39 protein-coding genes and 2 pseudogenes are annotated in these 47,731 nt (G+C 73.4%); 14 read left to right on the top strand and 27 right to left on the bottom strand.

The window, feature by feature from the left end; translation table 11 throughout:
* Together ABZ318_RS18425 and ABZ318_RS18420 are read left to right on the top strand one after the other, a co-directional pair.
* A pseudogene (locus tag ABZ318_RS18425) lies at positions 1–465 on the top strand (TIGR04222 domain-containing membrane protein); the annotation flags it as partial.
* A gap of 19 nt (positions 466–484) precedes the next feature.
* Complete coding sequence (locus tag ABZ318_RS18420) at positions 485–1,036, top strand: GNAT family N-acetyltransferase (protein ID WP_356903508.1); 552 nt, start codon at positions 485–487, stop codon at positions 1,034–1,036.
* Here ABZ318_RS18420 and ABZ318_RS18415 read toward each other — a convergent pair.
* On the bottom strand, positions 1,008–2,624 hold the full coding sequence (locus ABZ318_RS18415; protein ID WP_356903507.1) for an AMP-binding protein: 1,617 nt from the start codon (positions 2,622–2,624) through the stop codon (positions 1,008–1,010). The two genes, ABZ318_RS18420 and ABZ318_RS18415, sit on opposite strands and share 29 nt — an antisense overlap.
* On the bottom strand, positions 2,621–4,306 hold the full coding sequence (locus tag ABZ318_RS18410; RefSeq protein WP_356903506.1) for an AMP-binding protein: 1,686 nt from the start codon (positions 4,304–4,306) through the stop codon (positions 2,621–2,623). Before ABZ318_RS18410 ends, ABZ318_RS18415 begins: the two co-directional genes overlap by 4 nt.
* A gap of 90 nt (positions 4,307–4,396) precedes the next feature.
* Between ABZ318_RS18410 and ABZ318_RS18405 the strand changes: the two genes are divergently transcribed.
* Positions 4,397–5,212, top strand: coding sequence for a LuxR C-terminal-related transcriptional regulator (locus ABZ318_RS18405; RefSeq protein WP_356903505.1), 816 nt, complete (start codon positions 4,397–4,399; stop codon positions 5,210–5,212).
* A gap of 34 nt (positions 5,213–5,246) precedes the next feature.
* On the opposite strand, the pseudogene ABZ318_RS18400 reads toward ABZ318_RS18405, so the two are convergent.
* Positions 5,247–5,366, bottom strand: a pseudogene (locus ABZ318_RS18400) (SUKH-3 domain-containing protein); the annotation flags it as partial.
* Between the two features lie 102 nt (positions 5,367–5,468).
* Positions 5,469–6,581: a winged helix DNA-binding domain-containing protein gene (locus ABZ318_RS18395; protein ID WP_356903504.1), complete on the bottom strand. Its 1,113-nt coding sequence runs from the start codon at positions 6,579–6,581 to the stop codon at positions 5,469–5,471.
* A gap of 180 nt (positions 6,582–6,761) precedes the next feature.
* On the opposite strand from ABZ318_RS18395, the gene ABZ318_RS18390 reads away from it, so the two are divergent.
* The 5 genes from ABZ318_RS18390 (at position 6,762) to ABZ318_RS18370 (ending at position 12,381) form a co-directional block, all read left to right on the top strand.
* Entirely contained in the window at positions 6,762–7,913 is a 1,152-nt protein-coding gene (locus tag ABZ318_RS18390; RefSeq protein WP_356903503.1) for a magnesium and cobalt transport protein CorA, read from the top strand.
* A gap of 90 nt (positions 7,914–8,003) precedes the next feature.
* Positions 8,004–8,723, top strand: coding sequence for a peptidase inhibitor family I36 protein (locus ABZ318_RS18385; protein WP_356903502.1), 720 nt, complete (start codon positions 8,004–8,006; stop codon positions 8,721–8,723).
* Complete coding sequence (locus ABZ318_RS18380; RefSeq protein ID WP_356903501.1) at positions 8,720–10,264, top strand: phosphodiester glycosidase family protein; 1,545 nt, start codon at positions 8,720–8,722, stop codon at positions 10,262–10,264. The genes ABZ318_RS18385 and ABZ318_RS18380 overlap by 4 nt, the downstream gene beginning before the upstream one ends.
* A 308-nt stretch (positions 10,265–10,572) precedes the next feature.
* The gene (locus tag ABZ318_RS18375) at positions 10,573–11,550 is read left to right on the top strand and encodes a helix-turn-helix domain-containing protein (RefSeq protein ID WP_356903500.1); all 978 of its coding nucleotides are present in this window, start codon (positions 10,573–10,575) and stop codon (positions 11,548–11,550) included.
* A gap of 72 nt (positions 11,551–11,622) precedes the next feature.
* The gene (locus tag ABZ318_RS18370; RefSeq protein ID WP_356903499.1) at positions 11,623–12,381 is read left to right on the top strand and encodes an MBL fold metallo-hydrolase; all 759 of its coding nucleotides are present in this window, start codon (positions 11,623–11,625) and stop codon (positions 12,379–12,381) included.
* 55 nt (positions 12,382–12,436) lie between these two features.
* On the opposite strand, the gene ABZ318_RS18365 is transcribed toward ABZ318_RS18370, so the two are convergent.
* The 11 genes from ABZ318_RS18365 to ABZ318_RS18315 form a co-directional block, all read right to left on the bottom strand.
* The gene (locus tag ABZ318_RS18365) at positions 12,437–13,816 is read right to left on the bottom strand and encodes an MBL fold metallo-hydrolase (protein WP_356903498.1); all 1,380 of its coding nucleotides are present in this window, start codon (positions 13,814–13,816) and stop codon (positions 12,437–12,439) included.
* A 270-nt stretch (positions 13,817–14,086) separates the two neighbouring features.
* Positions 14,087–15,271, bottom strand: coding sequence for an ATP-grasp domain-containing protein (locus ABZ318_RS18360; protein ID WP_356903497.1), 1,185 nt, complete (start codon positions 15,269–15,271; stop codon positions 14,087–14,089).
* A gap of 90 nt (positions 15,272–15,361) precedes the next feature.
* On the bottom strand, positions 15,362–16,045 hold the full coding sequence (locus ABZ318_RS18355) for an HAD family hydrolase (RefSeq protein ID WP_356903496.1): 684 nt from the start codon (positions 16,043–16,045) through the stop codon (positions 15,362–15,364).
* Positions 16,032–17,243, bottom strand: coding sequence for an MFS transporter (locus ABZ318_RS18350; protein ID WP_356903495.1), 1,212 nt, complete (start codon positions 17,241–17,243; stop codon positions 16,032–16,034). Before ABZ318_RS18350 ends, ABZ318_RS18355 begins: the two co-directional genes overlap by 14 nt.
* Positions 17,240–17,674 (bottom strand): hypothetical protein, encoded by a 435-nt coding sequence (locus tag ABZ318_RS18345; RefSeq protein WP_356903494.1) that lies wholly within the window; start codon positions 17,672–17,674, stop codon positions 17,240–17,242. Before ABZ318_RS18345 ends, ABZ318_RS18350 begins: the two co-directional genes overlap by 4 nt.
* A 77-nt stretch (positions 17,675–17,751) precedes the next feature.
* The gene (locus tag ABZ318_RS18340; RefSeq protein WP_356903493.1) at positions 17,752–18,552 is read right to left on the bottom strand and encodes a fumarylacetoacetate hydrolase family protein; all 801 of its coding nucleotides are present in this window, start codon (positions 18,550–18,552) and stop codon (positions 17,752–17,754) included.
* Positions 18,492–19,778 (bottom strand): DUF1015 domain-containing protein, encoded by a 1,287-nt coding sequence (locus ABZ318_RS18335; protein WP_356903492.1) that lies wholly within the window; start codon positions 19,776–19,778, stop codon positions 18,492–18,494. Before ABZ318_RS18335 ends, ABZ318_RS18340 begins: the two co-directional genes overlap by 61 nt.
* The gene (locus ABZ318_RS18330) at positions 19,775–21,037 is read right to left on the bottom strand and encodes an ATP-grasp domain-containing protein (RefSeq protein ID WP_356903491.1); all 1,263 of its coding nucleotides are present in this window, start codon (positions 21,035–21,037) and stop codon (positions 19,775–19,777) included. Before ABZ318_RS18330 ends, ABZ318_RS18335 begins: the two co-directional genes overlap by 4 nt.
* A gap of 6 nt (positions 21,038–21,043) precedes the next feature.
* Entirely contained in the window at positions 21,044–22,708 is a 1,665-nt protein-coding gene (locus ABZ318_RS18325; RefSeq protein ID WP_356903490.1) for a thiamine pyrophosphate-binding protein, read from the bottom strand.
* Between the two features lie 17 nt (positions 22,709–22,725).
* Positions 22,726–23,970: a pyridoxal-phosphate dependent enzyme gene (locus ABZ318_RS18320; protein WP_356903489.1), complete on the bottom strand. Its 1,245-nt coding sequence runs from the start codon at positions 23,968–23,970 to the stop codon at positions 22,726–22,728.
* A gap of 176 nt (positions 23,971–24,146) precedes the next feature.
* Positions 24,147–24,338 carry a hypothetical protein gene (locus tag ABZ318_RS18315; protein WP_356903488.1) on the bottom strand — a complete coding sequence of 64 codons (192 nt, stop codon included), beginning with the start codon at positions 24,336–24,338 and terminating at the stop codon, positions 24,147–24,149.
* Between the two features lie 276 nt (positions 24,339–24,614).
* Here ABZ318_RS18315 and ABZ318_RS18310 point away from each other — a divergent pair, with 276 nt between their 5' ends.
* Entirely contained in the window at positions 24,615–25,682 is a 1,068-nt protein-coding gene (locus ABZ318_RS18310; protein WP_356903487.1) for a hypothetical protein, read from the top strand.
* A 98-nt stretch (positions 25,683–25,780) separates the two neighbouring features.
* Here ABZ318_RS18310 and ABZ318_RS18305 read toward each other — a convergent pair whose 3' ends face one another.
* Positions 25,781–27,124 carry a diacylglycerol kinase family protein gene (locus ABZ318_RS18305; RefSeq protein ID WP_356903486.1) on the bottom strand — a complete coding sequence of 448 codons (1,344 nt, stop codon included), beginning with the start codon at positions 27,122–27,124 and terminating at the stop codon, positions 25,781–25,783.
* A 230-nt stretch (positions 27,125–27,354) separates the two neighbouring features.
* Positions 27,355–28,095, bottom strand: coding sequence for a class I SAM-dependent methyltransferase (locus ABZ318_RS18300; protein WP_356903485.1), 741 nt, complete (start codon positions 28,093–28,095; stop codon positions 27,355–27,357).
* Positions 28,096–28,361: 266 nt separating this feature from the next.
* Between ABZ318_RS18300 and ABZ318_RS18295 the strand changes: the two genes are divergently transcribed.
* Both ABZ318_RS18295 and ABZ318_RS18290 read left to right on the top strand, forming a co-directional pair.
* Positions 28,362–30,266 carry a sigma-70 family RNA polymerase sigma factor gene (locus tag ABZ318_RS18295; RefSeq protein WP_356903484.1) on the top strand — a complete coding sequence of 635 codons (1,905 nt, stop codon included), beginning with the start codon at positions 28,362–28,364 and terminating at the stop codon, positions 30,264–30,266.
* Positions 30,267–30,573: 307 nt separating this feature from the next.
* Entirely contained in the window at positions 30,574–34,722 is a 4,149-nt protein-coding gene (locus ABZ318_RS18290; protein WP_356903483.1) for a bifunctional nitrate reductase/sulfite reductase flavoprotein subunit alpha, read from the top strand.
* 9 nt (positions 34,723–34,731) lie between these two features.
* Here ABZ318_RS18290 and ABZ318_RS18285 read toward each other — a convergent pair whose 3' ends face one another.
* From ABZ318_RS18285 to ABZ318_RS18260, 6 genes are all read right to left on the bottom strand, one after another.
* Positions 34,732–35,118 (bottom strand): VOC family protein, encoded by a 387-nt coding sequence (locus tag ABZ318_RS18285; RefSeq protein WP_356903482.1) that lies wholly within the window; start codon positions 35,116–35,118, stop codon positions 34,732–34,734.
* A 136-nt stretch (positions 35,119–35,254) separates the two neighbouring features.
* A complete protein-coding gene (locus tag ABZ318_RS18280; RefSeq protein WP_356903481.1) occupies positions 35,255–36,502 on the bottom strand; it encodes a serine hydrolase domain-containing protein in 1,248 nt (415 codons plus the stop codon).
* Positions 36,503–36,613: 111 nt separating this feature from the next.
* On the bottom strand, positions 36,614–38,038 hold the full coding sequence (locus ABZ318_RS18275) for an MFS transporter (RefSeq protein ID WP_356903480.1): 1,425 nt from the start codon (positions 38,036–38,038) through the stop codon (positions 36,614–36,616).
* Between the two features lie 99 nt (positions 38,039–38,137).
* Complete coding sequence (locus ABZ318_RS18270; RefSeq protein ID WP_123456088.1) at positions 38,138–38,485, bottom strand: metalloregulator ArsR/SmtB family transcription factor; 348 nt, start codon at positions 38,483–38,485, stop codon at positions 38,138–38,140.
* A gap of 145 nt (positions 38,486–38,630) precedes the next feature.
* Positions 38,631–38,813 (bottom strand): cold shock domain-containing protein, encoded by a 183-nt coding sequence (locus tag ABZ318_RS18265; RefSeq protein ID WP_190160659.1) that lies wholly within the window; start codon positions 38,811–38,813, stop codon positions 38,631–38,633.
* A gap of 253 nt (positions 38,814–39,066) precedes the next feature.
* The gene (locus tag ABZ318_RS18260; protein ID WP_356903479.1) at positions 39,067–39,663 is read right to left on the bottom strand and encodes a TetR family transcriptional regulator; all 597 of its coding nucleotides are present in this window, start codon (positions 39,661–39,663) and stop codon (positions 39,067–39,069) included.
* A gap of 127 nt (positions 39,664–39,790) precedes the next feature.
* On the opposite strand from ABZ318_RS18260, the gene ABZ318_RS18255 reads away from it, so the two are divergent.
* Complete coding sequence (locus tag ABZ318_RS18255) at positions 39,791–40,966, top strand: alkane 1-monooxygenase (protein WP_356903478.1); 1,176 nt, start codon at positions 39,791–39,793, stop codon at positions 40,964–40,966.
* A 7-nt stretch (positions 40,967–40,973) separates the two neighbouring features.
* Here ABZ318_RS18255 and ABZ318_RS18250 read toward each other — a convergent pair whose 3' ends face one another.
* Complete coding sequence (locus ABZ318_RS18250; RefSeq protein ID WP_356903477.1) at positions 40,974–42,260, bottom strand: amidohydrolase; 1,287 nt, start codon at positions 42,258–42,260, stop codon at positions 40,974–40,976.
* Positions 42,257–43,531, bottom strand: a complete 1,275-nt coding sequence (locus ABZ318_RS18245) for an MFS transporter (protein ID WP_356903476.1) — start codon at positions 43,529–43,531, stop codon at positions 42,257–42,259. The genes ABZ318_RS18250 and ABZ318_RS18245 overlap by 4 nt, the downstream gene beginning before the upstream one ends.
* 64 nt (positions 43,532–43,595) lie before the next feature.
* On the opposite strand from ABZ318_RS18245, the gene ABZ318_RS18240 reads away from it, so the two are divergent.
* Complete coding sequence (locus tag ABZ318_RS18240) at positions 43,596–44,690, top strand: Lrp/AsnC family transcriptional regulator (RefSeq protein WP_356903475.1); 1,095 nt, start codon at positions 43,596–43,598, stop codon at positions 44,688–44,690.
* Positions 44,691–44,812: 122 nt separating this feature from the next.
* Here ABZ318_RS18240 and ABZ318_RS18235 read toward each other — a convergent pair whose 3' ends face one another.
* Positions 44,813–45,859, bottom strand: coding sequence for a LysR family transcriptional regulator (locus ABZ318_RS18235; protein WP_356903474.1), 1,047 nt, complete (start codon positions 45,857–45,859; stop codon positions 44,813–44,815).
* Between the two features lie 147 nt (positions 45,860–46,006).
* On the bottom strand, positions 46,007–46,555 hold the full coding sequence (locus ABZ318_RS18230) for a carboxymuconolactone decarboxylase family protein (RefSeq protein WP_356903473.1): 549 nt from the start codon (positions 46,553–46,555) through the stop codon (positions 46,007–46,009).
* 144 nt (positions 46,556–46,699) lie between these two features.
* Between ABZ318_RS18230 and ABZ318_RS18225 the strand changes: the two genes are divergently transcribed.
* Positions 46,700–47,278, top strand: a complete 579-nt coding sequence (locus ABZ318_RS18225) for a helix-turn-helix domain-containing protein (protein WP_356903472.1) — start codon at positions 46,700–46,702, stop codon at positions 47,276–47,278.
* Positions 47,279–47,731: the final 453 nt, after the last annotated feature.

Genomic DNA, 47,731 nt, shown 5'->3' with positions numbered 1-47,731 from the left:
CGGCGGGCCGTGGACGCGCTGCGCGGCGAACTGTGCGGCGCCGGGCTGCTGCGGCCGCCGGCGCGGCTGTGGACCGCCCGCGCGCTGCTGGGGTGCGTCCCGGTGACGGTGGTGGCCGGACCGTTCGCGGCCGGGGCGTCCGGGGCGGACCTCGCGGTGGCGCTCGCGGCCGGGGTGCCGCCGGTCCTCGTGGCGCCGGCGCTGCTGCGGCTGCCGGACACGACCGGGGCGGCGCGGAGGCTCCTCGCCGACCTGCGGGAGCGGTATCCGCTGCCGGCGCACCGGCGCGAGGTGACGGACGGGTGGCTCGTCCAGCTGTACGTGGCGCTGTACGGCGATCCGGCCCTGGCCCTGTTCCTGCCGCGCTTCTCGCGCGACGGCGGCCTGCTCGACCGCCCCCGGGAGGAGGACCGGAACCAGCCGCCGCCGGAGGGACGTCCGGGCGCGGGCGGCGCCCCGCGCTGAGGCCGCGCCATACTGTCGTATGCGCATCAGAGCGGCCGCTCCGGCCGAACTCCCGCTGCTCCAGGACATCGAACGGGCGGCGGGCGAGCCGTTCCGCGCCCTCGGCATGGCGGCGATCGCCGACGACGACCCGCTGCCCCTGGACGTCCTGGAGACCTACCGCCGTGCGGGCCGGGCGTGGGTGGCGGTGGACGCCGCCGACCGCCCGGTCGCGTACCTGCTCACGGACACGGTCGACGGCGCCGCCCACATCGAGCAGGTGTCGGTGCACCCGGACGCCGCCCGCCGGGGCGTCGGCCGGGCGCTGATCGAGCATCTGGCGGCGGCCGCGGAGGAGCAGGGCCTGGCGGCCCTGACGCTGACGACCTTCGCCGAGGTCCCGTGGAACGCCCCGTACTACGCGCGGCTCGGCTTCCGCCCGCTCGCCGACTCCGACCCGGCGCTGACGGAGGGCCTGCGCGCCATCAGCCGCGCCGAGGCGGCCCACGGCCTGTCGCTCTGGCCCCGCGTCTGCATGCGCCGGGAGGTCACCGGGCAGGCCTTCAGGCCCCTTCCCCGTACTTCTTCCTGAGCTCCACCTTCCTCACCTTCCCGCTCACCGTCATCGGGAACTCGGTGAGGATCTCCATCCTGCGCGGGATCTTGTAGTGGGCGAGCCGGTCTCGGCAGAAGGCGGTGACCTCGTCCAGGGTGGGCGGGTCGGCGGGGTCGCGCGGGATCACGCAGGCCAGGATCTCCTCGCCGTACCGCTCGTCGGGGACGCCGACGACCTGGACGTCCGCGATCTTGGGGTGCCCGTAGAGGAACTCCTCGATCTCGCGCGGGTACACGTTCTCCCCGCCCCGGATGATCATGTCCTTGATGCGGCCGACGATCTGCACGTAGCCGTCGTCCCGCATGACCGCGAGGTCCCCGGTGTGCATCCAGCGGCCGGGGTCGATCGCCTCGGCGGTCTTCTCCGGCTCGTCCCAGTAGCCGAGCATCACGCTGTAGCCGCGGGTGCACAGCTCCCCCGCCGCGCCGCGCTCGACGGTCAGCCCGGTCGCCGGGTCGACGACCTTCACCTCGACGTGCGGCATGACCCGGCCGACGGTGCCGGTGCGCCGCTCCAGGTCGTCGTCGCGGCGGGTCTGGGTGGAGACGGGCGAGGTCTCGGTCATGCCGTAGCAGATCGACACCTCCGCCATGTTCATCTCGGCGACGACCCGCTTCATCACCTCGACCGGGCACGGCGAGCCCGCCATGATCCCGGTGCGGAGCGTGGAGAGGTCGTAGTCGGCGAAGTCGGGCAGGTTGAGCTCGGCGATGAACATCGTCGGCACCCCGTACAGCGAGGTGCAGCGCTCCTCCTGGACCGCCCGGAGGGTGGCGGCGGGGTCGAAGGAGGCGGCCGGAATGACCATGCAGGCGCCGTGCGAGGTGGCCGCGAGGTTTCCCATGACCATGCCGAAACAGTGATAGAACGGGACAGGAATGCAGATTCTGTCCTGCTCGCCGTAGGCGATCATCTCGCCCACGAAGTAACCGTTGTTGAGGATGTTGTGGTGGGAGAGCGTGGCGCCCTTCGGGAAGCCCGTCGTCCCCGAGGTGTACTGGATGTTGACGGGCTCGTCGCAGGAGAGCGGCTCCGGGCGCAGCTCCCCGGCCGTCCGGGCGAGCAGCGCGTCCCAGCTCGGGTCGCCGAAGTAGACCGCCTCGCGCAACTCCGGGCATTCGCCGCGCACCTGCTCGACCATGGCGCGGTAGTCGCTCGTCTTGTGGGCGAGCGAGGCGAAGAGCAGGGAGATGCCGGCCTGCTTGAGCACGTACGCCAACTCGTGGGCGCGATAAGCCGGGTTGATGTTGACCATGATGGCGCCGATGCGGGCGGTCGCGTACTGGACGAGCACCCACTCGGCGCAGTTCACCGCCCAGATCCCGACCCGGTCGCCCTTGCGGACACCGCTGCCGAGCAGGGAGTCGGCCAGCCGGTCGACGTCCGCGCCGAACCGCGCGTACGTCCAGCGGCGCCCGGTGGGGACGTCGACGAGGGCCTCGCGGTCGGGCCAGGCGGCGACGGCCCGGTCGAGGTTGGCGCCGATGGTGTCGCCGAGGAGCGGCGTCTCCGACACCCCGTGCGCGTACGAGAGTTCCGTGGTGCTCTCCGTCGGGCCGGTCACGCGAGGTCCCCTTCCACGTACTCCTTGCCGCCGCCCTCCGCCGTCAGCCGGCGCAGTTCGACGCGGCGAATCTTGCCGGAGACGGTCTTGGGCAGCTCGGCGAACTCGATGCGCCGGATCCGCTTGTACGGGGCGAGGACCGCGCGCGAGTGGGCGAAGAGGGCCTTCGCGGTCTCCTCGCCCGGCTCCCAGCCCGCCGCGAGGACGACGTACGCCTTGGGGACGGCGAGCCGCAGCGGATCGGGCGCGGGGACGACGGCCGCCTCGGCGACGGCCTCGTGCTCCAGGAGCGCGCTCTCCAGCTCGAAGGGGCTGATCTTGTAATCACTCGCCTTGAATACGTCGTCGGCGCGACCGATATAGGTGATATATCCGTCTTCGTCCCGGGAGCCGATGTCGCCGGTGCGGTAGTAGCCGCCCTCCATCGCCTCCGCCGTGCGCTCCGGGTCGCCGTGGTAGCCGGTCATCAGGCCCACCGGGCGGGCGGAGAGGTCGAGGCAGATCTCGCCCTCCTCGACGTCCGGCCGGCCGCTCACCGGGTCGACGAGGGTGACCCGGAAGCCGGGGCTGGGGCGCCCCATGGAGCCCTCCTTGAGCCGCTGGCCGGGGCTGTTGGACACCTGGACGGCGGTCTCGGTCTGGCCGAAGCCGTCCCGGATGGTGACGCCCCAGGCGCGCCGCACCGATTCGATGACCTCGGGGTTGAGCGGCTCGCCGGCGGCGACGACCTCGCGCGGCGGGGTCTTCAGCTGGCCCAGGTCGGCCTGGATCAGCATCCGCCACACGGTCGGCGGGGCGCAGAAGCTGGTGACGCGGTTGCGCTCCATCTCGTCCATGAGCCGGGCCGGGTCGAAGCGGGTGTAGTTGTGGATGAAGACGGTCGCCTCGGCGTTCCACGGGGCGAAGAGGTTGGACCAGGCGTGCTTCGCCCAACCCGGCGAGGAGATGTTGAGGTGCACGTCGCCGGGCTTGAGGCCGATCCAGTACATCGTCGAGAGGTGCCCGACGGGGTACGAGGTGTGGGTGTGCTCGACCAGCTTGGGGCGGGCGGTCGTGCCGGAGGTGAAGTACAGCATCAGGGTGTCGTCGGCGAGGGTGACGCCGTCGGGCTCGAAGACGTCCGACTCCTCGGCGGCCAGCTCGTACCCCAGCCAGTCCACCCCGCCGCCGCCGACCGCGATCCGGGTGTACTCCCCGGGGACGTCGTCGAACTTGGCGGTGTCCTCGGCGCGCACGACGACGTGCCGGGCGCGGCCCCGGTCGACGCGGTCGCGCAGGTCGGCGGGGCCGAGGAGCGGGGTGGCGGGGATGAGGACGGCCCGCAGCTTCATCGCGGCGAGCACGGTCTCCCACAGCTCGACCTGGTTGCCGAGCATCAGGATGATCCGGTCGCCGGCGCGCACGCCCTGGGCGCGGAGCCAGTTCGCGACCCTGTTGGAGCGGGCGGACATCTCGGCGAAGGACACCTTCGTCTCGGAGCCGTCCTCCTCGACGATGTGCAGCGCGGTCCGGTCGTTGTCCCGTGCGATGACGTCGAACCATTCGAGCGCCCAGTTGAAACGGTCGGGACGGGGCCAGGCGAAGCCCTCGTAGGCCGTCTCGTAGTCCTCGCGATGCCGCAGCAGGAAGTCCCGGGCGGCCCGGAACCCCTCCGTCGCACCGGTCGCGCTCGTGGCCGTCATGTGTCCTCCTCGTTGCGGGACTGTCCCGGACATCGTGTAATCGGTGACCCAGGTCTCACTACCCCCGTTCGGGGGTGAAGGAGTGGTTCCGTGCCCGAGATGGTGGAAGCGGTGGAGTTGCGTACGGCGCTGCTGCGGCTGAGGCGCGCCAGCGGGCTGCCCGTCGTCTTCGGCGGACTGCTCCAGGAGGGCCGCGCGATGCGGATCGCCGAGCTGAGCGGGGCCGTCACGCCCGCGCTGCGCGGCCTGACGGTCTCGGCCGGCTCGGGCCTCGGCGGAAAGTGTCTGGCCCTCTCCCGGCCGTGCGCGGTCACGGACTACCCGTCGTCGCGGCACATCACCCACGAGTACGACGTCCCGGTCTCGGCGGAGGGCCTGCGCGCGGTGATCGCCGTCCCCGTCGTCGTGCGGCGCAAGGTGCGCGGCGTGCTGTACGGGGCGCTGCGCGAGTCCCTCCCGATCGGCGAGCGCGTCTTCGACGCGGCGATGGCGGCGGCCCGTGACGTCGAGCAGGCCCTCGCGGTACGGGACGAGGTGCGGCAGCTGCTCGCGCCCCCGGCGCCCGGGCCGTCCTGGGAGGAGGTCCGCCAGGCGTACGGGGAGCTGCGCGAGCTCGCGCCGAAGGTCCTGGACCCGGAGCTGCGGGCGCGCCTGCTCGGGGTGTGCGGGCGCCTGGAGACGGCCGCCGCGTCCCCCTCGCCGGTGCCGGGCGTGGCACTCACGCCCCGCGAGACGGACGTCCTCGCGGCGGTCGCCTCCGGTGCGACGAACGCGACGGCGGCGGAGCGCCTCGGTCTGCGCCCGGAGACGGTGAAGGGCTACCTCCGCTCGGCGATGCGCAAGCTGGGCGCCCACACGCGCCTGGAGGCGGTGGTGGCGGCCCGGCGGGCGGGGGTGCTGCCGTAGGGGGCGGCTTGCCGGTCCGGGGGCCGCGCAGCAGACAGCTGATGACCTCGTACGCGGCCGCTCCCAGAAAGGAGGGGTCGGTGTGGTGCATGAGGAAGAAGCGTCCGGTCTCGTCGATGAGGACCATCGCCCCGTCGAGCGTCTCGTAGCCCACAGGGGCCGGCAGGGTGGTTCGTGCTCCCCGTACGGCAGGGTTCCGGCGCACGCCGCCCTCCGACGCGGCCCCGGTCGCACGCCCCGGCGTTCCGACCGCCCGTCAGGCCTCCGCGTGGACGATGTCGTACGGGGTGCCGGGAGGTGTCATGAGCCGGAGGGTCCGCTCGGCCTCGGCGTCGAGCGCGGCCCGCGTGGCGCGCGGCAGGGGCGCGAAGGGCTCGATGGTGAGCGTCGTGCGGTCCTTCGCCTCGTCGAGGTGCCAGATCCCGGCAAGGAACCCGTCGACGAGGAACGCGCGGTGCGCCTGGTTGCCGGTCCAGGTGCGGCCGTGGTGCTCGGCGGGGACGACGCGGGTGCGGTCGGCGTGCGAGAGGAGCAGGTTGTCGAACTCGGGCAGGAAGCGGGGCGGCACCGGGGTGTCCTCGTCCGGACGGGGCGCGTCGGGGAGGTCGAAGAGCTCGGTGCCCCGCTCGTCCCGGAAGACGAGCAGCTCGGACCGCAGCCGCTCGAAGGCCGGGCGGAGACGGGTGAGACCGCACCAGGTCTGCATGTCCTTGACGGAGGCGGGACCGAAGGCGCCGAGGTAGCGCCGTACGGTCTCGTCGAGGTCGGCGGTGTCGTCCTCGGGCCCGTCGAACCACGTACGGACGGTGGTGAGCGCGACCTGCCCGCTGCGCCCCCACAGACCGCGCGGGGTGACCTGCACCATCAGGAGCAGGCAGCGGGCTGCGATGGTCAGCGCCTGCGGATCGGCCTGCGGCCACTCCCGGAGCAGTCGCTCCCGCAGCTCCTTGGGGGTGCGGGGCCGCTCCTCGACGTAGGCGGTCGCCAGGGAGGCGAGCCGGTCGAGGTCGACGCCGTCGAGCCCCTTGCGGAACATCTTCAGCTCACGGTCGATGGCCCCGGCCTGGACGAGCCGGCGCAGGCCGACGGCGTCGCGGGCGGTGTGGGTGTGGACGGTGGACCGCAGCGAGACGATCCGGGCGACCTTCCGGGACTCCATCAGGGCGGACAGGTCCTCGGGCCGGAAGCCGTCGAGGCGGGCGGCGAGCGCATAGTACGGGGGCTTGGTGTTCTGGGCCTGGAGACCGACGAGACGCGCGACGGCCTCCTCGACGCCGAGCGGGGCGGGGCGCAGGAGCAGCTGCCGGTCGAGGGTGGCGCGGTTCAGGGCGCGGGGACCGAGCACGGGATGGGGCGTCTTGGGGGCCATGGTCGGCACGCTATCGACAGTTGCGGACAGCTACTGTCCTCCATGCGGACCGGCGAGATCCTGACGGAAAGGTTTCACCCCATATATCCTACTCTCGTCCGCATCCCGCCCTCCATCCGCAGCCGCGCCCCAGACCCGCAGACCCGCCGAGGCCACCGACCGAGGAGGAGGTGAGCGACGATGTCCGACCGCCGCCCCCGCGCGGCCTGGCGCCGCCGCGCGGAACCGCCGTCCGAGACCTCGTCCACGCGGCCGCCCTCGGCGGCACCGGACGCGACGGGGCCGAGCGGGGCGCAGCCGGACGGGGCCCGGCCGAGCGTGGTGCAGTCGACGCTCTATCGCGACGGTCACCGGGTCTCCTCCCCCACCACCCTCGCGGACACCTTCCGCCAGCTGCGCGAGCACCCCGACGGCATGGCCTGGATCGGGCTCCAGCGCCCGACCGAGGAGGAACTCCACTCCCTGGCGACCGAGTTCGACCTGCACGAGCTGGCCGTCGAGGACGCGAGGGAGGCCCACCAGCGTCCCAAGCTGGAGCGGTACGGCGACACGCTCTTCGTCGTCCTGCGCGCCGCCCGCTACCTCGACGCCCCGGAGGAGGTCGAGTTCGGCGAGCTCCACGTCTTCGTGGGCCCGGACTTCCTCATCACGGTCCGGCACGGCGCCGCCCCGGACCTCTCGGCCGTCCGCCGCCGCATGGAGGAGAACCCGGACCTGCTGGCCCTGGGCCCCGAAGCCGTCCTGTACGCGATCCTCGACGCGGTGGTCGACGGCTACGCGCCGGTGGTGGCGGGCGTCCAGAACGACATCGACGAGATCGAGACGGAGGTCTTCGGCGGCGACCCGGCGGTCTCCCGCCGCATCTACGAACTCTCCCGCGAAATGGTCGAGTTCCAGCGCGCCACCCGCCCCCTCGTGGGCATGCTCCACGCCCTGATGGCCGGCTTCGCCAAGTACGGCACGGACGAGGAACTCCAGCGCTACCTCCGCGACGTCGCCGACCACGTCACCCACACCAGCGAACGCGTCGACGGGTTCCGCCAGGCCCTGACGGACATCCTCACGGTCAACGCGACCCTGGTCACCCAACAGCAGAACGCCGAGATGCGCGCCTTGGCGGAAGCGGGCTTCGAACAGAACGAGGAGATCAAGCGGATCTCCTCCTGGGCCGCCATCCTCTTCGCCCCCACGCTCGTGGGAACCATCTACGGCATGAACTTCGACTCCATGCCGGAGCTGCGCTGGGGCCTCGGATACCCCTTCGCCATCGGCCTGATGGGGGTGGTGTGCGTCAGTCTGTACGTGGTCTTCAAGCGGAGGGACTGGCTGTAGCCGCCCCCTGAGAGAGCACAGACAGTGACATGGGCTTCCGACATGCCCTGACGTCCCGCGCGTCGGCACCTCCTGACAGACTCGCGGCCCGTGAAGATCAATATTCTGCGGGGCTCCCTCGTCGTGGGAGCCCTCGCCCTCCTCTGCTCGGTCCTGTTCGCCCTGCCGGCGAACGCCGACTACGAGAACTGCGAGAAGCCGTCCCTCTGTCTCTACCAGGGCGCCGGCGGTACCGGCGAAAGCCTGCGGCTCCCGCTGGACGGCACCGCCACCGTCACCGGCTCGGGCTGGGACGACAAGACCGTGTCCGTGTACAACAACACCCACTTCTGGGGCTGTGTGTACGCGAACACCTACCTCGGCGGCGCCGTGGAGACGATCCCGCCGGGCACCCGCGGCGACCTGAAGACGCTCGGTCTGCAGGTGACCTCCCACAAGCTGGCCCCCTCGCAGGGCGCCTGCTTCACGGGGTACGAGCGCTGCCCCGCCGGGCAGCTGTGCATCTTCAAGGAGCCGAACGGCCGCGGCGGGATGTACGGCACCGCGAACGACCACGCGGGCTACCTCGTCGGGGTCTGGGCGGACAACGTGCGCTCGGTCGTGAACCGCACCGAGAAGACCGCCTGCTTCTTCAACGACGCCTCCTGGACGGGTGAGTGGACGCAGACGGGGCAGCCCGTCGCCAAGGCGTACAAGGTCAACGCCGGCGACAGCACGTCGCTCACGGCCCCCTTCGACAAGTCCTTCCGGTCACACCGGCTCAGGGCTCCGGACGCCGACTCCACCACGGACAAGGAATGCCTGTCATGACCCGCCCCGCACCCCGTACCGCACACCGTGGCGGCGCTCCTCTGGTGGCCGCCGTCACCGCGCTGAGCTCGGTGCTCCTGTTCACCGTCTCGGCCCCGACGAGCGCGGCCGAGGAACCGTTCTCCGTCCCCGAGCTGGCGCGCTGGACCGCCCAGACCGCGGACAGCAGGACGCTCGCGCCCGGTGTGGAGTACTTCCGCTACAAGGAGACCTCGCCGATCGCGCAGCGCACGTACCCGCGTGAGCTGAACATCGTCCGGATCGACCCCGCCAAGGGTGCCCTGCGGATCGAGAGCACGTTCGGCAGGAAGGCGGGAACCGGCGAGACCGTCCGGGAGATGACGGCCGCCATGCCCGAGACCCCCCTCGCGGCGATCAACGGCAGCTACTTCATGAACGAGGGCACCCCGGACACGACGGACGCCGTGCCGGAGACCATCCAGACCTTCGGCGCCGCCGTCCGCGACGGGGAGGTGCTGGGAGCCTCCTGCGTTCCGGACAGGAACCGCCACAGCGTGGTGCTCCAGTACGGCGTTCCGTACGTCACCAAGCTGGAGACCGACATCAGCGTGACCAGCAGCCTGACGGAGGAACAGGGCAGGCCGTACGGCGAGGCCGCCCAGCGCGTGGACGACGTCAACCGGAACCCCGGCGGCGCCCTGGGCTGCCCGCGCGACGCCGACGACACCGCCGGCGAACTGGGCCCGTACAAGGACGCCTACGGCAAGGACCTGACCGCCTACCCGGACCCGACCGAGTTCGTGCTGTTCAACTACTCCTACAAGACGACGACGCCGAAGCCGGACGTCAACAAGAACATCGCCGCCGACGACCAGGCCGGGTACGAAGTGGTGCTGGACAGCACGACCGGCGTGATCGTCGAGGGCGGTCCGGGCCGGGGCGGCCGTACGGTCGGCAAGGGCCAGTACGTCCTCCAGGCGATCGGGGACCACCAGGTCGACTGGCTGCGCCAGCAGCACCAGAAGAAGGCCGCCCTGACGGTCACGCAGAAGCTCTGGGACCACCGCTTCGACGCCGACGGCATCAAGCGGGAGATCCCCCTGGACGAGACGGTGGACGTCGTCGACGGCGGATCCCTGCTCATGCGCGACGGCGTCAACAAGTACGGCACCACGGGGGCCACGGGCTACGCCCACGGCAGCTGCGGCCGCCTCTACGACGAGAACGGCCTGAGCAAGGAGCTCTCCGCCGCGACTCCCCAGGCCAAGACCGACTTCTGCCGGGACGCCCGCACCGCGCTCGGCGTGGACGACCAGGGCCGCACCCTCCTGGTCACCCTGAGCGGACCGCGCGACCAGTACTACCCCGACGGCGGGTTCCTCGCGGAGGTCACCGAACCGCTGAAGGCCCTCGGCGTCATGGACGCCCTCAACCAGGACGGCGGCGGCTCGTCCACGATGCTGCTCGGCGACGGCACGCGTCCGGTGAACGGCCTGAGCGACGGTCCGGCTCCCGGCGTCGAGCGCCGGGTCTACGACTCGGTCTACGTCGCCACCGGCGGCGGCCCGGTCGTGGGCTAGGCCCTCACGGCAGTACCGCACGAGGGCCTCGGCACCAGCCCGCCGAGGCCCTCTCGTCGATCCCGGCCCTGCACGCCGTCCGGGCGATCTCATCCACGTGCCGGAGCCGCACCGGACGGGCGGACACCCGTTCGCGATCGGCTCGACGGGGCTCGTCCGCACCGGTCCGTACGTGGTCTTCGAGCGTCGGGACCGGTTCCGGGGAGCGGCCAGCCCCCTCGCACCGCGCGCACGGTCCGCTTCGTCATGTCCGGATCCGACAGAACATGGTCATTGCGGCCCTCGTGGCGGGGCGAAATGATCGGCGCATGCTCCCACCGCACAGAGTCGTCATCGCGGCCTTCCCCAGCGTCGAACTGCTCAACGTCACCGGCCCGGCCGAGGTGTTCTCCGTCGCCACACGGATCGCCGGCACCGGCCGCCCCGGCTACACCGTGCGCATCGCGACAGCCCTGGGCGAGCCGGTGACCACCGCCGGCGGGATCCGGCTGATGGCCGACCTGACCCTGGACGAGGTGGGCGGCGACGTGGACACCCTGCTCGTATCGGGTGCCGTCCGTGTGCACGACCACGAGGTGGAGCCGGTGCTCGACCGAGGGATCATCGACTGGCTGCGCGAAACGGCCCCCGGCATCCACCGGTTGGGGTCCGTCTGCTCGGGCGCGCACCTGCTGGCCGCGGCGGGCCTGCTGGACGGCCGTACCGCCACGACCCACTGGCGGACGGCCGCACGGCTGGCCGCCGACCACCCGCTCGTCACCGTCGATCCGGACCCGATCTTCATCAGGGAAGGCCGACTGTGGACCTGCGCCGGCATCGCCTCGGGGATGGACATGGCGCTGGCCATGGTCACCGAGGACCACGGCCCCGAACACGCCCTGGCCACAGCCCGGACCATGGTCATGTACGTCAAACGTGCCGGCGGGCAGAGCCAGTTCAGCGCCCCGCTCGCGCCTCCCGCGGCGCCCGGCGACCGGCTGGACGACCTGCGCATGTGGATCGGTGAGCACCTCACCGAGGACCTCTCCGCCGACGCCCTGGCCGCGCGGCTGCACCTGAGCGTGCGCCACTTCTCCCGGCTGTTCCGCGCGCGGACCGGCACCACTCCGGCCGCGTACGTCGAGTCCGTCCGGCTGGAGGCCGCCCGGCGGCTGCTCCAGGACAGCACCCACGGCCTGCCCGAGATCGCCGCCCTCAGCGGCCTCGGTTCCGTGGAGAGCCTGCACCGCTCCTTCCGGCGCCGCCTCGGAACCACCCCCGCCCAGTACCGACGTCGCTTCCGCTGAAACCCGCAGTACTCCCCCGACCGCCCGCGAACCGCCGCGCGGCGGAAGACAGCCATGCCCCAGGAGAGAACCGTGTCCCGAACCAAGGTCGTCCCCATCCCGGTCATGGGCCGGCACCACATCAACGCCTACCTGCTGCTGGGCCGCCGACCCGTCATCGTCGACGCGGGAACGCCCGGCAGCGGCCGAAGGATCTACGAACAGGTCGCCGCCCACGGGGTGGACCCCACCGACGTGTCGCTGATCGTCATCACCCACGGCCACATCGACCACTTCGGCTCCGCCGCCGAACTCCACCGCCTGACCGGAGCGCCCGTGGCGGGACACGTCGCCGACCTCGGTCCCTACCGCACCGGCCGGGCCCGCGAGCCGTACCTGCCCACCGGCCCGATGGGCCGCCTCACGGCCAGGAACAAGAACCTGCACGTCCAGGTGGAACCCCTCGAACCCGACGTCCTCGTGACCGGCGAGACCGACCTGGAGGACTTCGGGATCACCGGGCGCATCATGCCCACCCCCGGACACACCGCCGGATCGATCTCCGTCCTCACCGACCGGGGGGATCTCGTCGCCGGCGACCTGATCGCCAACTCCCTCTTCGGTCTCGTGCGGGGCCGTCCCGCCAACCCTCCCTTCCACGACGACCCGCTGCGCAACCTCGCCAGCCTGCGGGAGATGCTCGCCCTGAACCCCACCAGCCTCCACGTCGGCCACGGCACGCCGCTGGAACCCGACCGGGTCCGGCGCTGGGCCGACCGGGAACACCGGCGGCTGTCCCGGCTCGCGGCAGCCGGGCGGATCCCCGCCCGCACGGAGAACAGCACGGCCTGACGGCGGGCACGGGACCCGGGACTTCCCCGATGACGCACCCGCCACGGGGAGGTCTTCACGGGCGGGTGCCTTCCGGGCCCCGGACGAGCTCCTGGCCGTGGGCGGCGGCGTAGTCGGCCGGTCCGCCGTCGAGGACGGCGACGTCGGTGCGGCCTGCGCGTTCGAGGAGGCCGGCGGCGGTCATGGCGCGCTCGCCGTGGGCGCAGGCCACGAGCGCGCCTTCCGGGACGTCGGCGGCGGCACGGTCGAGGTCGCCGAGTTCGACGTGGATCGCGCCGGGGACGTGGCCGGCGGTGAACTCCGACGCCTGGCGCACGTCGAGGTACGGCCGCCCGCCCGCCCGGTCGGCGGTGACGAAGGCCGTGGTCGCCTGCTCGTTGCCGTCGGCGAGCCAGGCGGGCATGCCTCCGGCGAGGCGGCCGGCGAGGCGCTCGTACCCGATCTTGTACGCCTGCCCGACGATCTCGCTCAGGTCCTGTCCCTCGCCCGTGACGAAGACGAGCGGGACGGTGTCCGGCAGGAGCCAGCCGAGCCAGGTGGCGAACCGGTCTCGCAGCGGGTCGGAGAGGGAGCCTTGGATGTGGCCGGTGGCGTAGTCGGCGACCGGGCGTACGTCGACGACACGACCGCCGTCCGCCGCGAGGGCGCGGACCTGCTCGGCGGAGAGTTCCGGCAGGAGCGGGGTGCCGGTCAGGACGGCGGGGCCGCGCCGGTTGGCCTCGGCGAGCCGGTCGAAGTAGGCGGGGTACGTGCCGAGGCCCGCGACCAGCTGCCGTACGAAGGCGTCCTCGTCGGGGGCGGCGAGCAGCGGGTTCGCCCGCTTCTGGGCGCCGATGGTGGAGGTGCGCTCGTTGCCGGGCGGGGCGGAGCAGAAGGAGCCGGCGCCGTGCGTGGGCCAGACGGCGGTCCCGTCCGGCAGCTCGGTCAGCCGGCGCAGCGAGTGGTACTGGGCACGGGCCAGCTCCTCCGTACGGTCGGCGCCGAGGAGGTCGGTGCGGGCGGCGGAGTCCACGATCAGCGAGCCGCCCGTGAACACGCCGAGCTCCCGGCCGCCGTCGAGGAGCAGGAAGGACAGGTGCTCGGCGGTGTGTCCGGGGGTGGCCAGGGCCCGCAACGTCAGGCCGCCGAGGTCGACCTCGTCGCCGTCCGCGAGGCCCTGGTGGTCGAAGGCGCGGTGACCGGCGGCGGAGGCCAGTACGGCGGCGCCGTGGTCGTGACGGAGCTGGAGGGCGCCGGAGAGGAAGTCCGCGTGCAGGTGCGTGTCGGCCGCGTACGCCACGGTCAGGCCGCGCCGTTCGGCGGCGGCGTCGAGGGTGCGCAGGTCACGGCAGGCGTCGACGGCCAGGGCGCGGCCGTCGCCCAGGTCCACGAGATAGGCGCTGTTGCCGAGCCCGGGGTCGAGCAGCGGGATCAGGTGATCGTCGGCGAAACCCATCGTGCTGTCCTTTCCGCGGGGGCGCGCCGGGCGGGGAGCGCCCCCGCGGGGCTTCCACTCCAGCAATCCACGGATATGCGGAGGAAGCAATGCGGGAGGCCGCCGGGAGCGCCGGCGGCCGTGCGGGTCGGAAAGCCGGAGAGGCCGTCGCGCGGCGCGTTCACCCGTCCGACGGGACGACTGCGGCGAGGTCCCCACGCGGGGGGCGCACCGGTCCGGCACGGCGGAGAGCCGCGTTCCCGGTGTCCGCGCGGGCGGCCCGGCCGGGGGCTACTCCGGGAACAGTCGTTCCAGGGTCCGGGCGAGCGCCCGGTCGGCGGCCTTGTCCGCCTCGTCGGGCGTGTCGGCGACGCAGATCAGATAGCCGAGGCGGTCGTGCGAGGACCGCATCGGGCGGACGGGCGTCCCGGGGGCGGGAAGGGACAGGCGCAGTCGCACCAGCTCGGGTGTCTCCGCGCCCGGGTCGAGGTCCGTCGGAGCCTCCGGGGCGGTCGTCTCGCGCGGCGCCTGGACGAAGCGGATCGCGGCGGCGCGAGCGGCGTGCGGGGCGGGTACGGACGCCGCGCCGATCGCGTCGAGGAGGGACTCGCGCATCAGGTCGCGGCCGGTGGCGAGCTGGACCAGTTCCCAGATGCGGTCACCGCCGAGCCGCCGGTTGATCTCGATGACCGCCGGGCCGCCCGCGGTGAGCATGACCTCCACGTGGGAGGGGCCGTCCAGGTGGCCGACGGACGTGAGGGCGAGGGCGGCCTCGTCCGCCACGGCCGTCCGCTCGGCGGCGGTGAGCCGGGCCGGGACCACATGGCCCGTCTCCACGAAGTGGGGGGCTCCGGTGGTGTGCTTCTCGGTCACGGCCACGACCTCGTGGGCGCCCGCCACCGAGCGGACCTCCACGCTGAACTCCCGGCCCGAGAGCATCTCCTCCGCCAGGAGGGCACCTTGGTCGGCGGCCGCAGCGTGGGCCCAGGCCGCCGCCAGGTCGCCCGGCTCCTTCAGGGCGTGGACGCCGGCGCTGCCCGCACCGGACGCGGGTTTCACCACCACCGGGAGGCCCACCTCCCGGACGAACCCCGCAAGCTCCTCGGGGTCGGCGCAGACCCTGTGCCGGACGGTGCGGCAGCCGCCCGCCGCCAGCAGGTCGCGTACGGCCGCCTTGTCGTGGCCGAGGCTCGTGGTGGGTCCCGGGACGCAGGGGATGCCGAGGCCCTCGGCGATCACGGCGACGGCGGGCAGCGACAGCTCGCGGAAGCCGGCCACGGCGTCGAAGGGGTCGGCCGCGTGCAGCTCCACCGCGTGGCGCAGGGCCTCGGCCGTGTCGGTGTAGTCGACGGTCGTCTGCCGCTCCGGCCAGGGGCTGTGGGGTGTCCCCGGCGTCTGCATCAGGGTCACTCGGGCCGGCAGCCCCATCAGGCAGTTGGCCAGCTCGGGCCAGGCGCCGACGAGGAGGAGGTGCATGGTGTGCTCCTGGGAGGAAGGGAGGGAAGGGTGAGGGGCGGGGGCGGTGACGGCCGCGTCACACGAGAGGGCGGAGCGACCGCGGCCGTGTCACACGAGCGCGTCGAGCGTGGTGACCACCGCGATGCCCCGGCCCGGCGCTGCCGGTGCCGGGCCCCGGTGGGGGCGGTGGAGCCAGACCGCGCCGAGGCCGGCTCCGTGGGCGCCGAGCGCGTCGGCGTCCAGGCTGTCGCCGATGTGCACGGTCCTCGCGGCCGGGACGCCCAGTCGGCGACAGGCCAGGGCGAAGGCCTCGCGGCGCGGCTTGGCGATGCCCGTCTCGCCGGAGACCGTCACCGCGTCGAGCCACGGGGTCAGACCCAACTGGTCCATTCTGCGCCGCTGTTGCGGGCCGTCCGAGTTGGACAGCACGCCGATGCGGCGCCCTGACGCGCGGACCCGGGTGAGGAACGGGAGCACGTCGGGGTAGAGCCGGAGCCGGGACTCGACCTCGCGTCTGCGGTGCGCCTCGACGGCGTCGAGCTCCGGCACGTCGGGCACGGGCCGTCCCATCCGGGTGAGTAGGGCGGCCAGCCGTCGGCGCTCCAGCTCCCGGTAGTCGATGGCGCCCGCCGTGAACCGGGGGTAGAGGTGCTCGGTGAGCTCCATCCACTCCGCGAAGTCCGCGTCGGGGCCCAGGACGTGGGCGAGCGCGGACGGGCTCGCCTCGCTGAAGTCGATCAGTGTGTCGTCGATGTCCAGGAGGACGCCCGCGCAGTCCTCAGGCAGTTCCATGGGCGGCTCCCCCGACGCGCATCGACCGGCGCAGCAGCGCGGCCGCGCCCGTCAGGCCGAGGGCCGTGCTGATCAGCCAGAACAGAGTAGTGCCCGAGCCGGGGACATCGAGCAGCCGGCCTGCCAGCACACCGGCGGCGACGCCGCCGACCGCCCAGGCGAAGGTGACGTAGCCGAGGTAGGCGCCGGTCTCGCCGGGCGGCGCCAGCTGTACGGCGACGACGTCCGCGGCGGTGATGAGGGCCAGTTCGCCCACGGTGACCAGGAGCAGCCCCCCGTACAGGCCGGGGCGGCCGGGGACCAGGCACACCAGGCTTCCGGCGGCCATCGTCAGCGACCCGGCGGACAGCACCTTCAGCCGGGCCGCCAGCGACCAGCCGTCGGCGCGGCGGCCGACGACGCCGCCGAAGGCGACCACGACCAGGGCGTTCAGGGCGTTGACCACGGCCACGTCGTAGGCGCTCAGGCCCCGCAGCTCGGCCTCCAGGGGAAGCGCCGAGACCAGCAGGGAGATGCCGAACCAGAGGGGGACGGTGCTGGCGCAGTAGCCCATGAAGGACCGGTGGCGCAGCGGCGCGAGCACGGCCTTGCCGAAGCGCGCGCCCGGGTTGGTCTCGTCGGCGATCCGGCGGGTGACCAGGAACCCGGCCACCGTGCTGATCCCGTACGCGCCGGCCGACAGGGCGAGCGGCAGTGCCGGGTGGCCGGCGCCCGACAGGGCCGCGGCGGCGAGCGGGCCGAACAGCGCGCCCAGGTTGGTCGCGATGTAGAAGCCCGCGAAGGACGAGGCCGCGTTGCCCTGGGCGACGCGGGCGAGCAGCAGTCTGGCTCCGGCGTTGTAGGCGGCCCCGCCGAGGCCGTCGACGACGAGGGCGCCGAGCCACAGCGGGAAGCTGGTGCCGCTCGCGAGGAGCCCGTACGCGATCGTCTCGGCGCACAGGCCGCCGACCAGCATCGGCCGGGCGCCCCACCGGTCGCAGGCGATGCCGAGCGGGATGCTGAAGGCGCGCCGGAACAGGGCGTGCGTGGCGACGAGCAGTCCCACGTCGGCGGCGCTCATCGTGCCGCTGCGCAGCGCGATCACGCCGAGCATCGGGATGCTGAGGTAGAAACCGAGGCTGGTGACCACCCGGGTCGCCGAGATCGTGAGGACGGCCCGCCGCACCGGCACGGCGGGAGCGGCGGCAGTGGCGGTCACGGGGTGTGGTCCTTTTTGTCCGCCCCCGCCGTCATGGTCAGTGGTTCGCCGGGGCGCAGCCCCGCGTCGGCGCCGGTGATCAGCTCGGGCACGGCGACGAGGATGTTGTAGTGGTTGGGCAGGTGGATCTCGTCGAAGCCGTGGATGGTTCCGACGAGGCGGTTGCCCGCGTACAGCTCGTCGCCGACCTCCAGGACGCCGCCCCTGGAGATCTCGGCGAACCCGAGGTACGAGACCTCGTTCATCGGCTCGGCGGGGTCGGTACCGGGGCGGCAGAGGATGAACTCGTGGATCTCCCCGGCCCGCAGGCAGCGGGTGCGCAGGGGGGCCGGCACCAGTGCCCGGTCGTTCCTGCGGTGCTGCATGACGGCCACCCAGTGGGCGGTCACGTCGCTGCGGGCGGAGAAGAGGGTCGAAGTCGTGGGGGGCATGTCAGGTTCCGTTCCTTGCCTTGTCCGTTCTTGCGGGTCGGCCGGGCCCCGTCCGTTCCCGTGGGGCGGCCGGTCGGTCAGCGGATCGCGACCACGCGGTTGGCCAGCCTGCCGACGGATTCGATCTCCACCTCGATCTCGTCGCCGACGCTCAGGCCGCCGGCCCCGACCGGGGTTCCCGTCAGGAGCACGTCGCCGGGGTTCAGCGTCATGGCGGCGGAGACCCGCTCGATCAGTCCGGCGATCTCCAGGAGCATCTGGGAGGTGCGTCCGTGCTGGACGACCACGCCGTTGCGCCGGGCGGTGATGCCCAGGTCGGCGACGTCGATGCCGGTCACGATCCACGGGCCGATCGGGCAGGAGGTGTCGAAGCCCTTGGCCCGGGTCCACTGGCCGTCGCTGCGCTGGGCGTCGCGGGCCGTCACGTCGTTGGCGCAGGTGTATCCGAGCACGTACTCCTGCGCGCGCCCGTGCGGCACACGGCTGCAGGTGCGGCCGATGACCACGGCGAGCTCGGCCTCGAAGCCGATCTCGTCGGAGAACGCGGGCTGCACGATCGGCTCGCCGTGGGCGAGCAGCGAGGTGCTGGGCTTGAGGAAGAGCGGGGAGTCCCCGGGCCCGTCGACGGTGCCCGCGTAGTTGCGGCCGATGCCCACGGCCTTGGCGGAGGCGGGGACGGGCGAGAGCAGGGTCACGGACCGGGCGGGGATCCGGGGGCCGTCCGGCTGCCGGAGCGGCTGCGCCGATCCGTCGAAGGGGTCCTGCTCCAGGAGTACGTACTCGGTGCCGTCCGGGCCGCCGGGACCCGTCGGCGCGGCTACGACGGCCGCGTAGTGCTCGGTGCCGTCGTGATGGACTCGGACTCGCGCCAGTCGCATACCTGTTCCTCGGGATGGTGGGAGGTGCAGTCGGGGTGGTGGGGGGTGGATTCGGGGTGGTGCCGGTGGACCACCAGACCGCTCCACGGCTTGGGGGTGAGCGAGGTCGTCTTGCGGGGCATGAGCAGGCCCCGGGCGGCCCGTTCGCGTACCGCCGAGAAGGCGACCGGCGGCAGGATCAGGGCGGTGCCGGACGTGGCCGCGGCCCGTGCGACGGCCCGGTCCCGGTGGGCTTCGAACTCCACGCCCCGGCCGTCCGGCCGCACCCGCGCGATCAGCCGTTCGGCGAGCCGGTAGGCCGCCAGCGGGTCGCGGACGCGGTCCGGCAGCAGGCCGCGCACGTCGACGGCGTGCTCGGGTCGGGAAGGGAGCGGTGACGCTTCCCCGGCGGCCGCGAGCAGTTCGGCCGCCGGCACGCCGGTCAGCACCCGGTGGATGGCCGACGACGTGAGCGGGTGGCGGCCGACGTCGACCACCATGGCGAGCAGGGTCCGGCCGGGGCCCGTGGGGTCGGTCCGGTACTGCTCCTCGGCGGCGGCCCAACGGTGGTGTCCGTCGGCGATGCAGAGCGACCGGCCCGCCAGGTAGGCGTCCAGCACGCCCAGTCGTACGGGGTCGTCGACCCGCCACAGCCGGATGCGGCACCCTTCGGCCCAGGTCTCGACGAGCGGCCGGCCCGCCGCCACCCGGTCCAGACAGGCCGCGCCGGCCTCGGTGGAAGGGGCGGCGGCGGGGCCCGCGTCGGAGCCGTCGAAGCAGAGCAGCACCGGTTCGAGGTCCGCGCCCGCGGCCCTGCGGCGGCGGGCCTGGGCCCGCACCCGGTGGGGGTCGACCTCCTCGTGCGGGCGGACCTCGGCGGAGCCGGGGTGCGCCAGGTCGAGCACGCCGATCAGGCCCCGCTGCACGCGCGCGTCGCCGGTGCGCTGTTCGACGACGTACAGGCTCGGGTCCGCGTCCTGGCGGAGCACCCCGCGGGCGGTCCATGCGCGCAGCAGCCGCGCGGTGTCGTCGGGGCGTTCGCCGGGGCCCCGTCCTTCGAGGAGGTCGGGCCGGACCAGCCGCAGGAAGGCGTGGGGATGGGCGGCGAGGGCGGTGGCGCGGTCGGCGGTGACGCCGTCGCCGGGCGGGCTGAGGAGTCCGTGCGGGGGGCCGCCGGCCGCCGGACCGTACCGCAGGGCGCGGAACGGTCGCAGCGGCGCGGCGGTGGACCGGGTGCCCGTCCTCACTGCTGGGGCGCCACGTCGATCCGCAGCATGTCGCGCAGCTCGGCGAAGCGGGCGTCGAGGTCGGCCGCGTCGTCCACGGTGAAGACGACGTGGCCGTGCGCCTGCCAGATGTGCGGGGGCACCTGGACGGCGTCGCCGATGCTCTTGTAGAGCTCGACCTCGACCACGCCCTCGGAGGCGCGGACCTCCTCGACCCCGCTGATCGAGGTGATCACGCCGGCCTTCTCGGCGAAGAACATGAAGAAGCCGGTGGGGCGGGCCGGGCCCGGGGGGTCCAGGTTCGGGGTGCGGCCGAGCGAGACGTCGAGGACCGCGTCGACCATGTCCACTCCGGTGCTGGTGAGCACCGAGCGGTAGATGGGGCCGCCGCCGAGCCGGGCGGCGGTCTCCAGGATGACCGGCTCGCCGTCGGCGGTGATGCGGAACTCGGTGTGCGTGGCGCCGGTGTGGATGTTCAGGGCGTCGTGCGCGTTGGCCGTCAGTTCCTTGATGCGGGCCTGGAGTTCGGGGGAGAGCCGGGTGGGGGTGCAGTAGAAGACCTCCTCGAAGAAGGGGCCCTCCATCGGCAGCGGCTTGTCGTGGATGGCGACGACGTGGGTGACGCCGTCCCGCACGATGGACTCGACGCTGATCTCGTCGCCCTGGATGTAGCCCTCCAGGAGCAGCGCGGCGCCGTACTTCTCGCGGTCGGCGCGGTACAGCGGGTCGTAGTCGAAGCCGTCCCAGGAGCCGGAGCGGATCAGCTCGAAGTGCTCGTCGAGCTCGGTCTCGTCGTCGACCCGGCGGACGTACATGCTGCCGCCGCCGATGAGCGGCTTCATGACCAGCGGGTAGCCGATGTCGGTGGCCAGCTTGCGGGCCTCGTCGAGGGTGTGGGCGAGACCGAAGCCGGGGCCGGGGACGTCGCCGTGGCGGGCGAACTCGGTGCGCATCTCGAACTTGTTGCGGGCGATGTGCGCGGTCTTCTCGGAGATGAACGGGACGCCGAGGGCGGCGGCGACCGCGGCCGCGGCGGGCACGCTGTGCTCGACGAAGGCGACGACCGCGTCGATCTTCTCGGTCTCGGAGGCGGCGAGTTCGAGGGCCGCGGCGACGGTGTCCTCGATGCTGCTGGTGTCGGCGGCGACGACCCGGTCGACGAACTCGGGCTCCCAGGTGGGGTTCTTGACGATGAGGAGCAGGCGCTCCCCGTGCAGGCGGGCGCGGGCGAAGTGCCGCTTGCGGCTGGCGTTGCTGGTGTGCAGGATCAGGACGCTCATGTCGGTTCAGTTCCTCTTGAGGGTGAGCAGGAAGTCGGGGGCCATCTCGGTGGCGGGGACGATGCACTCGACGAGCGTGGGCCGGGCCTGGCCGTCGGCCGGGGCGAGGATCTCGTCCCAGGCGCTCTTGAGCGCGTCGGTGTCGGTGACGCGGTGCGAGCGCCATCCGAAGGAGGCGGCGACCGACTGCCAGTCGACGGAGGTGAACGAGGAGCTCACCGGGTCGCCGCCGAGCAGGTCGGTGGCGTGCCGGTCGATGAGGCCGAGGCGCTCGTTGTTCAGCAGGAAGTAGACGATCGGCAGGCCGAGCCGGGCCGCGGTCTCCATCTCGTGCATGGCCATGGACAGTCCGCCGTCGCCGCCGATGGCGACGACCCGGGCGCCGGGGCGGGCGACGGAGGCGCCGATGGCGGCCGGCAGGGCGTAGCCGAGGCTGCCGGTGCCGCGCGGGGTGAGCAGCCTGCGGGTGCCGCCGCGCAGCCGGACGGCGGCGCCGGCCCAGCCGCTGGAGACGCTGGCGTCGGCGACGAGGATGCCGTCCTCGGGCAGCGCGTCGGTGAGCATCCGGCACAGGGTGTCGGTCAGGCCGGTGTCCCAGCGCGGCTCCGCGCGGTGGACGGCCGGCCCCGTGTAGCGGAAGCCGTCCAGCTCCCGCCGGAGCGCCTCGCAGAAGGCGCGGACGTCGGACTGCACGACGATGCCGCCGCGGGCGCCGCGGACCAGCTCGGCCGCGTCGTCGCTGACGTTGACCAGGGTCTGGTGGGGCTCGGGCCAGCTGTAGCCGTCGGAGGACTTGTCGCCGAGCTTACTGCCGAGGACTATCACGCAATCGGCTTCGTGCACGTAGCGGTTGGCGACTTCGAGTCCCTTGGCGCCGGTGACGCCGAGCGAGTGGACGTCGTCCTCGTCGACCGCGCCCTTGCCGTTGAGCGTGGTGGCCACGGGCAGTCCGGTCTCCCGGGACAGGGCACGCAGCTCCTCGACGGCGCCGGAGAGGTGGACGCCGCCGCCGGCGACCACGACGGTCTGGCGGGCGCTGCGCACGGCGTCGGCCGCGGCGGTGACGAGCGCGGGGTCGGGGTAGGCCCGTACCTGCGGGTAGGCGCAGCCCCAGGACGCGGACGCCGGGCTCGGACCGCCGTGGACGGGCAGGTCGAGGCTGTCGGCGGGGAATTCCAGGAGTACGGGTCCGGTGCGGGGGGTCGCGGCCGCGGACAGCGCGCCGGCCACCTCCTCGCGGGTGCGCTCGGCGCCGGCCAGCCGGACGGTCTTCTTGGTGACGGGGCCGAACAGCGCCTGCTGGTCGACCTCGCCGGTGGCCCAGCGGTCCTCCTTGCGCCGCGCCATGCCGCTGGCCAGGAAGACCAGGGGGGTGGAGCTGTTGCGCGCCTCCAGGAGGGCGGGGGTGGTCCAGGGCGATCCGATGCCGCCGGGCGCGTCGCACACGCCGACCCGACCCGAGATCCGGGCGTAGGCCTCGGCCATGTAGCCGGCGCAGCGCGGGCAGCGGGCCAGCACGTGGTCGACCTCGGGGCGCTGCTGGAGGGCGACGTAGAGCGGGAGGGAGGTCTCGCCGGGGAAGCCGAAGACGTGCTGGACGCCGGCGCGGGCGAGTTCGTCGACGGCGGCTTCGGCGACGGTCGGCGCCGTCGGGGCGGGGGTCGCGGTCACGGGGGTGGAGGGCAGGCTCACAGGTCGGCCTCGGCGATCTCGAAGTCGATGACCCGCGAGGGGGACGGGAGGTGCGGGCGCACCCCGCCGGTCAGGTTGACCAGGACGTTGGCGTCGGAGGGCACCCGGCCGTCGGCGACGGCCGCGATCACTCCGGCGAAGGCGGCGGCCGCGGCGTGGCAGACCTCGATGCCCTCGACGGTGCGCAGCAGGTCCTTGGCGTGCTCGATCTCCTCGGTGGTCACGGCCCGGATGTCACCGCCCGACTCCTTCGCCACATCGCGGATGTAGGGGTAGCTGGGGGTGGGGTTGCCGCGCAGGATGGCGTACGCCGGTCCCTTGGGGTTCCTGACGATGTGCCGGTCCTGGATGGTCTCGGAGTCCTCGGCGTACGCGTGGACCATGGGGGCGCAGCTGGCCTGCTGCACGGCGACGAAGCGGGGCAGCTTGGAGAGCCGGCCGAGCCTGAGGTACTCGAGGGCGCCCTTGTACGCGCCGAGCAGGCCCATGCCGCTGCTGACCGCCTGGAAGACGTAGTCCGGGGTGGCCGGCATGGCGTCGAAGGCCTCCAGGTAGGCCAGCTTGAGGCCCTCGCGCCGGGAGAGGCTGAAGAAGCCGCCCTCGGAGAAGAGGCCGTTCTCCTCGGCGTAGCGCTGGGCGGCGTTGCCCGCGGTGGCGAACTCGCCGTCGATGGCGTACGTCTTGACCCGCGGGTGGTCGCCGTAGTTGAGGCGGTGCACGAACGCCCGGCCGGCGAAGATGTGGGCCTCGAAGCCGGGCACGATCTGGACGGCGCGGCCGTAGGAGGTCGAGCTGTTTCCCGTCGAGGCGAGGGCGAGCTTCCTGATTCCGAGCTCCCCGAACCGCGAAATGCCCATGGAGGCGATGCGGTCCTTGGTCGAGCGGGTCGGATTGAAGGACTCGTCCTTCAGGAAGAGGCCGGGAAGGCCTATCTCCGCACCGAGCTTGTGCGACTGAATGCAGGGCGAGTTTCCGTCGCCCAGCCACACGACATTCTTCGGGTCCCGCACCGGAATGAGCGGGAAATAGCGCAGGAGCGGATTGGGAGAATCCTCCCACTCGGCCTGTGCGGCGTAATCGAGGTCGTAGATGGCGTCCATGGCCCCGGAGCACTCGGGGCAACGGTTGAGCGTCGGATCGTCGCTCTCCTTCCCACAGCGAATGCAGCAGTGGTGGATGACCTTCTCGCTCGATCCACGCGCGTAACTGTCGATAAGTTCCGCGTACTTGACGAACGGCATGACGGACCCCTTGGGCGTCGATGGAGTACTGGGGGCGGGCCGGCCTGCGGCCCGGCGCGGACGTCCGCGCCGGGTCCCCGAAGTGGCAGGCGACAGAAGGCCGATGGGGCGATCGCGCGGGCCCCCGGGCGGTTACGGCACACCGTCCGGGAGGCCCGTTCGCGCGATGCCGGAACTCAGTGCCAGATGATGTCGGGCTGCGGGCCGACCGCGGGCTGTGTCGTGCCCGCGATCGTCACGGCCGACCGTACGGCGGCCGTCGAACGGGCCGGGAACTCGTCCTGGGCGGCTTGGGTGATCCCCACGGAAACCGCTGCGGAAAAACCGATGACAACAAGGGATCGCGTGAATGTTTCCACGAACTGCACGTCATTCTCCTGAGGTGCCCCTGCCAGGTCACGGCAGGGCGCTCGATGTTCTGCCGGGGTGCGGCGGGAGTAATCCTGCGGCCGCGAGTAGGCTGCGCACCAGATACCGCCGGTGTCATCAAGTTGCAGGCAGGAACCTCCCACCCGGACAGGAACGAACAAGTGGGCAAGAATCGGACAGAACGCACTGACCACGAAGTGGCGGAGCGCTTTCCTGCCGATAAACCGGAGGGATTCATTCCAGCAATCCCTCAACACCCTGTTGAAATACGTCAGGTGGGCCCCCTGTCCGATACCCTCCCCGAGCTCACCGAGATCCACCAGCTGCTTTACGAGCGGGTTCTGCGCAACGGCCAGGCACATGTCGCGGCGCTCACGGCGGAGACCGGCCTGGACGGGGCCGAGGTCGCCGCCGGGGTGAGCGACCTGCTCCGGATGCACCTGCTCCGGCTCTCCCCGCAGGACGGCGCGCTGATACCCAGCAGCCCCGAGGTGGCCGCGGCCCATCTGACCGGCCCCATCGAGGCACAGGTGCAGCTCCACCGGCGATCCATCGAGCAGATCCGCTCCCATCTGCTCACCCTCAACCCCACCTACATCGAGGCCCGGCACGTCGACCGGGGCGGCACCTCGGTCGACGTGCTCACCGGACTGCCCGCCGTCCAGGCCGAGTTGGGCCGGCTCACCTCCGGCTGCCGCACCGAGGTGTTCGCCGCCCATCCGGTGCTGCCGCCCCCCGAAGCGCTGGACGAGGGCCTCCAGCGGACCCTGGACGTCATCGAGCGGGGCGTACGCGTCCGCACCCTCTACCCGCACGCGGTCCTCGCCCACCCGTACATCCAGGCGCACTTCGCGAAGATGACGGACCACGGATCGCAACTGCGCACCAGCGACCAGGTCGCCGAGCGCATCATCGTCTTCGACCGCGAGGTCGCCGTCCTGCCGGACCGCGTCCGGCCCTCCGGGGGCGTGGGCGCGGTGGTCGTGCGCGAGCCCGCCGTGGTCGACTACCTCTACCGCTCGCTCGACAGCCTGTGGAGCACCGCCACCCCGTTCTGCGCGGCGCCCAACGGCTTCGGCTACGGCCAGGCCAACGGCGACCTCCGCCGTGCCATCGTCGAACTCCTCGCGCTCGGCCACAAGGACGAGGGCGTGGCCCGCCGCCTGAGCATGTCCGTACGGGCCTGCCGCCGCCACATCGCCGCGATCATGGAATCGCTCGGCGCCGAGAGCCGCTTCCAGGCCGGCTACCAGGCGGCCGTCCGGGGCCTGCTCGGCCCGTCCGGACCGGACCGGGCGCGCCCGCCGGAGGAGCCGGTGGCCGGTCCTTCGGGCGCCGCGTGAACCGGCGGGCCGACGGGACCGTCAGACGCCGCCCAGGACGGAGACCGGGCCGGCCGTCGTGACGGTGCCGAAGACGAACGCGATGCACGCGTCCGCCGTCACGGCGATGCTTCGGCGGGCCGCTCCGCGCGGCCGAACGCGAGGTCCAGGACCCGGCGCCACCTCACGGGCGGCACCGGCGCGGGGACGCCCGGGCGGTCGCGCGGTACGAGGACCCGCAGGGCACCGGGCCGCAGCGTGCAGACGACCGGGGTGGGCATCCGCAGCGCCTCGCCGTCGACCGCCACGGGGATCTCCTCCGTGTCGGAGGTCACCTCGACGCGGTGGGCGGTCAGGACGGTCAGCGCCGCGGACTGCGAGCCCCGGACGGCCAGGTCGGCGGCCTGCGCCGCGTCCATGACCTTGATGCCGAGGACCCCCAGCTCGCCGTCGTCGAGGCTGGGCCGGCGGCCGCCGCCACTGATCTCGTCGGGCGAGACGTACGGGTTGTTGCTGACGAGGAGGGCCTGCTGGGACGAGAACACCGTGCCGTCGACGCGTGCGTCGAGCCGTCGCACGCCCTCGCCGAGCAGCAGGTCCGGCATGAGGGAGAGTGCCGTGCCCGCCTTGTCGTCGCGGTACTCCGGGTGCTGCACGACATCGGCGTACACCCCGAAGGACACCGTGTTCACGAAGGCCCGCCCGGCGACGTCGCCGAGGTCGATCCGCAGCTCCTCGCCGTCGGTCAGCGCGTCGAGGCAGCGGGACGGATCGGAGCGGTCGAGGCCCAGGTCCATGGCGAAGTGGTTGCGGGTGCCCGCCGAGACCACGAGGAACGGCAGGTCGTGCTCGGCGGCGACCGCCGCGACCAGGGCCTGCGTGCCGTCGCCGCCCGCGACGCCGAGCAGGTCCGCGCCCTCGGCCACGGCCTCGCGGGCCAGCGCGGCGACGTCGGCCGGGGCGGACGGATCGAGCAGGACGACCCGCGCGCCGAGCGCCTCCGCCCGCTCCACCAGGTGGAAGCGGCCGACCTTCCCTCCCCCGGACTTCGGGTTCATGATCAGGACCGGTCGCTTCGGCGGGGGCGCCGGGACCGCCCGCATCGACCGCTTCGGTCGCGATCTGCGCAGCGCCGCCCGCGCGCAGGCCAGGGCCGCGCCCCAGCACAGGCACAGGATCAGCGCCGTCAGCCACAGGCCGTCGTACGCGAAGAGGACCAGGACGCCCACGGGCGCGGCGATCGCGAGGAGCGCCCCGAGCAGGCGCACGACGCCGCGGCGCGACACGAACCACCAGACGCCGACGGCGCAGAGGACGAGGCCGAGGAACCCGGCCCCGACCACTTTGAGACCGCCGTCCCCGATCGCGAGCAGGAGCACGACCAGCGAACCGACGGCCGCGAGCAGGGCCAGGCGCGCAAGGAGTCGCGCGGCCGGGTTTCCTGCGGGTCCTGACCCTTCCATGCCGTCCTCTCCCCTGCCGTGCCCGACCGCGGGACCGGGCGATCGCGGGACCGGACGATCGCGGGGGCCCGTGTCCGGTCCGGGACACCAGCCTGCCCGTTCCCGGTCCCGAGGGCATCCGGGTGCGGGCCGTTCGAGCTCCTCGGGGCCGTCCCGGGTCGGCGGCGCGGGTCGGGCGGACGGCCGACGGCCCCGGGGCCCGCTGCGAGGAGCGGGCCCCGGAGCGGTCGTCAGGCGCGGCAGCGCAGGAGTTCGAAGGGCGGGTTGGCGAGGCAGTCCGCCCAGAAGTCCGCGCCGAACTCACGGACACCGTCCTCGGAGATCTCCAGCGGGACCCAGGACAGCTCGCTGAAACCGGCCGCCCGCAGAGACCCCTCGTACACCTCGCGGCGCGGGCAGGCGCCGACGAACGAGATCGGCGGGTCGAGCAGCGCCGTGATCCGGACGCGCGGGCCGGTCTCGATCTCCTCGCCGGTCGCCTCGCAGAGGAAGCCGTACTTGGCGAGGGACGGCCCGTCGAAGCGGTAGTCGGGCTTCTGCGCGAGCACGAAGAACTCGCCCCCGGGCTCCAGGCTCCGGTGCACATGGCGGCACATGCGCTCCATGGCGGCGACGTCCGGCGCGTAGTTGAGCAGCTGGACCCCCAGCGCGATGTCGAAGCGCCGGCCGAGGTCGCGCAGCTCGGACACGTCGCCCACCTCGTAGCGCACGCCCAGCGGATCGCTCTCCTCGAAGGCCCGCGCGGCGTCGACCATCGCGCCGGAGATGTCGACGCCGAGCACCTCGGAGGCGCCTCGCCGCTTGAACTCCCTGCTGTAGAAGCCGGTGCCGGAGGCGAGGTCGAGGACCGACCTGCCCCGTACGTCACCGACCAGGCCCAGGAAGCTGGGCACCTCCCCGTACCGCGTCAGCGGCAGGGACTTGAAGCCCTCGAACGCCTCGCCGATCCCGTCGTACAGCTGCACGCTCATCGCGCTGTCCTCCCCAGTGCTTGGTCACGTCCCTGGTGATCAGTCATGCCTCGGCAGTCTTGCCGGACCGCGACGGCGGCCCGTACTGGCAGATCCCACGAAGTCCCGGACATCGCGCTGGCCTCCCGTACGGGAGCGCGCACGGTCCCGGGGGGCGTCGAGGATTCCGGAAGTCCTCCGCCGATTCCTGTTATCGGGCCGCCTCCCCGTGATCTCCCAGATGTTGGCCGTCGACGACAGCGGGAACAGGCAGGGTGATTCGGAGCATGGGCGCACAGCACGGTACGGAACTGGTCAGGGCGGCACAGAGCGGAGACCCGCGGGCGCAGGACCGGCTCATCGCCCTCCACCTGCCCCTGGTCTACAACATCGTGGGCCGGGCGATGAACGGTCACCACGACGTCGACGACGTCGTGCAGGAGACGATGCTGCGGGCACTCGCCGGGCTCGGCGACCTGAGGTCCCCGGACAGCTTCAGGTCCTGGCTGGTCGCCATCACCATGAACGGCGTCCGCAGCCACTGGCACCGGCAGCAGCAGGCCGGCCTGCCGGCGGGCGGCCTCGACGACGCCCGCGAGCTCGCGCAGCCGGGGGCCGATTTCGTGGAGCTGGCCGTGGTCCGGCTGAACCTTTCCGGCCAGCGGCGCGAGACCGCCGAGGCGACCCGCTGGATGGAGCCGGAGGACCGGGACCTGCTGTCCCTGTGGTGGCTGGAATGTGCCGGAGAGCTGAGCCGCCACGAGGTGGCCGCCGCGCTCGGGCTGTCCCCGCAGCACACCGCGGTGCGGGTCCAGCGGATGAAGGAACGCCTGGAGACCGCGCGGGTCGTCGTACGGGCCCTGTCGCAGAACCCGCCGTGCGCGACGCTGCGGTACGAGATCGACACCTGGGACGGCCGGCCGTCGGCCCTCTGGCGCAAACGCATCGCCCGGCACGCCCGCGCGTGTGCGTACTGCGCCGGGCTGTGGAGCGGCCTCGTACCGGCGGAGGGGCTGCTCGCCGGGCTGCTCCTGGTGCCCCCGGCCGCGATGCTCCTCGCGGGCGTCCGCGAGCGGGCGGGCTTCGAGACCGCCGCCGCGGCCTCCTGGTCGGCCGACCCGCTCGCCACGCCGGACCCGGGCCCGTTCGCCACGCCGGACGCCGGTCCGCTCGCCGCTCCGGCCTCGGGCCCGTTCGCCACGCCGGACGCGGCCCCGTTCGCCACGCCCGACGCCGGTCCGCTCGCCTCGCCGTCGCACGGTTCCGGGGCCGGAACGGGAGCCGGAGCCGGAGCCGGGACAGGAGCCGGAGCTGGAACGGGAGCCGGGGCCGGGGTCGGGGTCGGGCCCCGTGGAGGGGCCGCGGGGCGCGGCCCCCGGAGCGGCCGCGCCGCCCGCCGTCGGCGCCGGCAGCAGCGGGGCCGCAGGCGCGCCGTGATCGCGGCGGGCATAGCCGTGGTGGCGGTCACCGGCGGCGCCTTCACCCTGACCACCGGCTCGGACGAGGGTACGGAGACCAGGGACACGACCCTCGCCGCGACGACCGACGCCGGCCTGCCCACCTCGCGGGAGTCGACCACCGCCCCGGCGGCCGCCTCCTCCTCGGCCACCTCTTCCCCGTCGGCCTCGAAGACCCCCCGTACGACCCCGAGGCCCCCGCGCCCCACGCCGGCCGCCTCCCGCACCTCGCCGCCGGCGCCGCCCCGGCCGACGCGTACGACCGCGCCCGCGACCACATCCGCGCCCCGCCCCACCGGCACGCACACGACATCCGGCTCCGGCTCCGGCTCGGGTTCCGGTTCCGGTTCCGGTTCCGGTTCCACCGAGGAGCAGGTGATCGATCTGGTCAACGCGGAACGCGCCAAGGCGGGCTGCGGGCCGCTGACCGAGCACCCCCTGCTGACCAAGGCCGCCCAGGGGCATTCCGACGACATGGCGGCGCGGGACTTCTTCGACCACACCAACCCCGACGGCGACGGCCCCGGCGAGCGCATCACCGCGGCCGGATACGCGTGGTCGTCGTACGGCGAGAACATCGCGAAGGGCCAGACCACCGCGGCGCAGGTGATGGACTCCTGGATGAACAGCCCCGGTCACCGGGCGAACATCCTGAACTGCGGCTTCAAGGAGATCGGCATCGGTCTCCACACCTCCGGGGGCCCCTACTGGACGCAGGCCTTCGGCAGTCGCTGAGGCCTGCGATCGCGCGTGGATGGTGGAGGGCCTCTCCGACACGGGGAAGGGCAGGCCCTCCCGGCCCGTGAGGTGCCGCGCGGGGGCGGAGCCCGACCGGGACCTCCGCCCCGCGTCCACGTCGGCCGAGCCGGGCGGCGATCTCACACCTCGTGCGGCCGCCGCGTGCGGCGGGTGTAACCCCCGGTGCTCCTGAGGTGTGACGGACCGAAATTCGATCTTCCTACGGTGCTGGTCACGGGGCCGTTCCGCCACGGCGGCGCGACCCCGGCTCTGGACGGCACGCGCACCGTGAGGTGGGGTTTCGGTGGGATCTGGCTCGAACGCCGACGTGAACGACGGCAGCGTCCGCACCGTCTGCTCCTACTGCGGGGTCGGCTGCGGGATCGTCCTGGACGTGCGGCGGGACCCCGCCACCGGGCGCCGTCGCGCCGTGAAGGCGTCCGGGGACAGGGAGCACCCCGCCAACGCGGGCCGGCTGTGCACCAAGGGGGCGACGAGCGCGGACATGCTGGCGGCGCCCGGGCGGGCGGCGAAGGCGCTGGTCCGTCCCGAGCGGGGCGCGCAGCCGGTCGAGACGGACGTCGACGAGGCGATCGCGTCGGTCGCCGCCCGGCTGAGGGCGGTCGTGGACGAGCACGGGCCGGACGCGCTGGCCTTCTACGTGTCGGGGCAGATGTCCCTGGAGGCGCAGTACCTGGCGAACAAGCTGGCCAAGGGCTTCGTCCGCACCAGCAGGATCGAGTCGAACTCCCGGCTCTGCATGGCCTCCGCCGGGTCCGGCTACAAGCTGTCGCTGGGCGCGGACGGCCCGCCCGGATCGTACGAGGACCTCGACCGCGCGGACGTGTTCCTCGTGATCGGCTCCAACATGGCGGACTGCCACCCGGTCCTGTTCCTGCGGATGATGGAGCGGGTCAAGGCCGGCGCCAAGCTGATCGTCGTCGACCCGCGCCGCAGCGCCACCGCCGACAAGGCGGACCTCCACCTGCCGGTCAGGCCCGGCACCGACCTGGCCCTCCTCAACGGCCTGCTGCACCTGCTCGTCGAGAACGGCCACACCGACGAGGAGTTCATCGCCGAGTTCACCGAGGGCTGGGAGCAGCTGCCCGGTCTCCTCGCCGACTACCCGCCCCACCGGGTCGCGGAGATCACCGGCCTCGCCGAGGACGACATCCGGCGGGCCGCCCGGTGGATCGGCGAGGCCGGCGCCTGGACGAGCTGCTGGACGATGGGCCTGAACCAGTCCGTCCACGGCACCTGGAACACCAACGCCCTGGTGAACCTGCACCTCGCCACCGGCGCGATCTGCCGCCCCGGGGCGGGCCCCTTCTCGCTGACCGGCCAGCCCAACGCCATGGGCGGCCGCGAGATGGGCTACATGGGGCCCGGCCTCCCCGGGCAGCGCTCGGTGCTCGTCGACGACGAGCGCGCCTTCGTCGAGCGGCTGTGGGACATCCCGGAGGGCTCGCTGCGCACCGAGGCCGGGAGCGGCACGATCGACATGTTCGAGCGGATGGCCGCGGGCGAGATCAAGGCCTGCTGGATCATCTGCACCAACCCCGTCGCCTCCGTCGCCAACCGGAAGACCGTCATCGCCGGCCTGGAGGCCGCCGAACTCGTCGTCGCGCAGGACGTGTTCGCCGAGACGGAGACGAACGCGTACGCCGACGTCGTCCTCCCGGCGACGCTGTGGGCGGAGTCCGACGGCGTCCTGGTCAACTCCGAGCGGAACCTCACCCTCGTCCGGGGCGTCGTCGACCCGCCGGGCCAGGCGCTGCCCGACTGGGAGCTGATCGCCCGGGTCGCCCGCGCCATGGGGTTCGCCGACGCCTTCTCGTACTCCTGCGCCGAGGAGGTCTTCGAAGAGCTCAAGCGGGCGTGGAACCCCGCGACCGGCTGGGACCTGCGGGGCGTCACGTACGAACGGCTGCGCGCCGCGCCGGTCCAGTGGCCGGCCCCGGCGGCCGACGGCCCGGACCGCAACCCGATCCGCTACCTCAACGACGGCGTCAGCCAGGCCCTCCTGGAGCGCGCCGACGGCACCCGCCCCCGGCTGGCCTTCCCGACCGCGACCGGGCGCGCCCGGTTCTTCGCCCGCCCGCACCTTCCGGCCGCCGAACTCCCGGACGCCGACTACCCGTTCACCCTGAACACGGGCCGTCTCCCGCACCAGTGGCACACCATGACGAGGACCGGCAAGGTCCCGAAGCTCGCCAGGCTCCACCCGGGGCCGTTCGTCGAGGTCCACCCCGAGGACGCCGGGGCCCTCGGGATCGCGGAGGGCGACCACGTGGAGATCGCCTCCCGCCGCGGGCGCGCCGTCCTGCCCGCCGTGGTCACCGACCGGGTCCTGCCGGGGACCTGCTTCGCGCCCTTCCACTGGAACGACCTGTTCGGCGAGTACGTCAGCATCAACGCCGTCACCCACGACGCCGTCGACCCCGTCTCCTTCCAGCCGGGGTTCAAGGCCTGCGCGGTCGCCCTCACCAGGACGACCGCGCCCGTGACGGCGGAAGCCCCCGGCACGGGGACCGAAACCGCGCCCGTCACCGCCGCGGACCCCATGCCCGCCGTCGCGGATCCCGTTCCCGCGCTCGCCGCGCTGTTCGGGATCGACGACCTCGCCCCCGTGCCGCTCGCCGGGCCGGAGCGCCGCTACCTCGCCGGCTATCTGTCGGGGCTCGCCCTCGCCCCGCCCGACGGGCGCGTCCCGGTGCTGCCGCCCGACGCGCCGTTCGCCCCGGACCCCGCCGCCTGGGTCAACGGGGTGCTCGCCGGCGTGTTCTCCCGTACGACCGCGCCCACGGCGGCCTCCCCCGGAGCACCGGAGGCCCCCGGCCGCCGGCTGCTGATCCTGTGGGCCTCGCAGACCGGTACCGCCGAGGAGTTCGCCGCCACCGCCGCCGCGCGTCTGACCGCGGCCGGCCGGGCCCCCGAGCTGCTTCCCATGACGGACGTCGAACCGGCCCGGCTCGGCCCCGGCACGGACCTCCTCGTCGTCACCAGCACCTTCGGAGACGGGGACGCCCCCGACAACGGCGCCGGCTTCTGGGAGGCGCTGTCCGCCCCGGACGCCGCTCCGCTGGACGGCGTCCGGTACGCGGTGCTCGCCTTCGGCGACACCGCCTACGACGACTTCTGCGGCCACGGCCGGCGCGTCGACGAACGGCTCGCCGCGCTCGGCGGCACCCGCCTGGTGCCCCGTACGGACTGTGAACCCGACTTCGAGGAGGCGGCCGAGAAGTGGCTCGGCCAGGTCGTCTCGGCCCTGGACGCGGCCGGGGAACGGGGGGCGGCCGCCGCCGTCACCACGCTCACCACGTCGCCGCCCGCCCCCACCAAGGCCTCGCCCTTCGCCACCCTCCTCATCGGCAACAGGCTGCTGAGCCTGCCCGGTTCGCAGAAGGAGGTACGGGAGTTCGCCTTCGACACACGGGACGGCGAGCTCGCCTACGAGGCCGGTGACGCCCTCGGGGTGTGGCCGGTCAACGGCGCCGGGCTCGTGGCCGAATGGCTGGCCCTCACCGGCCTCGACCCCGCCGGGCCCGTGGACCTGGGGGACGGGACGCCACTCCCCTTCGAGGAGGCCCTGCGCACCCGCCTGGACATCTCCCGCATCACCACCGAGCTGCTGAGGTTCCTGGCGGCGCGCACCGGCAGCCAGGAACTGAAGCGGCTGCTGCGCCCGGACAACAAGGAGACGCTGGCGAAGTGGAGTTGGGGCCGGCAGGCCGCCGACGTCGTCGCCGCGTTCCCCGTCCGGGCGTCCGCCGCGGAGTGGGCCGCCGCGCTCGGGCGCCTGCGGCCCCGTCTGTACTCGATCTCCTCCAGCCCCCTCGCGCACCCGGGCGAGGTGCGGCTCACCGTCTCCGTGGTCCGCTACACGAACGACCTCGGCCGGGACCGCAGGGGCGTGTGCTCGACGTATCTGGCCGACTGCGCCGACGACGGCCCCGTGCAGGTGTTCGTGCGGCGCTCGCCGGGCTTCCGCCCGCCCGCCGACCCCTCGACGCCCATGGTCATGGTCGGTCCGGGCACGGGCGTGGCCCCGTTCATCGGCTTCCTCCAGGACCGGCTGGCCCGCGGCCACACCGCCCCGAACTGGCTGTTCTTCGGCGAACAGCGCGAGGCCACGGACTTCTACCACCGCCGGGAGCTGGAGTCGTACCTGGACTCCGGCCATCTCGACCGTCTGGACCTCGCCTTCTCCCGCGACCAGCGGAACAAGGTGTACGTCCAGGACCGGATGCGGGAGAACGGCGCCCGGCTGTGGCAGTGGCTCCGGGACGGCGCCCACTTCTACGTGTGCGGCGACGCGGAGCGCATGGCCAAGGACGTCGACCGGGCCCTCAGGGACGTCGTCGCCGCCCACGGGGGCATGGACGCCGACGAGGCCGCCGCCTACGTCAGACGGCTCGCCGCGGACAAGCGCTACGTCCGGGACGTCTACTGACGGGGCCGGTCAGGGCAGCTGGACGATCTGGATGAGGTTGCCGCAGGTGTCGTCGAGGACCGCGATGACGACCGGTCCCTCCTCCGTCGGCTCCTGGGCGAAGTAGACCCCGAGGGCGCTCAGCCGCTCGTACTCCGCGCGGACGTCGTCGACGGCGAAGGAGGTGGCCGGGATGCCGTCCCGGACCAGGGCCTCGGCGTACGCCTTGGCGGCGGGGTGCGCGTCGGGTTCCAGGAGCAGTTCGGTGCCCTCGGGGGCCTCCGGCGAGACGACGGTCAGCCAGCGGTAGTCGCCCAGGGGGACATCCGTCTTCTTCACGAAGCCCAGCTTCTCGGTGTAGAAGCGGAGTGCCTTGTCCTGGTCGTCGACGAAGACACTGGTGACGTGGATCCGCATGGCGTTCTCCTCCGGGGGTGCCGGCCCGGGCCACCGCGTCACGGTGGCCCGGAGGGTCGGTGTCCGGCCACGTAACCACCTGCCCGACGCCCCACGGGAACCCGACACGCCCCGCGCGGGGGCATGTGCCGGAGGGTCAGGAGAGGTCGAGCGGGTCGTTCGGGGCGAGCGCGGCCGCGATACGCCGGGCGACCACTTCGGCCTGGTTGCCGTCGGGGGTGGTCGGGGTCTTCGTCGCGGAGACCGCGATGGCGAGCCGCTCGGACGGGAGGTACGCCTGGATCGCCGCGTACCCGGAGAACGACGGGTTCTGCAGCACCCACCCGTTGATGACGATGACGCCGAGGCCGAAGTGCTTGGCCTCGGTCTGCTTCAGGCAGATCGAGGCGGGGCACCTGGCCGTCCCTCCGCCGAGGCCGACCGTCCCCGGGTTCAGCAGCGTGCGGTACGAGCGGTACGAGAGGAGTGCGCCGCTGCCGATCGCGCGCGCGGAGGTGGCGAGGTCGCAGATGTGGGTGGTGATGACCGCGCCCGGCGCGGTGGTCCACGAGGGGTTCCAGAAGGTGGACTCCTCATAGAAGCCGCGGTCCGAGGTGAAGGCGTGCAGGACCGGGCGCGGGATGTCGGGGGTGAAGTTGTTCCGGGTGTCGCGCATGCGGAGGGGGCCGGTGACCCGCTCCTTCATGAGCCTGTCGATCCGGGTGCCGGTGATCTTCTCCAGCGCTTGGACGAGGAGGAGGTAGTTGGCGTGCGAGTAGCTCCAGCTGGCGCCCGGCTCGTACCAGAAGGAGTGCCTGAGGGGGTAGGCGAGGAGCTGCGCCGGGGTCCACTGGCGGAAGGGGTGCGGCAGCAGCTCGGCGTCGAAGGCCGGGTCGGTGACGTAGTCGTGGAGGCCGGTGGTGTTGGAGGCCAGCATCCGCAGGGTGATCCGGTCCGCCTTGGGCAGGTCGGGCAGCCACCGCTCCACGGTGTCGTCGAGGCCGACCCTGCCCTCCTCGACGAGCTGGAGGAGGACCGTGGCGATGTGGGCGAAGGCCACGGAGCCGGCCCGGAAGTGCATGTCCGGCTCGGCGGGGACGCCGGTCATGGACTCGCCGAGGGCGTCGGTGACGACCTCGCGTCCGTCGACGGTGACCCGCAGTTGGACGGACTTGAGCTTGAGGTCGCTCTTGGCCCTGCGGGTGATGTCCAGGATCCGGCGGGCCTTGCCGTCGAGGGGCCGCTCGGTCCGCACGCAGTCGCTCCCGCCGTGTCCCCCGGGGCCGCCGGGGCCCTCGGGGCGCGAGGCGAGAGCCGGGGCGGCGGCGGTCTGGACGGTGAGGGCGAGGAGCGCGGCGCAGAGGAGGGCCCTGCGGGACCGGGTCCGTGTGGGGGTGGGTCTCATGCCCCGCACTATGTCGGCAGGACCCGTGCCTGTCCGAGCGAACACTCCAGGGTGGGGACGAGAGACATCCATGTGGGGCAGACGGGAGGGCCGCCCGGGCCCCGGTCTCGCTTACCGGCCCGGCGCGGCCGGCCACCGCCGGTGCAGCGCGTCGATGTGGAACGCGTGCGCGTGGTGGGCACCGGCCCCGGCCAGGTGCGGGTGGCCGGCCGGGAGCTCGGGGTGGACGTGCTCCAGCTCGGCCGGGTCCTCGCGGGGCCAGAGGCGGGCCGCGCCCACGACCCCGAGGAGGGCGAGGAGGGCGAGCGCGGCCGCCGAGACGGCGGGTCCCGCCCAGGCGGCGAGCCCGCCGGCGAGCGGGTAGGCGAGCAGCCAGCAGGCGTGCGAGAGGGAGAACCGGGCCGCGAAGGCGGCCGGCAGGTCGCCTCCGGCGGCCGAGCGGCGCACCACCCTGCCGCCGGGGGTGAGGACCGCCGAGCCGGCCGCGCCGGCCACCAGCCAGACCGCGAGCAGCGCGGGCCAGGACCAGGGTCCCGGGGTGGCGGTGAGGCCGAGGGCGAGGAGCGCGAGGGCGCCGGGCAGGACGAAGGCGGCCCGGACCATGACGGCACGGTCGTCCGCCCGCTCCAGGACGCGGGGCAGCAGCAGTGCCACGGCCATGGACCCCGCCCCGTACGCGCCGAGGGCGAGCGGGACGTCGCCGGCGGGGCGGCCGAGGGTGTCGCGGACCAGGAGCACGGTGTCGACGAGGACCACGGCGCCGGCGGCCGCGACGGCGAGGTCGAGGGCGAGGAGGGCGCGCAGCCGCGGGGTGGCGAGGAGGAGCCGGACGCCGAAGGCCACCCTGGCGTACAGACGGCCGGCGCCGGCCGGGTCGGCGCCGACCCGGCCGGATTCGGCCCGGCCGGATTCGGCCCGGCCGGATTCGGCCCGGGCGGATTCGGCCCGGGCGGCTTCAGGGCCGGGCGGTGGGGGCAGGGCGGTGGTCCGGACGAGGAGCGCGGAGGCGAGGAACCCGGCGGCGGTGCCGGTGAAGAGCCAGGAGTACGGGACGAGGGTGAGCAGCGCGGCGGCGAGGACGGGGCTGACCAGGCTCTCCAGGTCGTAGGCGAGGCGGGAGAGGGAGAGGGCCCCGGTGTAGTCGCGCTCCTCGGGAAGCACCTGCGGGATCGTCGCCTGGAAGGCGGGGGTGAAGGCGGCGGAGGCGGCCTGGAGCAGGAGGATCAGGAGGTACACCTGCCACACCCGGGTGACGAACGGCAGGGCGAGCACGACCGCCGCCCGCGCCAGGTCCATCGAGACGAGCAGCGCGCGCCGGGGCAGCCGGTCGGCGAGCGCGCCGGCGAGCGGGGCGATGGCCACGTACGCGGCCATCTTGAGGGCGAGGGCGGTGCCGAGCACGGCGCCGGCGTCCGCTCCGGCCAGGTCGTACGCGAGGAGGCTCAGGGCCACGGTCGCCAGGCCGGTGCCCGTGAGGGCGACGACCTGCGCGGCGAAGAGGCGCCGGTAGGTGCGGTTGCGGAGGACGGACAGCATGGGGAGCCCCCGGTCGGCCACGGCGGACGGCTGAGGCCTCCACCGTAACCGACGCGTGCACAAGTGCGCACATGTTCACGTCACTGGGCGCGAGCCGGGTCAGTCGTGCCAGGGCTCCCCGGTCACCTGGTGGTCGGCGCGGCTGATCGCCTCGACGACCAGCCGCTTCAGGTGCCCGTCCGGCATGGCGTACACGACCCGGCGGCCTTCCTTGCGGGTCGTGACGAGCCCGCCGAGGCGCAGCTTGGCGAGGTGCTGGCTGACGGCGGGACGCGCGGCCCCGCACGCCTCGGTCAGGGCGCCGACGTCGGCCTCGCCCCGGGTGAGCAGCCACACCAGATGGAGCCGGGTCGGGTCGGCGAGCAGGCCGAACACCTCGGCCGCCGCCGCGAGTTCACGCGCTCCGGGCGTCCGCTCGTGCGGGCGGGCGGCGGCTGCGGGTTCCATGGGCGCGGGCCCGGGTGTGGACATGCGCCCACCGTACCCAGGAAGCGGACGCGGGGGCCCGCCGGACCCGGGCCGGGCCGCGGCGCTGCGGGCCTGGTGGACCCGGTGGACCGGTCGGTCTCCGCGCCCCGGGGCCCGGCCGGTGTCAGAGGCGCAGTTCCTTCGCCTCGAAGCGGCCCTCGCCGAGGACCAGGACGAAGGAGACCTGCTGCCCCTCGGAGACCGTCCGCTGCGCGCCCTCGATGTCCTCGGCGCTGAAGTACACCTGCTCCTCGGAGCCCACGGGGACGACGAAGCCGTACCCGCCGAGTCGGTTGAAGGACTGCACGAACCCTACGCTTCTGCCTTCCACTGCGACCTCCTCGTCGTCACCGGCGACGCGGTCGAGGCGTCCGGCCCGACGGCCGTTTCCGCGTCTCAGGGGAGGTGTACCCCGCCGGCCCGCCCCTCGCCACCGACGCCTGGTGTGCGGAGCACCTCCGACGATCTCGTACAATGTTCAACAGAGGCCTGCTGCCGGAGATCCCCCGTGTCCGACAGCGGGCCTCGCCCCTTTCCGGCCGACGGGCGCGGGGCACGCCTCAGGCGCGGCCGCCCGGGTACGCGATCCGTGCCGTGATCCTGGCGATGCGCCGGGCCGACTCCTCCGGCGAGGCCACGGGCTGGACGATGTGGCTGACGGTGAGCCGCACGATCGTCTCGACGGCGAGCCCCCGGGACTCCTCCTCGACGTCGGGCCAGGCCTCGGTCGCGTACGCGTCGAGCATCGCCATCGCCGTGCCGAAGACCGGTTCCGGGCGGGTCGTGAGGTAGGCGAGGAGGTCGTCCTCGCCGCCGCGCGCCGCGAGCAGGACGCTCTTGATGAGGGGGTTGTCCACGGCCTGCTGGAGCGTGTAGCCGACGCCCGCCGCCGCTGCCGCCTCCAACTCGCCCCGATGCGCGTCGAGTTCCCGCTGGATCCCGACGAGGAAGCCCTCCAGCTCGCGCTGGACCAGGGCGTTGCCGATGGCCTCCTTGGAGCCGAACTCGTTGTAGAGCGTCTGGCGGCTGATGCCGGCGGCCCGCGCGATGGCGGCCATGCGCAGCCCGCCCCAGCCGTCGGCGGCGACGAGCCGGTAGGCGGCGTCGAGCACCTGCTCACGCAGGAGGGACCGAACACTCTCGCGGAAACGTGTCATCGTGCCCCCACTTTATCCACCGGGCACTGTCCAGAGCATTGACGTTCCACTGTCGATCCGTCTATCAACTGGACAGTAGGCATGTGAAGTGTCCAACCCCTGTGTCCACCTCTCCGAGGAGCCGGTCTTGGCCCTGCACAGCGACGCCCCCGAAGCCCCCGCCCCCGCCTGGCGCGACCCCAAGCGCTGGCTCTGGCTGCTGGGCCTGCTCATACCGGCCTTCCCCTTCCTCTCCTGGGGACTGGTGGCCGCCACCGGGCTCCGTCTCTTCTGGTGGACCGGGATCCTCGTCCTGTACGTGGTCTTCCCGGTCGTCGACCACCTCATCGGCAAGGACTCCGCCAACCCTCCGGACAGCGCGATCGCCCACCTGGAACAGGACCGCTACTACCGGTGGTGCACCTATCTCTACCTCCCCCTCCAGTACGCCGGCCTCGTCCTCGGCTGCTGGCTGATCACCCGGGGCGACCTCTCCCTCGTGGACAGGACCGGGCTGACGTTCACCCTCGGCGGGGTCGCCGGCATCGCCATCAACACCGCCCACGAGCTGGGGCACAAGACGGAGGCCCTGGAGCGCCGGCTCTCCCGGATCGCGCTCGCCCAGACCTGGTACGGCCACTTCTACGTCGAGCACAACCACGGCCACCACATCCGCGTCGCCACTCCGGAGGACCCGGCGAGCGCCCGGCTCGGCGAGAGCTTCTGGCGCTTCCTGCCCCGGACCGTCCTCGGCAGCCTCACCTCGGCCTGGCGGCTCGAGAAGCGCCGGCTCGCCCGCCGGGGCCGGTCCGTGTGGAGCCCGCGCAACACGGTCCTCGGCTCCTGGGCGCTGTCGTTCGCGCTCTTCGCGGGGCTCGCGCTCGCCTTCGGACCGGGGGTCCTGCCGTACCTCGCGGTCCAGGCGGTCTTCGGCTTCTGCCTGCTCGAGGTCATCAACTACACCGAGCACTACGGCCTCAAGCGGGAGCGCACCGCGAGCGGACGGTACGAGCGGTGCGCCCCGCGCCACAGCTGGAACAGCGACAACGTCGCCTCGAACGTTTTCCTCTACCACCTCCAGCGGCACAGCGACCACCACGCCCACCCCACCCGGCGCTACCAGTCGCTGCGCCACTTCGACGAGGCCCCCGAGATGCCGACGGGGTACGCGGGGATGATCGTCCTCGCGTACGTCCCCCCGCTCTGGCGCCGCGTCATGGACCCCCGGGTCCTCGCCCACTACGACGGGGACGTGACCCGGGCGAACCTCCAGCCGTCCCGCCGGGCCCGCCTCCTCGCCCGGTACGGCACGGCGACCGGCTGAGCCCTCCTCACACCGGCCGCTTCGTGAGCCACGGCGCGGCGGCCGCGAGGAGGGCGGTCACGCCGAGGGGGATCGTCGGGCCGGGGAGGGGGGCGAAGTGCGGGGAGTGGTTGGCGGGGACGGTGTCGGGGAGGCCGTTCTCCAGGAGGGAGCCGGGGTCGACGCCCGCGTACAGGGCGGGATCGGCGCCGCCGAAGTGCCAGAAGACGGAGGGCGCGCCGAGCGCGGTCCCGAAGACGCCGAAGTCCTCGCTGCCGGTGATCGCCTGGGGGAGGGTGAAGACGTGTCCCTCGCCGAGGGCTTCGGTGAGGGCGTCCTGGACGACGGCGGTGGCGGAGGCGTCGTTCACGGTGACCGGGAAGGAGTTGATCGGGACGATCTCGGGCTCCTTGGGGGCGCCCGAGGCGGCGGCCTCCGCGCGGACGATCCGCTCGACGGCGGCGAGGACCCGGTCGCGTACCGCCGGGGTGGTCGAGCGGATGTTGACCTTCAGTTCGGCGGTGTCCGGGATGATGTTCTCCTTCGTCCCGGCGTGCAGCGAGCCGACGGTGACGACCGCCGTCTGCGAGGCGCCGATCTCCCGGGAGACCACGGTCTGCAGCCGCATGACGACCGCGGCGGCCATCACCACGGGGTCCACGGCCGTCTCGGGCGTGGAGCCGTGGCCGCCGCGTCCGAAGAGGGTCACCCGGAGGCTGTCGGACGCGGCCATCACCGGTCCCGGCCGGGTGCCGAGGAAGCCGACGGGGGCCGGGGCGACGTGCTGGGCCAGGCACACCTCGGCGCGCGGGAAGCGGTCGAGGAAGCCGTCCTCGATCATGGCGGGCGCGCCGCCGACCTCCTCGGCGGGCTGGAAGACGGCGACGACGGTGCCGTGCCAGGTGCCCCGGTGGGCGGCGAGTTGAGCGGTGGCGCCGAGCAGACAGGTGACGTGCATGTCGTGCCCGCAGGCGTGCATGACGGGCACCTCGTGGCCGTCGGGGTCGGTGCCGGTCGCGGTGGAGGCGTACGGCAGCCCGGTCTCCTCCTTGACGGGGAGGGCGTCCATGTCGGCGCGGAGCAGCACGACCGGGCCGGGGCCGTTGGCGAGGACGCCGACGACGCCGGTGCGGCCGACGCCCTCGGTGACCTGCCAGCCCTGCGCGCGGAGCCGCTCGGCGACGACGCCCGCGGTGCGGAACTCCTGGAACGACAGCTCGGGGTGGGCGTGCAGGTCCTCGTAGAGGGCGCGCAGCGCGGGCAGTCGGGCGTCGAGGCCGGAGAGGAGGGGGGCGAGTGACGTGTCGGTGGTCATGCGGCGGGTTCCTTCGCGGTGCGGGAGGGGCGGGGCGCGCGGTCGGCGACCGTACGGAAGGCGTCGGCGTCCTGCGGGGTCAGGCACGCCATGACGGCGGCGATCACCGCGCCGAGGACGAGGAAGCCGAAGGCGACGTGGAAGGAGAAGGCGTCGGCGAGCGCGCCCATGACGGGCGGGGCGACCATGCCGGCGACCTGGCCGCCGAGGATGATGACGGCGCTGCCGACGCCCACGTACTCCGGGGTGAGGCCGGCGAGGGGGACGGCGAAGATCGGCATGTACGCGAGGGAGGCGGCGAAGACGGCGACGGTGCCGAGGACGACGAAGCCGGTGAGGGACGGCGTGTTCGCCATGAGGAGCAGGGCGACGGCGGCGACGGCCATGCCGGGGACGATGATCAGGCGGTGCCGGCCGCCGAGCCGGTCGGAGAGCCGTCCGCCGAGGACGGTGGCGAGCGCGGCGCCGAGGGCGGGGACGGCGACGAGCGCTCCAGCCTCGGTGAGGGAGACGCCGTGCTCCTCGCTGAGGTACGAGGGGACCCAGGTGTTGAGGCCCCAGACGATGGTGTTGTAGCCGAACATCATGAGGGCGAAGCGCCACAGGACGCCCTTGCGCAGGACGGCGCGGAGGGCCGGGCGCGGGGCTCCGGCGTCTTCCGCGCGGGGCAGCGGGGCCGGGAGCCAGAGGCGTACGGCGACGAGGGCGAGGACGCCGAGGGCGGCGGTGGACCAGAAGGCCGAGCGCCAGCCGAAGGCGGCGACGAGCGGGGCGACGACGAGAGGCGTGATGACGGCGGCCAGGGCGTTGGAGCTCATCACCGTCCCGTTGGCGCTGCTGCGCTCCTCGGACGGGGTGCGCTCGACCAGGACCTTCATGGAGGCCGGCGGAAAGACGCCCTCGGCCGCGCCGAAGGCGAAGCGCAGGGCGAGCAGGACCGCGAACGACCAGGCGAAGCCGGTGAGGGCGGTGAAGACCGACCACGAGAGCAGCGCCCAGAGGGTCACGCGCCGACCGCCGAACCGGTCGGCGAGCAGGCCGCCGGGGATCTGGCAGAGGGCGTAGGCGAGGAAGAAGGCGGAGACGACGAGGCCCTGCCGCGTGCGGTCGATGTCGAACTCGGCGCCGATGGAGGGCAGGACGAGGTTGATCACGAGCCGGTCGGCGTAGTCGACCAGCCAGGCCGCGAAGAGCAGGACGACCGTGAGCCGGACGGTTCTGCGGTGCGCGGGCGGCGCCGCCGGGGACGCGGGAAGGGACGGAGCAGGCACGGTACTCCTCTCACCGGTGGCCGGAACTGGTGGTCCGGCCGGAAGTGCCCCTACGATCCGGTCCGTGAGCGAGGTCCCCCCGCAATTGCCGGAAAGCGTCTTCGGGAGCGCCGTCGTGCCGGATTCCCGCGCCGGAGGCTCCGCCGTGGGCTTCTCCGAGCTGGATCTGGCGCTGGTCGACGCCCTCCAGGCCGCCCCCCGGGCGCCGTGGACGCGGATCGGGCGGGCGCTCGGCGTGAACCCGACGACGGCCGCCCGGCGCTTCGAACGGCTCCGCGCCGAGGGGCTCGCCTGGGTCACGGCGTACGACGCGGCGAAGAGGGCCACCGTCGCCTATGTGGAGGTGCGGTGCCGGCCGCGTGCCTTCGACCGGGTGAGCGCGGCGGTCACGGCGATGCCGTGGGTGTTCAGCGTCGACGAGACGGCCGGGGACTTCGACCTGTTCCTCTCCGTCGCCGCCCCGGACCTGCCGTCCCTGGGCCGTGCGGTGCACGCCGGGATCGGCGGGCTGCGCGGCGTCCGCTCCACCCGGACCCGGCTCGGCATGACGCTGTACGGGGAGGGGCGGGACTGGCGGATGCGGGCGATGAACCCGGCGGAACGGGCCGGGCTCAGCGGGCCGGGCACCGCCGCCCGGCCCCGGACGTACAGCACGCATCTGCACGCGCGCCCCGCGCCCGAGGACCAGGCGCTGGTGGCCGCGCTGGGTGCCGACGGGCGGCTCGGGTACGGGGAGCTCGGCGCGCTCACGGGCATGAGCGAGCACACCGCGCGGCGCCGGCTCCAACGCCTGATCCGCGACGGGGACATCACCCTGCGCTGCGATCTGGCGCACCCGCTGGCGGGGCTGTCCACGATGGTGATCTACCGGACGTCGGTGCCGCACGCCCTCCTGGAGCGGACGGGCAACGCGCTGGCCCGGCTCGAACAGGTGCGGATGTGCGTGTCGGTCAGCGGTCCGTACAACCTGCTCGTCCTGGTCTGGCTGCACGGGCTCGGTGCGGTGGACCCCTTCGAGGCTCAGCTCGCGGAGCGCTTCCCGGCCCTTGAGGTGCGGGACCGGACGGTGGCCCTGCACTCCCCCAAGCGCATGGGCCGGCTCCTCGACGAGCACGGGCGGGCCACGGGCCGGATCCCGCTGGGGCTGCCCGAACTCTGAGGTGCCGGGCGGGGGAAGGGGAGGTGCCACGGCGTGCCGTCGCTCCCGCTGGACCCGGTCGGGGGTGGGGCCGGGGGGAGCCGGCGGTGCGCCGTGGCACCGGTCGGGAGACCCGTGAGGGGTCAGGAGGCGATGCTCGGATCGGGGGCGGTGGCGGTGGCCCCGCTGTCGAGGACGCCGCCTTCGAGGACGTCACCGCCGAGGACACCGCCTTCGAGGACGCCGACCGCGGGTGCGGCCGGGTGGACGGCGCGGCCGAGGGCGGTGGCCTGGCGGAGCGTCTCCGTCAGGTTCTGCCGGTCGACGGCGGGCCGGGTGTCGTGGCGGCCGAGGATCAGGGAGGCGTTCCAGCGCATCCGGGGCACGCCGGGGAGGGGACGCAGACCGCCGGCCTCCTCGTGGTCGGCGGCGAGGGCCGTGGGGAGCATGGCGCAGCCGAGGCCCGACTGGGTGGCGGCGCGGACGCCCGCCATGGAGCCGAGCTCGTGGATCTCGGGCGGGCTGTCGCAGCGGAGCCGGAGGAATTCGGGGAGCCAGCGCTGGGAGGGGCAGTCGGGGTCGGCGATGACGACCTGCCGGCCGTGACCGCCGGGGCGCCGGCCGGTGCCGGTGACGGGGACGAACTCGACTTCCTGGAGCCGGATCTCCGTCAGGTCGTCGGAGCGCTCGGCGTACGAATGGTCGCCCAGCAGGTCGGCCGGGTCGTCGACGTCGACGGCGGTGAGGACGAGCGCGCCGTCGATCGCGCCGGCCCGGAAGGCGTCGTGGACCTCGGCCGTCCCCATGATGCGCAGGGCGAGCTGGACGCCGGAGAGGAGCCGCCGCCCGACGTGGGTGACCCGGGCGAGCTGCTGTCCGTACGCGAGGGCGGGGACGATGCCGATGGTGAGGCGCGGCGGGTTGGCCGCGGGCCGGCGCAGGGCGGTCTCCATCTCGCCGACGAGGGTGAGGATCTGGCGCGCGTAGTCGCGCAGGACGGTTCCGGCGTGGGTGAGCCGGACGCCGCTGGGGAGCCGCTCGAAGACGGGCTCGCCCACCTGCCTCTCCAGGGCACGCATCTGTGCCGTGACGCTGGACTGCGAGTACCCGAGGCGTCGCGCCGCCTGGGTGAACGACCCGGTGAGCGTCACCTCTCGGAAGGTCCGAAGGGTTCTTGCGTCGATGTCCACGTGAATTCCCCCCTGCCGCACGGCGGCAGTTCGCGCCAGGTGGTTGGTCGTCCACCCGCTTCGATCGCCCCAGTCGGTCGGCCGTACAAGCCGCAGGGGTGCCGGTCGCGTCCTCGCGCCCGGCACCCCTGCTCGGCCGCGAAGACTCTACTCGGCGAGCTGGGCCGGGACCAACGGAAAGTCCAAGTCCGGCTGCGCAACGTGATTGAAGAAGTTCGACAGCACGTTGAGCGCGACGTGGCCGACGATCTCCGCGATCTCGGCGTCGGTCACGCCGGCGGCGCGGGCGTCGGCGAGGGCCTCGTCGGTGACGCGGCCGCCGGTCGCCATGACGGCGCCGGTGAACCGGAGGACCTGGTCCATGTGCGGGTCGCCGGCGTCGCCGCCGCGGCGGGTGTCGAGCAGTTCCTGCTCGCTCAGGCCGACCTTGCCGCCGCGCAGGGTGTGCGCGGAGACGCAGTACGTGCAGTCGTTGCGCTGCGCGATGTAGAGCGCGAGCTGTTCGCGCTGCCGGGCGCTGAAGCTGCCGCCGACGAGGGCCTCGCGCATGGCGAGGTAACCGCGGAGCGCGGCGGGGCCGTTGGCGAGGGAGGCGTACAGGTTGGGCAGCTTGCCGAGCTGCTTGAGGGTGCCTTCGAGCAGCTCGCGCTGCTCCTCGTTGGCGGTCTCGACGGTCAGTTGGGGCAGGCGGGGCATGGCGCTCTCCTTGAGCCGGAGCAAGACGGAACCGGTCGGTACCATCAGGACGGTACCGACCGGTTCCGTCTGGCGCAACGGGAGCGGGGGGCTCCGCCTTTCGCATCGGAATCCCTGATACGGAACCAAGTGGTACCGTCTGGTATGGCCACGAACGCGAAAGAGCGGCTCCTCAGCGCGGCGGAGCGTCTGTTCTACGAAGAGGGGATCCGGGCCGTCGGGATCGAACGGATCCTGTCCGAGTCCGGAGTCGGCCGCGCCTCCTTCTACCGCCACTTCCCCAGCAAGGACGACGTCGTCGTCGAGGTCCTGCGGCGGCGCGACGGCATGTGGCGCGCCTGGCTCGACGGCCGGATCGCGGCCAGCGAGCGCTCCCCCGAGGAGCTGCCGCTCGCGCTCTTCGACGGCCTCGCGGAGCGGTTCTCCGCTGCCGAGTTCCGCGGCTGCGCCTTCATCAACACGATGGTCGAGACGGCCGACCCCGACAGCCCGGCGCACCACGTGGCCGCCGAGCACAAGGAGAAGGTCATCGCGGTCCTCGAACGGCTGCTCACCGAAGCCGGCTACCGCGACCACGAGGCCCTGGCCCGCCAGTTGGCCCTGCTCGGCGACGGCGCGATCGTCACCGCCGTACGCGAGGGCACCCCGGAGGCGGCGGTACGGGCCAGGGCCGTGGCGGAGGTCCTGCTGCGAACGGCGGACCGGGAACGGGTCGGGGCGTAGCGCCTGACCGGCGGGGGTCCCGCCGGCCCCGGTACCGGGGCCGGTACCGGGGCCGGGGCCGGACGGGCGCGGGCCCGGAGGTCGGACAGGCCTGGGGCCCGGAAGCCGAACGGGGGCGATACCGGAAGCCGGACAGACTCCGGGCTCGGAAGCCGAACAGGCCCCGGGCCCGGAAGCCGAACGGGCGCGGTACCGGAAGCCCGACAGGCCCCGGGCCCGGAAGCCGAACGGGCGCGGTACCGGAAGCCCGACGGGGGCCCGGGCCCGGCGGGCGGGCCCCGGGCGTCAGGGGGTGGCGGGTGCCGGGGTCAGTTCGCCGCGCCGGACCTTGCCCGAGCGGGTGCGGGGTAGGCGGGGGCGCCGGACCTGTACTGATCTGCCCGCCGACGGCGGCGACCCGTTCCCGCATGCCGAGCAGGCCGTGGCCGCCGCTGCCGGGCGGCGCGGGCGGCG

The organism is Streptomyces sp. NPDC006197 (assembly GCF_040613865.1).
Classification (GTDB): domain Bacteria; phylum Actinomycetota; class Actinomycetes; order Streptomycetales; family Streptomycetaceae; genus Streptomyces.
Note: the sequence above shows the minus strand (reverse complement) of the source record. Positions and strands in the feature narration are given on the sequence as shown.

What these genes read in the sequence shown, in the direction of transcription:
- ABZ318_RS18420 (WP_356903508.1), top strand. Translation starts at nt 485, where the DNA reads ATGCGCATCAGAGCGGCCGCTCCGGCCGAACTCCCGCTGCTCCAGGAC.
- ABZ318_RS18410 (WP_356903506.1), bottom strand. Translation starts at nt 4,306, where the DNA reads ATGACGGCCACGAGCGCGACCGGTGCGACGGAGGGGTTCCGGGCCGCC.
- ABZ318_RS18395 (WP_356903504.1), bottom strand. Translation starts at nt 6,581, where the DNA reads ATGGCCCCCAAGACGCCCCATCCCGTGCTCGGTCCCCGCGCCCTGAAC.
- ABZ318_RS18390 (WP_356903503.1), top strand. Translation starts at nt 6,762, where the DNA reads ATGTCCGACCGCCGCCCCCGCGCGGCCTGGCGCCGCCGCGCGGAACCG.
- ABZ318_RS18380 (WP_356903501.1), top strand. Translation starts at nt 8,720, where the DNA reads ATGACCCGCCCCGCACCCCGTACCGCACACCGTGGCGGCGCTCCTCTG.
- ABZ318_RS18375 (WP_356903500.1), top strand. Translation starts at nt 10,573, where the DNA reads ATGCTCCCACCGCACAGAGTCGTCATCGCGGCCTTCCCCAGCGTCGAA.
- ABZ318_RS18365 (WP_356903498.1), bottom strand. Translation starts at nt 13,816, where the DNA reads ATGGGTTTCGCCGACGATCACCTGATCCCGCTGCTCGACCCCGGGCTC.
- ABZ318_RS18360 (WP_356903497.1), bottom strand. Translation starts at nt 15,271, where the DNA reads ATGCACCTCCTCCTCGTCGGCGCCTGGCCCGAGCTGGCCAACTGCCTG.
- ABZ318_RS18355 (WP_356903496.1), bottom strand. Translation starts at nt 16,045, where the DNA reads ATGGAACTGCCTGAGGACTGCGCGGGCGTCCTCCTGGACATCGACGAC.
- ABZ318_RS18345 (WP_356903494.1), bottom strand. Translation starts at nt 17,674, where the DNA reads ATGCCCCCCACGACTTCGACCCTCTTCTCCGCCCGCAGCGACGTGACC.
- ABZ318_RS18340 (WP_356903493.1), bottom strand. Translation starts at nt 18,552, where the DNA reads ATGCGACTGGCGCGAGTCCGAGTCCATCACGACGGCACCGAGCACTAC.
- ABZ318_RS18330 (WP_356903491.1), bottom strand. Translation starts at nt 21,037, where the DNA reads ATGAGCGTCCTGATCCTGCACACCAGCAACGCCAGCCGCAAGCGGCAC.
- ABZ318_RS18320 (WP_356903489.1), bottom strand. Translation starts at nt 23,970, where the DNA reads ATGCCGTTCGTCAAGTACGCGGAACTTATCGACAGTTACGCGCGTGGA.
- ABZ318_RS18305 (WP_356903486.1), bottom strand. Translation starts at nt 27,124, where the DNA reads ATGGAAGGGTCAGGACCCGCAGGAAACCCGGCCGCGCGACTCCTTGCG.
- ABZ318_RS18300 (WP_356903485.1), bottom strand. Translation starts at nt 28,095, where the DNA reads ATGAGCGTGCAGCTGTACGACGGGATCGGCGAGGCGTTCGAGGGCTTC.
- ABZ318_RS18295 (WP_356903484.1), top strand. Translation starts at nt 28,362, where the DNA reads ATGGGCGCACAGCACGGTACGGAACTGGTCAGGGCGGCACAGAGCGGA.
- ABZ318_RS18285 (WP_356903482.1), bottom strand. Translation starts at nt 35,118, where the DNA reads ATGCGGATCCACGTCACCAGTGTCTTCGTCGACGACCAGGACAAGGCA.
- ABZ318_RS18280 (WP_356903481.1), bottom strand. Translation starts at nt 36,502, where the DNA reads ATGAGACCCACCCCCACACGGACCCGGTCCCGCAGGGCCCTCCTCTGC.
- ABZ318_RS18275 (WP_356903480.1), bottom strand. Translation starts at nt 38,038, where the DNA reads ATGCTGTCCGTCCTCCGCAACCGCACCTACCGGCGCCTCTTCGCCGCG.
- ABZ318_RS18270 (WP_123456088.1), bottom strand. Translation starts at nt 38,485, where the DNA reads ATGGAACCCGCAGCCGCCGCCCGCCCGCACGAGCGGACGCCCGGAGCG.
- ABZ318_RS18260 (WP_356903479.1), bottom strand. Translation starts at nt 39,663, where the DNA reads ATGACACGTTTCCGCGAGAGTGTTCGGTCCCTCCTGCGTGAGCAGGTG.
- ABZ318_RS18250 (WP_356903477.1), bottom strand. Translation starts at nt 42,260, where the DNA reads ATGACCACCGACACGTCACTCGCCCCCCTCCTCTCCGGCCTCGACGCC.
- ABZ318_RS18230 (WP_356903473.1), bottom strand. Translation starts at nt 46,555, where the DNA reads ATGCCCCGCCTGCCCCAACTGACCGTCGAGACCGCCAACGAGGAGCAG.
- ABZ318_RS18225 (WP_356903472.1), top strand. Translation starts at nt 46,700, where the DNA reads ATGGCCACGAACGCGAAAGAGCGGCTCCTCAGCGCGGCGGAGCGTCTG.